We start from the raw sequence: 53,147 nt of genomic DNA on the forward strand, positions 1-53,147 counted from the left end.
TTAATAGGCGTTGAAGGGCGTATTCAAACAGGCAGCTATGAGGACCAAGATGGTAAACGAATTTACACTACAGACGTTGTTGCCGATAGTATTCAATTCTTAGAGCCGAATAAAGGCTCAGGAAGCGCTCAGAACGGTTCGAACGTTAGTTCTGGTGCAAATAGAGGGGCAACGCCTCGAAACGGCTCAGAAGGCTATAAACAGCCTCAGAACACACAACCAAATCACACGAGAGTTGAAGAAGATCCATTTGCAAATAGTAAAGGCCCTATTGAGGTGTCCGAAGATGATCTTCCATTCTAAAGAGGTGTACTAATGAAAAAGTTTTTAGTAAGGTACATCGATAAAAAAGTACCTGGGAATAAAGAATTATTTGTAGATGCTGAGGATCAAGTAAAAGCGCGAATTAAAGCTAGACAATCGATTGGCACTATCAAACACATTATTCACATTGAACCTGTTAAAGAAAAGCGTAATAAGTACAACAATAAAAAGGTTGAGCATGACGGAATTAAGTTTGATAGCAAAATGGAACGAGATTATTATGACCATCTAATAGAGTTACAGGATAAAGGGGTAATATCCGAATTCATTATGCAAAAGAATTACACGATATTCGATGGCTACACAAAAAACGGTGTAAAAGTTAGGCCAATCATTTATAGGGCTGATTTCGAAGTACATTACCCAGATGGCCGAATAGAAGTAATCGATATAAAAGGGCAACCAACAAAAGACTTTTTAATCAAGAAAAAATTGTTCGAATACCGTTATCCGTTTGAGTTAATTCTCTTAACTCATTCAAAGATTGATGGTGGTTGGATTACACATGAAGATTTAGCAAAAGCACGTAAAAAACGAAAAGAAGAAAAGGGGAAATAAAACATGAAAAAATTATTAGTGCAAAAAGAACAATGGATCGCTTACAAAAGAGAAGAAGCAGAAGAAATCGTTAATGCTGCAAAAGAAAATGATGAAATGAACATGCACAAGATCACTGAAAAGTTTAATAAAAACGGAGTTTATTTCTTAGTTGATGTTCAGTATCACTACGGAACACCGAAAGAGGTAATGGAAACTACGCCACCAGAGAAAGACAAAGCTCCAGATGGTCAAATGAGCATGGATGAAGTCAATCAACAGTCAAACGAGACTGAATAAAAATTGAATAGAGTGCCTGTTTTTTTGAGGCGCTCTTTTTTATACCCAAAAACAGCCGAAGATGGTGGTGAAAACGGAAAATATATCATTGAAATCAGGAGAAATGAACTTTTATGATCAGTGTGGGATTAGGAAAAAGTACAGTTATCCTAAAAGAGGAGTGACTTAAAAAACTTTAAATCACTCTTTAGCATCTTAAAGGATATTATTTTCATTTTGTAACTTTTTGAGCAGGAGAAGACCTTCTCTTATTGTCAGGTATAGAATTATAAAGTTTTTCAGTCCTTTTTGGATGAGAAATTAGCCTGTCCACGATTATATTTAATAGTTCTAGTAAGAAATTAGTTATAGATGGATCTTCTTCTAGTTGAATTTCACCTGCATGTGCACCAGAATTACCAAAGTTTCGAACTACTTCTAACGATTGAGCTAGATATGTATCAACATTACCATGAGCTATTAATGACTCGATTTTTTTGTATAATGTTGGGTCAGTATAACCTAAATGAGTTAGAAGTTGTTCTAAAGCTAATCTAGAAAGCGCAGCTGATGCTCTAGGTGAGAGCATACGAATTTCTCCAGCTTCATTATAGGTTTTTTTTACTTGATCAGGCATATCTGAATGGGGTTCAGGAAAATCACTAGTGCTTACTGGAGGGAAAATTTTTAATTCATGTCCATATCTAGATCTCAGCCAAATGCTTTTCGAAGAGCAATTATTACAAATTGAAAGAAATATTTGATGTAAATGTTTATCGAATGTGTCCAAAGTGCTGCTTAATTCGTTAACTATTGGAGTCAAAGTCCCTGATTCATTAACACAGCTTGTTTTATGGGATGTAACCAAATTGCATTTGCTACATTTGAAAACGGGTTGTTCATATTTGGGATTACGAAATTGATTTACCATATAATACCCTCCAAATTATGTTGTTAATTAAATTATAAAAGTAAGTGAGTGAGATATACAAGGGGTATTTAAAAGTAAGTAGCGTACGAACTCATATTTATGTTAATAGAATGTACTAATAATTTTATTAACCTCAATACTAGTTCGCTTTGCAGAGAAGATTATCTCAATAATTACAAATTTTAAAAGAAGGTGCTGCAAATGCCTACGTTATCGCGTAGTGAAATACAGAAATGGCATTTATCAATTGTGGAGGGCATATGAGTAAATTATCAGCAGTACAAAATAAAACTATTGAAGAATACTGGTCGAATTTAGATGAGCTTAAAAAGCAGTTGCGCTATCGTGAATGGGAGTTGTTGAATGCGCATCAAGAAACAGATATAAATATTGGTGGAGGCAAATCAAATCGCATTTCCGACACGACAGGAAATAAAGCTATTATTCTTGCAGAAGATAAAAACTACCAGCATTTAAAAAATATCATCACAACACTTGAGCAACTTTACAAAGAATTAGATCATGACCAAAAAACAATTGTAGATATGCGATATTTTGATAAGCACGAAGCGTATGAATGGTCACATGTTGCAGATAAATTATATATGTCAGTACAACGAGTATTGCGTAAACGAAATATGCTGATTGATGAAACAGCTAAAAGACTCGGGTGGGTTTAGTATTATAAACATAATATATTCTAATCATAATATTAGAGGAGAGGATATATTTGTCATCTGATAACGAGGGATTCAAAAAGAGTTGCGAGGATTGCGATGGCTGTGAAGACTGTAAAAGTTTCTTCTGGTTTAGGGTTTCTAGTTGTCCACAAGGGCCAACTGTTCCTCAAGATGTACCAGAACCACCACCAGTGTTTACACCAGTTTACGGTTCACTGTATCATAATTTAGCAGGAGTACCAGCTGTACCTGGTACTAATGTTGATTTCGACACAGTCGGACCTTCTAGTGGAGTAACGCTAGACATCATTGACGATTCTATTACTGTTAATAGCTCAGGGATTTATACCATCACATTCTCAACTTCAGTAAATGGAAGTGGCGCAGTAGGGCACACCATTGATTTTAATCTTTCTATTAACGGAATTCCTGACTCAACAAAAAGAACTGTATATCAAACGCAAGGAACTGGTGGTGTTACCGAAATCAGTATGCTTTCTCGAACGGATCAATTAATGTTAAACCAAGGTGATGTTATACGAATAATTATAGCTGCAGCATTCAGTGCTGCCTATGAGTCTTCTGCACTGGTAGTAACAAAAGTTGCATAGTTCAAGTATATACATTGTAATTGTGCCATATAGCGAATTACGCTCTAAACCATGTTAAATTGATATTGTGAAGTAATAACAAAGCGCACGGAAATGCGTAAACAAATTGCCTTACAAATATAAGCACGTTCGCTTGTACGTGTGTTTCGAAAACAAGCAAAGTTTAACCTTCTTTAGTTTAGAAGTTCGTCCTCTGTGGATGGGCTTCTTTTTATGATAAGATTTTAAAAAAAGGGAGGGATTTAACTTGTATAATAAAATGATAATTAAAACGAAAAATGGTGAAGTGAAAACTCTTAATGGTTATTTTAATGCAGATGCTGTAGGTGAAATTTTAGCAATATACAACATGCAATCTTCTGAAATTATGATGTGGGCCAGAACTCAAATAAGGCAAGCAAGACCAAGTGAAATCGATTATATTGAATTTATAAAAGAAGATTCTTCAGCTATCATTTATAATAGATATTCATATGTAACTCGAGTAAATAATGATTTAATTGAAATAACATAATAACAATTCAAGGTCACATCTAACAAGGTGTGGCTTTTTATTATGATTATAGTCATTAATATTTCTATATGATAAGATAATCCTAGTAAATCTTGGAGGAATTCAAATGAAAAGAGTCATAGAAGTAATCCTTTGTATTTTTGCAGGAGTATTTTTATTTGGAATTATAGCAATTGCTTTTCAAGTAATCGGAGAAGACAGTCCTAATAAAGCCTCAATTATCGGAGGAATATTAAGTATGATTGGTGGTGCATTAGGAGCTCTAGGTGCTTATATTGTTGCTACATATCAAATGAATAAACAATTTGAGTATGAAAAGAAAAAAGAAGAAACACAAAGAAAAGCAGTTATAGTACAAAATTTAAAAAAACTTGAGTTATTAAACAATGAAGCTATTATGTTTATTGATTTTTTTAAAAGAGAATATTGTTTACAATTTGATGAAATAATAAATATTAGACTGAATTTTAGTGAAAAAGACCTTTTTTGGATAGTTAATACTGTTAATAACTTGAATGACGAAGTGTTAATGGATGGTTATGCTCTGGATTATTTAAAATTTAGTAGAGAATTAAATAACCTGTATATAGATGTTAGTGGTCTAAATTCCATACCTGAACACCGGAAGGAAAACACACTAATAAATTTAATAGGGTCATTGGAACCCAGAAAAAAGATATTTGTATCATTTGATGAATATGTAAAAGATCAAATTAAAATTCTTCAAAAAGAACTTGAAGATATAAATTAAAGCTAAAGTCGCACTCACTACGAGTCGAGACTTTGAATTATGCCTTGAGAGGCTACTGAATTGGTAGTCTCTTTTTATATGTGTCAGAATTGTATTATTGGCACAACATTCCATTTATCCTATGATAGATAGGTAGATAGATGGGAGGTGAATAGTTGAGTAAGGAAAAGGTTATATCAATGTCGGACGATAAGGGTACAAATTCTAACTACTGTGATTGCGGAAATAAATTAAGTTATCAATCAGAGTGGTCTAGGTTATCTGATTCGTACGATAGTAATACTCCATCGTATGATTTAATATACCAACGAATATACAAAGAGGATCACGAGCCGAAATATGTTTGCGATAAGTGCGGAACACGCGTCTTTGTTGTTCCTGATTATGCTTTAAAATAACTCACGAATAAAAGTCACACTCACAATGAGCTGTGGCTTTTTATTATGCCTAAAGGAAGGAGGAAGGGAATAGTGACTAAATTATTGTTGCTTCTTCTATATTTGATTAAGCAGGGTTCTAATAGGTATTAGAACAAGTAATTACAATAACACTCAAAGGAGAAGGATAAATGACTAACACACCAAACAACCGACCATTAACAACAGAGGAAACTTACCGAGTGGTAAACGAAATGATGCGTAAAGTATTTAAAGACCCATATGATTTTGAAGATTATATGTATCAAACTATAGGAAATATTCATTTTGATAAAATGAAACCATGGGATGATTTCACAAGCGTTGAAGATGTTTATGAACGAGTAAACAAGAAGATTGAACAAATAACTTTCTTAGAGATGGATGCTATTCTTGCAATAGTAAATAGTGATTTATGGCAAACTCTATTACAAGAGAAGCAAGTAAAGCAGATTCCTAATTGGGATATCTCCACGCCAATTTAGGAAGTGGTAGGATGATGCTTGTACAATTGGAATCGCGTAACAATTAACATACAAAGTCGGTAACGAAATGTTATCGGCTTTTTAATATGCTTCATATTTCTTATAATGACAATCCATTCCATTTATCTTATGATATAGGTGATAGGAAGTGAGATGTATGTCAAGTGAAAAGAAACCATATAAAGAATGGATAAAAGAAAATGAAAATAAGTGGATTTTTGGTGGAATAATTACTATATGTTTCGCTATATTAGCGCCAATATTAATTTTCTTTTTATCAAAATCTAGTTTTACATTCGATTCATTCGCAAATTTAGGGACTGTAGGAGACTTCTTAGGTGGTTCAACTGTAGGATTATTATCATTAGCCAGTATATTGTTTTTAATCTCTACCATTGTAATGCAGAGAAAGGAATTAGGATTGCAGCGAGAGGAATTGCGAATGACAAGAGAGGAATTAGCTAAAGCAAATGAACAATATAGAATTACAAATGAGACAATGAAACTTCAACAATTCGAAACCACTTTTTTTAATATGATTAGTATGCATAGTAATTTAATTAATGATTTGAAAGCTTTAGAAAGCAGTGGTAGAAACGTAATTGTTCAGTTTTTAAAAGAAGTAAATAAAGGTTTTGAAACGGAAGGTTTCCATTCTTTCCTTCTAGACCATTTTAGAAAATTTGATGATATAAAAGAATGGTATAATTATTATTCAACTTATATAAATTATATAAATAATTTAAATCATTACTCAGGTGTTAAATTACAAGAAATGCAAGGATTATCTCGTATAAGTGATTTGAAAAATAAATTAGATGAAGGTAGATATTTGAATTCTTACAATGTGCCTTACATTGAACAGATTTATTTACTTACATTTGATGAAATTAAAAAGTATAACAAAAAAGATACTGCACATGAATTTTCACGTCTTTTCAGAGATGAACTACTTAATGGAGCAAATTCATATAAAAAGAAATCTTTTGTTAATGTAAATGAAATATTAAATTTCCCACTTTCAAATTACATAAAAAGTGTTCGAACAATAATTAGATTTTTAGATGATACAGATTTTGAAAATACCACTAAAAATAAATATTTAAATATTTTCTTTTCCCAATTTACAATTCATGAGATTACAGTGATAAAGTATTTCATAGAGTTGGGTCAGGAAGATGAACTAAAAAGATACTTCAATAGATATTCAAGCTTAAACACAAAAGAAGTACTTAAAGATTCATTAATCTAGATAATGTAATCAATATATAACTCAAAGAAAACGAATAGTTTAAACAAGTCTTACCTCTAATGGTAGGGCTTTTTATTATGCCTTGAAGACTGTATATCCTATCGACCAACAAATAATCATAGGCGTTAATCGTGGGGTTATGAATAGGGTGTGCGGTCTTGAAGATATAAAGTCGAAAGCTAAACAGACTATAAAAGCTAATGAGCTAATCATTATTAATTGTGGAGGGCTGAACATTGATTACTAATGAGTTCAAGAAGTTAGAAGTGACTGCTAAGAGACTGGGTGCAACAACAAGCAAGAGTGCAGAAGATGTTGCTGATACTTTAATGGAACTGAAAAAGCATGGTAAAAAGAAAAATTTATAGGAAAACATTAGGTTCTTCTAGGACTCTTATTGCATGCGGGGCTTGCGAGCCCCAAAAGTGGTCTATTTTTATTCGAAAAATTTTACTTTCGCTTTCGCTTGAGGGAGCTGAAAGTTACAACTTTGAAAAAAATCCTTCATCTAATATTTTGGAAAATGAAGCGGGGATATAAGCATAAAAGCGAAAGTGAGGTGTGAGATATGACAAAATCTAAAGCGAAAGTAGAGGGCCTTACTACTTTGGAAATTGGAACAAGTGAATTTGCAAAATTGGTAGGAAAAACGCCGCAATGGATTCGTCAGTTAACACGTGATGGTGTACTCACACAATGCGGCCGTGGAAAATACAATATGGCTGAAAATATACTTGCTTATATTGAGCATGCTTCAGGTGGTAAAGAGGAAGAAGGGAAGCCACGTCATGTTGATGTTAAAACTGAGCATGAAATTTTAAAGAAAGAAAAAACAGAATTACAAGTGCGGCAATTAAGAGGGCAATTACACGCTGCAGAGGATGTCCGCCTGGTAATGGGTGATATGATTTTAAGCGCTAAATCGAAATTATTGTCATTACCAACACGGATTAGCCCACAGTTGGATGGTGAATCTTCTAAAACGATTGAACAAATTTTAAAACAAGAAATCGTAGATGCTTTGAACGTTTTAGTAGATTATTCGCCTAAACTTTTTGAAAAAGAAAGTAGCGAATAAATTGGTTAAAGAAAAAACAATCGATTTATTTAAAGATTTAGCGCAACTGTGGTCCCCACGTCCAAATTTAACAGTTTCAGAGTGGGCCGATAATTATCGTATTTTGACTTCTGATACATCTGCTGAGTCGGGTCCTTGGCGTACAAGTCGTGCACCCTATATGCGAGATATCATGGACTGTATTACAGATTCAGACATTGAAGAAGTAGCGATTATGGCATCAGCTCAGGTTGGTAAAACAGAGTTTATGTTGAACATGGTTGGTTATCACATAGATTATGATCCATGTCCAATTATGTTTATGCTGCCAAACAAAAAATTAATTCGATATTTCTCAACAACAAGGCTCTCCACAATGATTCAAGCAAGCAAGGCATTACGTGATAAAGTAGCAAAAAATGCAGGGAACACAATAGATGAAAAAGCCTTTTTGGGTGGTTCCATTGCGATTGTTGGTGCAAATGCAGCTAAATCTTTATCAAGTAGACCAATTCGAATTTTGCTATGTGACGAGGTAGATCGTTATCCGGTGTCTGCTGGTAAAGAGGGAGATCCGATTAATTTAGCAAAAATGCGTACAACAACTTTTCCATCTAATCGTAAGCATGTTTATGTATCGACGCCACTTGATAAAGGTACTTCGCGAATTGAGCAGTTGTATGAAGATAGTACGATGGAGCAGTGGTCATTTGCTTGTCCTTCATGTGTTACATTCCAGCCAATTAAATGGGAGCAAATAAAATTCGAGTATCATAAAACAGAAGATAACGAATTTATTGTGGATGAAGTAAATCATGCTTGTAATGAATGTGGGTGTTTACATAGCGAACGTGAATGGAAGCGTGCTGAAGGTAAATGGATTGCACAAAAGAAACATTCACGCCGTCGTGGCTTCCATTTGAACCAATTTGCCAGTCCATGGGTAACGTGGGGGAAAATCGTGAGAGATTTTTTAGAAGCGAAACGGGACGGACTGGAAAAGTTGAAAACATGGAAGAACACCGTTTTAGGTGAGTCATGGGAAGAACAAGGAACAACGGTCGATGAAGATATTCTATTTGAACGTCGTGAAAAATATGATGCCGAAGTTCCAAGCCCGGTTAAAGTGCTAACTGCTGCTGTCGACGTCCAAGACGATCGATTTGAAATTGAAGTGGTCGGTTGGGGCGCTGGTCGAGAGTCATGGGGGATTGAATATCATGTTTTATATGGAGATTTGAAACAAGATGAAACATGGCAACAGCTGGACTTATGGCTCCAAAAACGTTGGAGCAAAGCAAACGGTAAACAATTTGGCATAACTTGTACTTGCATCGACTCAGGTGGTCACTTTACACAGGAGGTCTACCGTTTTACAAAAGCTAGGGAAGCGCGGCGAATTTATGCTATTAAGGGTGCAAGTGCGGTAAAAGGTGAGTACATTCCACTTTTAGCAGGTACATCAAGACCAAAACCATTGAAAACACTGCTTGTTCGCCTCGGTGTTAATGATGGGAAGGCACGTGTTCTCTCTAGCCTTCAGGTAGATGAATTTGGTCCAAACTATTGTCATTTCCCAAAAGGACAAGGCTATGAACTAAATTATTTTCTTGGTTTAACAGCTGAGAAGCTGGAAACACGTCATGAAAAAGGGAGACCTTATCATATATGGGTCAAGAAACGCGCTCGAAACGAACCGTTTGATTTACGTGTCTATAATACAGCAGCAATTGAAATAGTAAATCCGAACTTTGAAAAAGAATATGCTGGTATTTATGGAGTTAAGAAAAAAAGAAAAAGAGTAAGGGAGGTAAATTATTAATGGCTATTACATTAGAGGAAGCTCAAGAAAATCTAAGGATTTGGTTAGAAGCTGAGCGTGCTATTGCAAATGCACAAAGCTACACAATAAGTAATCGAAGTTTAACAAAAGCCAATTTATCTGAAGTCGCTAAACGCATTACCTATTGGGAAAATAAAGTTTCTGAGCTTGAAATGGCACAAAAAGGCAAACGGATGCGAAGAACAAAACAATTTATTCCTCGTGATTGTTAGAAGGTAGGTGAGAATTATGAATAGATTCCATCAAGGCATAAAAAAGGTAAAAGAATTTATAGGTATAAGAGGGAATGCTACTTTAAAAAATGGACCTATAAACTCTACTGGCTATGGCAATCATGCTGCAAGTGGTACAAAACGTTCTGTTGTAGGTTGGATTAGTTCTTTAAGTGATCCAATTGATGATATAGAGCGTAATGTCGAAACGATGCGTGAACGTTCCAGAGATTTGTATATGGGAGCACCTATCGCTAGTGGATCATTAAAATCAATAGTAACCAACGTCGTCGGTTATGAGCTGAAATTAAATGCTCAAATTGACGGCGATTTTTTAGGCCTTTCACAAGAAGAAGCCGAAGCTATTGAGGATAAAATTGAGCGTGAGTTTGAATGTTGGGCTGATTCTAAAAATTGTGATGCAAATCGTATGTGTGACTTTGGCCAATTACAACAATTGGCTCTTTTATCAACTTTGGCTTCTGGGGACTGTTTTGCAATTATGCCCTATAAAAAACGAGTTGGTTCATTGTATGAACTTACAGTGAAATTAATTGAAGCTGATAGGATTTGTAATCCAGTGATAAATACATTTTATGAAGAACGGTTAATCAATGGTGTAGAGATAGATTCAACAGGTGAAGTTATTGCCTATCACATTGCAGATAAACATCCAAATAGCTCTTTAACTGGTCAAAATGATTGGAAGCGAGTTGAAAAGTATGGAAAGCTCTCTGGACGTTTAAATGTTATTCATTTATTAGATATTGAACGTCCAGAACAACGTCGTGGAATACCGATTTTAGCACCTGTTATCGAAGGCTTAAAACAAATTGATCGATATACAGATGCTGAATTAATGGCAGCTGTTATAAGTGGTATGTATTCAGTGTTTATTACAACAGAAGCTTCAGAACAAGACGATTTTGGTGGAGGTTTTGGAGATGGGGAAGATGATGACAATGAGGGAGATAATTCAAAGATAAATATCGGAAATGGCTCTGTCACATTTCTTCGTGAAGGAGAAAAAATTCAAGAATCTAATCCAGGTAGGCCAAATCCAAATTTTGATGCTTTCACAACAGCTATTTTTCGTCAAATAGGGGTTGCTTTAGAGATTCCTTATGAAGTATTAATGAAACACTTTACTTCATCCTATTCAGCGTCAAGAGGCGCTTTACTTGAAGCCTGGAAAATGTTTAAAAAGCGTCGAATGTGGTTAGCTAAAAATTTTTGCCAGCCTATTTATGAAGAGTTTCTTGCGGAAGCAGTTTTAAAAGGACGTATACATGCACCTGGCTTTTTTGATGATCCTTTAATTCGAAAAGCATATTGTAGTGCAGAATGGAATGGACCAACACAAGGTCAATTAGATCCTAAAAAAGAAGTAGAAGCGGCAATTTTACGTATTGAATCAGATTTGAGCACTCGTACCCGAGAAGCACAAGAATTAACAGGAACTGATTTCTTCCGTAATCATGAATTGAGAAAACGTGAGGAACAGTTGCGAAACGAAGCAGGTTTTAATACACCTGTAAATATAAATATTCAATCTGATAAATCAGATGAAGGAGGTGAGAAAGAATAATGAGAGTGGAAATTAAAGGACCTGTTATTAACGATGGTGATCAATGGATCTACGATTATTTTGGTATTCCAGCTGTGAGCCCCGGGAAGGTAATAAACTCTATCGACCAGGCTATTAAAAACAACCTTAAAGAGTTACAGGTTGTGATAAATAGTGGGGGTGGCTCTGTTTTTAGTGCTTCTGAAATTTACACAGCGCTAAAATCTTTTGCCGGTACAGTTAATGTCGAAATTGTCGGTGTTGCTGCAAGTGCTGCGTCTGTAATTGCAATGGCAGGAACGAATGTTATGATGTCGCCTACTGCACAAATGATGATTCATAATGCAGCAAATGGTGCACATGGTGATTATCAAGTAATGGATGATAATAGTGAGTTCTTGAAAAATGTAAATGCCTCGATTATTAATTCCTATACTGCAAAAACAGGTAAATCTAGTGATGAATTAAAAAATATGATGGATAAAACAACATGGATGACAGCTCAACAAGCCAAAGAGCATGGATTTATAGATGCAATTATGTTTGAAAAAGAAGTTGATGCGGTTGCTGATTTAGGCATTAACAGCGTAATACCTCAAGAAGTCATTGATAAAGTAAGGCAACAAATGGCAAGAGATCCTGCAGCGAAGGTTGTAAATCAAGCTAACAATTTAATAAATGAAAATAAAGATAATGGAGGAAATGATGTTATGGACTTACAGACGTTACAAAATGAACATCCGGAACTATTTGAACAAGTGAAGAATATGGGGTATGCAGAAGGTGTAAAAGCTGAAAACTCTAGAATCAAAGCAATTGAAGATATTGCAGTGCCAGGCAATGAAGCATTAGTTAATAATGCGAAATACCAAAATCCTATTCCAGCTGCACAGTTTGCAATTAATGCTTTAAAGGCTCAAAAAGAACAAGCTCAAAATCAATTAATTAATATGCAAAAAGATGCTGCACCATTAAACGAAATTCCTGGTTCTAATGCGCCGGTTCAATCTGATCCTATTGATGAGGTAGAAAAAGAAGCAAAAGCGTTAGCTAATATTTTTGCAAAAGGAGGAAAACAATAATGAAGTTAAATGGTCAAGTCGGTTCTTATGAGCCAAACAATTTAATCTATGATACTTCATTCCCCATTCAAACAGGATCGGCTAAATTAAAAACTGGCCAAGGTCTTTTATTACAAGGCACAATCATTGGTATAGACAGTGACGGGGAATACTTAGTAGCCAGTACAACAGCTACAACACCAATCCTTGCAGATGCCATTTTGACGGATGACGTTGACACAGGAAGTGAGCCTGGGAAGGCTGTTTTTGCTGAAACCTATATTTCAGGATCATTTAATTCAGATGCTTTACTTACAGATGGTACAGATAAAGTATCTGTTCATTATGATGTTTTACGCACTAAAGGAATTTATTTAAAGGGTTCAATTTAAGGAGGAACAAACATGGAACTATATAAAACTATTACAATCTTAAAAGCTATTACTCAAATGCCAAAAGTGCACACATTCTTGCGTGACACTTTTTTTAATACACCTGAAACATTCCCAACTGAAGATGTTCTAATTGATTACACAAAAGGTAAACGAAAAATGGCACCATTTGTGGCACCACGTACCGGTGGTGTAACAATTAAACGTGATGGGTACCGTACTGAAAAATACACTGCCCCACGTATTGCCCCACAAAAATCATTAACAATTGATGATATTACAAAGCGACTAGCTGGAGAAAGTGTAGTTAGTACAAAAACACCTGCTCAACGATCACGTGAGCTCTTAGCGAATGATTTAATTGAATTAAATGAAATGATTAGCCGTCGTGAAGAGTGGTTAGCTGCTCAAACATTGATTAACGGTAAGGTTATTATGAAGGGATACACAGGTGAAGGTCCTGATAGTTTTGTAGAACAGGAACTTGATTTTAACTTTACTCAAGGCGTCACTTTATCAGGTGCTGACAAATGGGATAACTATACTCAAAATTCTGAGGAAGAATATGTTTCAAATCCGTACCAAGATATTAAAGAGTGGAGAAAATTAGTAACAAAAAATTCAGGTGTAGCACCAGACACATTACTTCTTGGGGAAAATGCAGAAAAAGCATTTATTAATCACCCTATTATCAAAGAAATGTTTGATAAAAAGAATATGAATTTCGGTAATATTGAACCTAGCATTAAAAGTGATGCTGTAACTTTCATTGGTAAGTTACCAGGGTTAGGGGTTGAAATCTATACTTATGACGATTGGTATTTAGATGATAATGGAGAAGAAAAACCATATATCCCTGCTGATACGGCCATTCTAGCTAAGAAAAATTTCGCAGGCTTTGCATACGGTGCTATTACACAGATGGAGAAAAATGACGAGTTTATGACTTACGAGGGTGAGCGTGTTCCTAAAATTTGGGCAGACCATCAGAATGAACAAAAAATGGTCCGCCTTGCATCTCGTCCTATCCCAAAGCCAGGAAATGTAGATGCATGGTTAACTTCAAAAGTAGTCTAGGAGGGTTTGTATGAGAGGATACAAAGTACTATCGCCATTACGTCATAATGGTGAACGATATTATCTAGGTGATTTTCTCGCAGAATCTGCAATAACTGAAAAAGAGAGTGATAGACTTCTAAAATTAGGTGTTGTTACTGCAGTTGTAAAAGAGGATGAGAAAGTAATTCCAACTGTTAAAAAGCAAACTGAAACCAATGTGCTGAAAGATGAACCTATCGAAAAGACGCTGGACCTTAACTTTGATTTAGACGAGTTAAAAGATGGTGCTAAACAACAAGGTCTAGAATGGAAAGGTAATATTAGCAAGTCAAATATTATTACTTTAATTGTGGAAAATGATAAAGTGGCATATTTCTTAGATCAATTAGAGGACTAAGGGAGCGTGGAAATATGAATTTTAAGGAAGCATTAGAAAAAGACCTTTCTAGTGTTTTTTTTAATGCCAATGAATTTGCAGAAGAACATGAATTAGATGGGAAAACGTTAGGATTAGTAGTTGAAGATACAAGCCTTGAAGAACTGAAAGGCTATGGGAAAGACCAACTAAGTGCTGCACAAGAAGTGTTTACACATTTCAAAACTATTTTTGTGAGAAGTAGTGATTTTTACGTCCCGAAAGTTGGCCGTATTTTAGATTTAGACGGGAATGAATATTACGTAGAAGAATCCTCAGAAGATATGGGTATTATTAAAATCATTTTATCGGCCAACGATAGTTAGGAGGATTAATTATGATCCAAATACGAGTTGATAATGCTGAAAGAATCGAAAAGCTATTTGAAAAAACGCCAAAAGAAGCAAAAAAAATATTAGTGAGAGCTATTAACAGGTCTGCAACAGCTGCAAGAACAAGAAGTAGTGTATTAATACGTAAAAATTATATCGTGAAAGCTGGGGATATAAAAAAACTTATAAAAATACGAAATGCAACAGCTAGCAATTTATCTGCTCAGATTCGAGCAAGTGGTCCTGTTACACCATTAATGAAATTTGACGTTACACCTAATTCGCCAGACACTGTAATCGTTCGAGCTCGTGTAAAAAAAGGCAGTAGCCGAAAAGTAATTAAGCATGGATTTGTTAATACCATGAGCAATTCACATGTAAATGTATTTACACGTGTAGGCAAGAATCGACTGCCAATCAAAGGATTATATGGTCCTTCAATTGCACAGATGATGGGTAAAGAAGAAATAGCGGAAGAAATAATTGAACGTGGCCAAACGGTGCTTGATGAACGTCTAGAGCATGAACTAAACCGATTACTTAGAGGGTGACCTAAATGTTAAATATCGATTTAATAGACAAGCTAGTTGTATTTCTAAATGAGGAATTGAAAGAAATGCGATTATCTACCAAAGATGAAAATATCGAAAAAGCTCCTACGGTATATGACGGCTATTTACCTCCAAAAGAAAAATCTTCACGTAGAGGTGAAGATACAGAACAAGAGGATTATCCATTTGTTATTGTGCGTTATCTAGATGAAGATGAAGAACAATATAAAGAGAATGTCGCCACACTTAGATTAGTTATTGGAACATATAGCAAAGATGAGCAACATGGTTGGCGCGACACGTTAAATGTCATTAATAGAATAAAAATTGCATTAGGAAAAAAACAAATATTTGGTGCAGCCGTACTAACAGGAAAAATGAGTACAACGTTATTTGAAGAACAAATGAAGCCTATGTGGCATGGTGTTATGGATGTACAGTTCAATTTACCGCAAGTAGCTTGGGACAGGAGTGTATTAGATGACTATTGAAGTATCTGAAAAGGTATCGTCTGAAAATGTTGGTGATGCAATTAAAAAGGCAAAAGAAAAAGAAACTGCATCAACTGAACAGGTTGACGAGGCAGTTAAAAAGACAAAAGAAAATGAACAGCAATTAATTTACGTTGGACCTCCAGTGAAAGGGGTACAACGTTATTCTGTTTTTAAAGGTGGTTATCCGAAACAAGTAGAGAATCATCTTGAAGCATGTCCAGCTTTTAAACAATTATTTGTACCTATTCAGAAATTAAGCGAGGTTCAAATGCGTTTGAATGATTCTGGAACAGTAGAATCGATGTTTTACAATAAAGTAATAGAATACTTTGAGGGAGTGAAGTAATATGGCACACGGTTCGCGCGTGTTTGAGGAACCAACAAGCCCAGGAACACCTACTGTTGTTCCTGGCATCGTACCTGTTGTTTTTGGTACAGCACCTGTCAATTTAGTTCAGGGCATTGATAATGTAAATAAACCAATTAAATGTGAATCTTTCACAGACTTTAAAAAGCAGTTTGGGTTTTCGAAGGATTGGGACAACTATACGTTATGTGAAGTAGCAGATGCAGCGTTTATTGAGTTTGAAGTAGCTCCGTTTATTTTTGTAAATGTATTAGATCCAGAAGTGCATAAAAAGCGCCTTACAGAACAAACGTTAACAATCGAGAATCATAAAGCTACGATTAAAAATTATGGTGTACTTAAAAAATCACTAAAGTTGATAGCGAATAATGAAACGCTAAAAGAAGATGTAGATTATATTGCGTCATTTAATGATGATGGTCTAGTTACAATCGCTTTTTTAACCATCCAAGAAGCAGTTATAGCAGAGTATGATATGTTGGATCCTTCGCTTGTTACAGCCACTGATGTAATAGGTGGATATGATGTTGATACAGGGAAAGCATCAGGTTTAGAGTGCATTAATAAGGTATTTCCACGTTTACGCATGGTACCTAGTTTAATCCTAGCACCGAAATTTGCACTTGATCCAACTGTAGCTGCAGTTATGCGAGCAAAAGCAACTTCAGTAAATAAGTACTTCAAGTCGTTCGCTTTAACAGATGCAGATACAAGCGAAACTGTAGTGTTTACGGATGTATTTGGTTGGAAAAATGACAACGGCTATACAGGCAAGCTAGAAGCTTTTTGTTGGCCATTAGTCGCTAAAAAAAATAAAGTGTATCACTTATCGACTCATTTAGCTTGTAACATTTTAAAAGTTTGCACAATCAACAAAAACTACCCATATGAATCTGCATCAAATAAAACAATTCCTATTGATAAGATTGTTGTCAAAAAGGGTGACAGCTACGAAGAGGTAGAATTGGAACCGAATCAGGCAGAAATTTTAAATGATCAAGGCATTGTAACAGCATTAAACTTTGTAAATGGATTTGTTACATGGGGGAATTACACAGCTGCTTATCCAGATGTTACGGATATAAAAGATAAATTCCACGCAACGCGTCTAATGCATAATTTTATTGGCAATACAATTGTTCTTAAAACATGGGAAAAAGTAGATGGTCCAATCCGTAGACGTCTTGTTGATGAGATTGTTGACGAGATGAATATGTGGATGAATGGTCTGCAAGGTGAAGGAGCAATTATTGGTGGCCGAGTAGAAGCTCGAGCGGAAGATAATCCGAAGGAACAGTTAACAGAAGGTAAAATAATATTCCGCTATTTTGTAGCTGAACCAACGCCAGCACAAGAAATTGAAAACATATTACAAGTAGACACATCTTATTACGACAAAATTTTTAACTAAGGAAGGGGCACAAAATAATGCCAAGAATCCCTGAAAAATTAAATGATTTTAGAGCATATGTAAATGGTAGCCCTGAATTAAAGGGAGTAGCTGATTTACAGCTACCATCATTAAATCCAAAGGCTGAAACTGTAAGTGGAGGAGGAGTTATGGGGGAATATGATTCACCAAACTTTAGCCACTTAGAGTCAATGAAAACCACAATTAACTGGCGAATGATCGGCGAGGAACTATTGGAGTTTTTAAAGCCGGTTGCGATAAAGTTAGATTTCCGATTAGCAAACCAAGAATATGATAGTTTAAAAGGTAGTCATGAGTTTAGAGTGAACCGTGTTGTTATACGTGGGATTCCAATGAATAATGATTTAGGTAAGGTATCAAAAGGATCTCCTTACGAAGCGTCAACGGAAGTCGAAGTTTTATATTTGAAAATGGAGTATGACGGAAAGACATTGGTTGAGATTGATAAACTTAACTATATTTATCGTGTCGGAGATGTCGATTATATGGAAAAATTACGTGCTGCACTAGGTATATAAAAAACAATTGATTGGGGATAGAAAATTGAAAACTGAAAACTCAACTGAACAAAAAAATGAACAAGTACTTGATCAACCAAAAAACGAGCAACCAAATGGTCAAGAGAATGACAAAAAAACAAAAAATGAGAACCCAGAAATTAAAATGGTTAAAATCAAGCGTCCTATCGATATTGATGGGACGCTTTTAAATGAAGTTAAACTTGATTTTACAACAATGACTGGGGATAAGATTTTAAAAATTGATGCTGAATTACGTGCAATGGGTACTGGTTTTGATGATTTATGGAATCAAGCTGTTATTTTGAAATTGATGTCTAGGGCATCTGGCATTATGGAGGATGATTTAAGAAAATTACACGGTGGTGATTATTTAGAAGTGGCGTTCCAAACAAGAAATTTTTTCTTAAGTTGGTAGGGAACAATGGTGCTAAGGGTCTTAGAAAGATATATATACAGTTAGGCATTGGTGTTCCAGGTAGCATGGAGTTTTGGGTGAAACAAAGTATAGGTGAGTTAAATGCTTGGATGGAAGCAATTGATGATATTGAAGGGGTTGATGGATAGTGTCTAAAACATTTGAAACAACGGTTCAGATAAACGGTGCTATCGGTGGATCATTTAATAGTTCATTTAGAACTGCTTCGTCGGGACTAAAGAATTTAAGCAGCAGAGCAAAAGCTGCACAGCAAGAAATGAATCGCTTGGGAAGTGATTATAGAAAAGGAACTATCCATCAATCTCAATATGCTGAAGGTACAGCAAAGCTATCACGCGAACTGAAACAACTCGAAGGATCACAACGGCGGATTACTGCTTTGAAATCCACCTTTTCAAGTGGTATGAATACAGCTAAAACAGTGGCAAGTGTCGGAGCGGTTGGTGCAACTGCAACAGCTGCAGGTATAGCGATGTCGTCACTTAATACAGCTGGTAATTTCCAACAGCAGATGTCAAAAGTATCAGCTGTGTCTGGAGCAACAGGTGCTGATTTGACTAGACTTAATGACACTGCACAAAACCTTGGTAAATCGACAGTGTTTTCTGCTACCCAAGCAGCAGAGGGTATGGAATACCTCGCATTAGCGGGTTGGAAAACGGATGCAATCATATCTGCCATGCCTGGAATGTTAAACCTTGCAGCTGCAGGATCGCTAGACCTTGGTAGAGCAGCCGATATTACATCTGATACAATGCAAGCGTTTGGTATGGGCGCAGCCAAAGCTGGACATGCTGCAGACGTATTTGCTTACGCTCAAGCTAACGCAAATACAAATGTTGAGATGATCGGTGAAGCTATGAAATATGCAGCTCCTACCGCAAATCAATTTAAATGGTCACTCGAAGAAACATCTGCAGCAATGATGGCGCTGGCTAACCAAGGTTTGAAGGGTTCAATAGCCGGTCAAGCATTTTCAAGCTCAATGGGTAAATTAGCTGAGGATGAAGGAAAAGCAGCGAAAAAGGCGAAAAGTTTAGGCATGGAGTTTTTTGATGCTCATGGAAAAATGAAGTCCCTACCTGGCGTGATAAAAGAGATAGAAAAAGGCACAGCAGGAATGAGTGATAAGCAGCGAGTTAATACGCTACAAACAATATTTGGTGCAGAAGCATTTAAACATTGGGCTATTTTACTTTCGACTGGTTCAGATGAGTTGGACCGAATGACAACTGCAATGGAGAAATCAGACGGAACAGCAGCAAAAATGTCCGCAACGATGGTAGATAACTATGCTGGATCTATTAAACTTTTAAAGAGTAGTATCGAGGGTGCACAAATCAAGTTTATGACACCTGTCTTACCAGTGCTTCAAAAGTTTTTTGGTGGTATAACGGGAACTCTTGATAAAAACATGGGCGGTATTGAAAAAGCAGGGAAAGCTACAGCAAAAGTCTTGAGTGATATTACTGCACCATTTAGTACATCAAAACCGATTAAACCAAAAATAACACCTGATATGGACCCTGCAGATGCAAAAAAGATGATGATTCAATACAGCAAAGACCTGCAAAAATACGAAATGTTTAATGATATGGGCTTTGGTGAAAAAGTTGAATACATGTTAGACACGACTATGCAAAAAGCTGAATCATGGTTAGGCGGTCCAGGCGGAGAAGCGATGGGTAGAATCTTTACGAAGTTAGGTACAATCGCAGGTAAAGCATGGATTGCCGGACTAACTGGAGCTGCTAGCGGGGCTTTATCGAGTGCCATGGAGGGAAATTTTAGCGGAGCGCTAGGTTTAGGTGCTGCAGCTTGGATGCTAGGTGGCGGAACACTCATGAAAGGCGCTATAGGTGCCGGTAGATGGGCAATGGAAAAAAGGGGCGGTAAGGAAACTAAGAAAGACTCTTCAAAAGGTAAAAAATCAGAAGATATAGTTTCTACCTCTACAGAATCAAAAAATAAAAAGAAAAAGAAAGGAAAAGATACGGCAGGGTCAAAAAAGAATAATAAAGAAGCAACAACAACATCTAAAAATTCAGCAGCAAAAGAAATAACATCAAATGGCGGTAAAGGTGGTAAAAAATCCGTCTTATCATCAATTTGGGATACAGGTAAAGGCCTTGCCAAAGGCGGTGGAAAGGCTTTATCGACTGCAGGTAAATGGGCTGGTAAAGGGCTGGTACCATTAAGTCTAATCTCAGGCGGCCTGGATATATTTAAATCATCAGATAAAGTCAAAGCAACTGGAGAAGCTGCAGGTGGAACTGTTGGAGGCTGGGGTGGCGCAAAAGCTGGAGCAGCGATTGGGACAATGTTTGGACCGATTGGTACAGTTGCAGGTGGAGCCATTGGTGGTGCAGCTGGATATTTCGGTGGTAAATGGTTAGGTGGAAAAGCTGTTGATACTGTACGAAGTGGTGGTGAACCAGCTAAACCAGAACCGGCACAAGCATCTGCGCCAACGAAACAAGCAAATACCGAAGCTACTAAACCACTAGATACCACAAAATTAAATGAGTCTGCCAACAAACTTGCAACAACGTTAGAAACTACTAATACAGCCTTTACACCAATAGCTACAAGTGCTCCGATTATTGGGCAAACTATGACTACACTTGCAACAAGTTTAGTAACCACTAATACGGCCTTTACAGCAATATCAACTAGCGCTCCAATGGTAGGTCAAACTATGACTACATTGACCGGATCATTTACGGAGCTTCAAACGAGTGCTAGCACAACAGCCGCTAATATGAATAATTTAACGATGTATACAGGATCAGTAAGTATGGACTTTGTTACATCGTTTTATTCACTTAAAACAGCAACTGATCAATCAACATCTAACATGTCCAGTCTAGCAGCAGCAATAGCATCGGCAACTGGAATGTTCAATATGCAAGGTATTCAAACGGCGACACAAGCTGTAATTGCATCTTTAAACAGTTTTAAAACACGTATTGATAACGCGCAGGTACCAACTGGAGGCGGTACTACATCTAGGAGGACTGCACTTGAGTAGCTATAGAACTATACAAGGTGAAACGTGGGATTTAATTGCATATAAATTGTGGGGAAGCGAGTATTTGCTTCCTCTTTTATTTGAAGCCAATCCTCAATGTAAAGATGTTTTAATTTTTGAGGGTGGGCTTTTATTAAACGTTCCTGAAGTCTTGGTAGAGGACGTTACAGAAAGGCCTGAATGGTTAGGAGAGGAAGATGAACTATGAGTACGAAAGTTGCCAAAAGTACAAAACTCAACATTCTCTATAATCATCAAAGTATCAAAGAAATACTAAATCAGCACTTAATTTCTTGGACATATACAGATAATTTATCAGGTGAAATAGACGATTTAAATATTGAATTAGAAGATAAAGAGGCGTTGTGGATTGGTGACTGGTTCCCAACAAAAGGTTCGATTATACAAGCTACAATTGAAAAATTGAATTGGGAAAACAGTTCCTTTAAACAGCAAATCGGGAAATTTGAAGTTGATACGATCAATGGTAGAGAATCTGTGATTACTATTATGGCATTGGCCACATCCGAAAAGTCTAGTTTACGTGGAGAAGAAAAGAGTAAAGCATGGGAAAAAGTAAAATTAAAAAGTGTATTCACTGAAATTGCGAAAAGAAATGGTATGAAATTAGTTTGGCAATCCTCAGATAATCCAACAAAAGATCGTGTTGAACAGGACAATGAAACAGACTTAGCTTTTATCTATCGCTTATGTAAAGACGAAGGACTCTGTTTAAAAATCGCCAATAACAGCATTGTCGTTTTAAATGAGGAAGATTACGAAAAACAGGAAGCTAAGTATTACATCAGACGTAAAAGCAAGGAAACCGACTTAATAAAGGTAATTGAACGTAGTTTCTCTAGTACATTAACAGACACATACAAAGCTTGCAAAGTTACACATACCGTAAAAAAGAAAACCATTTCTGCTACTTTTACTCCGAAAAAACAACCTAAGACTGGCCGTATTCTCAATGTAAAACAAGAGGTGAAATCTCAAGCGGAAGCATTAAGAATTGCTAAGAAAAAGCTTCGTGAAAAGAATAAAGAGGCTACAACAGTGACATTAAAAGTGTATTCATTAGTACCTCTGTATGCTGGCATGACATTTAAATTGGTTGAGTACGGAAAATTAAATGGTAAGTACATTGCATCTAAAGTGGTGCACAATGATTCATACACCACATTATATTTACGCAGATGTCTGGAGGGATATTGATATGGAAGAATGCCAAGTAGTAAGTGTTGACGAGGCGACAAGGAATATTCGTGTGAAACGTTTAGAAAGTAATGATATGGTATCGCGTGAAATTCAGGTGTTTAAAGGTAATGAGCTGCCAGAAGTAGATGCACACGTTGTATGCTCATTCACAAATGGAAAAGGTTATATGATAGGCGAAATCGAATAGAGGTGAGGTGATGTTATGGGCACAATCGCAACATTTGGTGATTTAGTGTTTACAGTATCAGCTCAACAAGTAAAAACATTTAATGAGTTAAGCCGAACAATGGAAGCTAGATATACCAAGCATGAAATTAAGCATCAAAAACCCATTCTAGAATTCGAAGGATTAGATATAGCTCCGATTTCTTTTGATATACAGCTACGTGCTGCATTAGGTGTCAATCCAATAAAAGAACTTGAGAAATGGCAGGAATATATTCGAAAAGGAAAACGAGCAATATTAGTGATTGGAAATCGCCCTTTTTCAAATAATGCTTTTGTTGTAAATAGAATCACAGAGAAATATCCGGATATCGACAACAAAGGTAGAATGCTTGCCATTGATGCAACAATTGAAATGTTGGAGTATCCGATTACTATTCAATCATCAAAGAAAACTACTCAAAAGACAGCTAAAACTTCAAACAACAGCAATAGCAGTAAAGCATCAATGAAAAAAACAGGTACTATTATAATTACTGTGCAGTCCGTTAATATACGCTCTGGACCGGGTACAAACCATAAAATTCTAGGGTGTGCATACAAGAATAACACTTTAACCGTCTATGAGAAAAAAGGTGATTGGTACAATCTCGGCAGTGGAAAGTATATAACAGCTAGTACTAAATATTCTAAGTTTAAAGGAGTGAGTTAACTTGTATGAAGTAGAAGCCTTGAAAAATATTAATTTCGGAGCGACAGGGGTACAAGAAGTACTGCAAAATGTCGCTTTTATTTTGTCTACTCACACAATGAATTGCCCTTTAGATCGTGGTTTTGGGATTGAGTCTGTAATTGATAAACCTATTACTATCGTTAAAGCATTGCATAGTGCAAATGTTGTTGAAGCAATAAATCAATTTGAGCCACGGGCTACTGTCGAGGAAATTGAAATAACAGGCGAAGCCGAACAAGGGCTACTTAGAACGAAAGTGAAGGTGACAATAAATGACGAATCGCTTTAATTTACCTGATATAACGTTTTTTGATAAGTCGCCTGAATCTATTGTTAGTGAAATGCTGCAGCACATAAATGATAAAACAGGGCTAGAGTTTCAACGTGCTGACCCAAGGCGAAAGATAGTTGAGTCACAGGCCGTCTTTGTATCATTTGAACGAAATCGAGCTGAACACGCGTTGAAACAAATGCTGTTAGCATACGCGACAGACGATATGTTGGATCTAAAAGGTGACGAATTGGACACATCAAGATTAGATGAAAAAGCTGCTACTACAATTATAGGATTCAATTTAGAGGCTACTAGAGGTGTAGCTTTACCGATTCCACAAGGAACACGGATAAAAATTGCAGAGGCATATTTTCAAACAACAAAGGTAGAAGTAGTTCCTATCGATACCAATTACATTGAATTACCAATGACTTGCACAGAAACAGGTGAAATCGGTAACGATTATCTACCAGGTGAGACAGTTACACTAGTGGATCCATTGCCTTACGTAAAATCTGTTGTTAACACTGTTGTTTCAAGTGGTGGAGTGGAAATAGAAGATGATGATCCATATGCAGAGCGTATCCGATTAGCACCAGAAAAATTTTCTGTTGCTGGACCAGAATTAGCGTATAAGTATTATGCATTAACATCTAGTCAAGATATTGCAGATGTTGAAGTAGATAGCCCCTCACCTGGCGTTACGCGAATCGTGGCTCTACTTAAAAATGGTGAAATTCCAACACAACAGCATTTAGATGAAATCTTAGCCATTTGTTCTCCAGGTGATGTAAGACCACTCACAGATAACGTAATAGCGACTATTCCTGATGTACTAAATTTCAGTATAGAAGTGCAATATTGGTTGCCTAACTCAAAAGCAACAGTAGCTGATGGGCTCATGCAAAAAATCGAGGCTGAATATCAAGACTATTTAGTTTGGCAACGTTCTAAATTAGGCCGCGACGTCAATCCAAGTGAAATCGTAAATAGATTAAAAAGTACACAAACAGAGAAGCTAGCAGAGCGTGTGGAGGTAATTGGGGTAAGTTATACCGAAATTGAAAAAACAAAAATAGCTGTTGTGGATGAGCATAAATTAACATTTATGGGGTTCATCGATGACTAGCTTAATAAAAAAATTACTACCTTACTCCTTACAAAGTGATCCATTCACAGTTGCACTGGCCGAAGCGTTTGAAATACAAATTACTCAATTATATGAAGAGTTTAGAGCCATTTCAAACCTGTACTTATTAAAAGATGCACCTAGCATGCTTGTCGATTTTTTAGCACATGAGAAGCATGTTGATTTTTACGAGGGGCTAACCCTTGAAGAAAAGAAAAACGTTGTAAGAAATGCTTTACACATACATCGAAAAAAAGGGACAAAATCTGCGCTATTACGTGTATTTGAATTGTTGAATCTGGAAGGAAAGATAGATGAATGGTTTGAATATGATGGAGATCCTTATTATTTCAAGGCACATATAGATGTATCTGATAGAGGCGTTGACGATGCTACGATCAAACTTCTGGAACGTTTAATAAAAACCTACAAAAATAATCGTTCTTGGCTTGAAGTGCTTGATATTAATTTAACTTCTAGACAAAACAAAATTCATGTAGGAGCAGCAACACTTACAGGGGAAGAAATTGTGGTGTATCCATATATAGCTACTGACTTGTCAACAAAATCAAAAATTAAAATAGCAGCTGCTAATACAGCAAACTCTGAAAATCTAACCATTTATCCGAGAGGAGGAAATTAAATTGAGTGAAAGATTTGACACAATACTTACAAACGCTGGTTTAGCTGCCATTGCAAATGCCTCGATTACTCAAAAACAAGTAAACTTTGCGAAATTAGGTGTAGGTGATAGTAATGGTGCCTACTACACACCAACACAAGAAGCTACAGCACTACGCAATCAAGTGTGGATTGGTAATGCATCATCTGTAACAACCGATCCGAACAATCCTAATTGGATTGTTGTTAAAGCCGTCATACCTGGAACGGTTGGTGGTTTTGAAATTCGAGAAATTGGTATTTTTGATGAGAATAATGTTTTGTTAGCAATCGGGAAATTACCAGTGACATACAAGCCTATTTTTTCGGAAGGTAGTACCAAAGAGCTCACTATTAAAGCTATCTTTGAAGTGACTAATACAAGTGCTGTCACATTGAAAATAGATACTTCAGTTATATATGCAAGTGAAAAATATGTTGATGAAAAGGTTCAGATTGTCAGTGGAAATCTGAATACACTTCAAAAGTCAGTTACTGAACATGTTTCTGACATATCCCAGCATACGTATCATGCTCTTGATACTGGTACTGCTAACGCTAAGGTTGTTACAATCCCTACAGCACTCGCATCATATGTGGCTGGTTTAACGATTCGATTAGAAAACAAAGTGTTGAACACGGGTGCTGTTACGATTAATGTGAACGGTCTTGGTGTGAAGAATGTCGTGAAGTCTGATGGATCAGCTATAAATTCTGGTGATATGAAAGCAGGAGGAGTTTATACAATCAGCTACTCTGGTGCACTTGGAAATTTTACTTTACAGGGTAGTGGAGGCGGTGTCTCTACCCCTGCATACTGGGGTAATGGTGCTGATGGCTTGCTTGATACTGATACGAGCACTAGGACTTGGTTAAAGTCTCCGTCAAATACAATTCAGTCAGTTGAACCTAGTACTCCTATTGGAACGACTCTTTGGACTTGGACTGCTAACAAAGCTGTTGGTGTAGACCAGTTTAAATTCCGTTATTATAAAGAGTATGGCTATCTTAGTATTAGCTTAGCTGTTGAATCCAGTATGGACAACAATAACTGGACTCGCCACATGACATTTGATGCTAGTAGTAATTCTAACAACATGGTTTGTAACATGAACAATATCTACTGTAAATATATTCGTATTGTCCTTGCTAGGAAAGACGGCAGCACTGTTGGTACAAAGGTCACTCTTGATACGGATTCTGTTGTTGAAACTCCAACAATTCGTCGCTTTGCTGATACCTATAGTGGCGCTTGCATCAAGCAATACACTGACTTCACTCTTCCGTCTGGTCACATTCTTGGAACATATGGGGCTGTGAACGGTCTTGTTATCATGTCTCAAGGTGATATAACGCTTAATGGAACTATTGATATGAATCAAAAGGGTGGTGACTCTGCTGTTTCTTATCCACTCTCAAAAGTGTTCCCTTCCCACCCAAGTTCCAACATCCATGAAGTTCTCGGTGTTATCGGAGAGTTAAAGGCTGGTCATGGTGGGAATGGTGGCTATGGCGGGGGTACTACTAATACGTATGGTAACCTTAGAGCTACTGGCGGTAATGGTGATGTTAACCCTACTACTTGTGGTGGATTCGGTGGCGGTGGTGGCGGTGGTGCTATAAACCACGCACCAGGAGGAAATGGTGGTAGTGCTGGTAAGTCCTATGTTGATTCGTATGGACCTGAGTACATGATTGCCAATAAAGGCTCATCATATGGTGTCAATGGCATGTTGTCCCGCGGTGGTAATGGCTCAGCTAGTGATGCGTCATCAGTTGATTACTCTCCTCGTTCATACGCTAAACAAGGTCCTGGCGGTCTTAGTCGTGGAGCAGGTGGCGGTGGTGGCGGTGGTGCTATAACTGATACTACGAATAACAATGGCGCTGATGGTGGGGCTGGTGGGGTTGGTCAAGGGGCTGGTGGGTTTGTTCTTCTTATCGCTAAAGGTAAGATTACAATGGGCTCTGGTTCTCGAATTGAGGTTCAAGGCGGGGCTGGTGGTAATGGTGGTTCAGCTAACAGTTATGGGACATATACCATCGGTGCTTCTGGCGGAGGCGGTGGTGGAGGGGCCGGTGGAGGAACAGTTCTTCTACTATATGGTGATTCGTACTCTAATAATGGCGGTGGCTTCTCATTATCTGGCGGTACCGGTGGCTCTGGTGGTTACCCTGTGAACTCCTCTAGCTCTCCGGGCATTGAATATGGCGGTTCTGGAACATCTGGGACAGCTGGACAATTCTTAGTTAGAAAGGTTGGTACATGATGAAAGCTTTGTATATATATAACGAACATGATAGAACTGAGTTGGAAGCTCTTGAGCGAGCTGTAGAGGAGATGGGGAATTACATTACTCTCGTTGAATACAGCTCAATCAGAGGTTTACTACCTATTAGAGCTACTCCGGCACTGATTATTCTGCGTGAAGATATGCAGGGTGAACATATGCTTGAAGATGGTTCTGATGGAAAGATGCGCATCACAGCAGAGATGCACAAAGCAATGGAAGAAGAGGAATTGAATCTATTCCAAGCTGAAACTCATCGCATTGATAACTTCGTTAATAAAGAAGTTACTTCCAATGTCGATGGGGCAGTTTTAGATATTATGATGCGAGGAGGAACTGTATGAGTCCTTTTATTGAATCTTTAAAACGCTTAACTAAAGCAGAAAAATTAACAATAGCTCAAGTTGAAAATCTAGTGACAAATGGAATTATTACTCGAGAAGAGTATGAGTACATTAATCCACCTGTAAAACAAGTGGGAGATACACATGACAGTTAATCTTAACAAAATCCAAGCAACTAAGTAAACGCAGCATAAGCTAGCGTTATTTTTTATGCCTAAAGTTGCAGGGAATCCTTTCCTTTTGTCGAACTATGTTAAGGGAAGGGTGATTAACTAAGTGAACAATATAAGTGATATGCGAAAACTTGAGATATTAAATAAAGTGACTTTTTATTTACTAATAATTTACCTTATTTTATTTGTATTAATTTCTGTTGAAGGGATAGATAAACTATACATTCCGTTTGGGGTTACCATCAGCCTAATTCTGATGGTAGCTTTAATAGGAGAGTACAAAAAAAGAAAATTTATGAGATTGACTGAAAAACTGGAAATTAATAAAAAGGCGTCATTTTTTGTAATTACAACAGATGGAGTTAATTACGAATTAAATCAAAAAATTAAAAAAGAAAAAAGAAAAAAACGAGTGAATGCTATTTATCTTGTAAGATGTATATTTAAAAGATACGATGATAAGCCTTGCTTACCACCAGAGGTAAATAAATTGATATTGAAAGATTTATTAACAATTTCAAAGTGGTTAAAGCAAAGAGGTGATATAGACTTAATTACTTTTACCCATGGTGATATGCATAAAATTTTGAGCCGAAATTTTATATTAGAGCCAGTTTCTTCAGTAAAAAAAATTTCATGTTTGAGATGGTGTGCTATAACTTTAGAAAGTAGGGGACTTTTATTAGAGAAGCCGAATGACTATCGTTATTACAAACTTACAGTAAAAAATAAAAATTAATATGTGCTTGAAAAGCCTTCTACAGTTTATTGTATAGGGCTTTTATATTGTGAAAAGGGAAGTGTTCTAATGGAAAAATGGGTTGCTGCAGTAAGTGGAGCAATTGGCACGTTGGTTTCATATTCGGTTGACGGTTTAGGAATGGCTGTGACTGTTTTAATCGGCTTTATGGCTATAGATTATGCAACTGGCATTATGAGTGGAGTTGTTAATCAAAACTTGAACAGTCGGGTAGGCTTCAACGGCATCATACGAAAAATTTATTACTTAATGCTAGTCGGATCAGTGTATTTACTGTCGCTAGTAATTCCAGGTATCGAGTACGCAGGTGATGGGGCGGCCATTGCATTCTGTGTACTCGAATTTATTTCTATCACAGAAAACGGTACAAAGATGGGCTTACCAATGCCGGACTTTATTAAAAATATTTTATCGATCGTAAAGGATAAATCAGGAGAGGGTGAAGTGAAATGACAAAAAGATACGTAGGATCCAGTGGTCACGGATTGAAAATCAGAGGTGCAAAACATCTCATTGATGAAGTAGATGAGGCGCGTAAAGTAACAAATGAGGTACATCGTATCTTAACAATACAATACAATGGTTCTGGTTCAGTGTTCCATGATGATACATCGACTACACAAAATCAAAATCTCCAAACCATCGTAAATTATCACAATAAACAAGTACGAGAACTAGACTGGAGCATTCATTTTAATGCTGCAAGTGTTACTGATGCTCCGCGTGGAGTAGAGGTATTGTATTACGATATGAAGGATTTATCAGCTAAAGTAAGTGCTACAATTTCAAAAGCATCGGGACTTAAAGACCGCGGTCCTAAACAACGCACTGAGCTGTATTTCCTTAAAAACACTTATAAACCTGCTATCCTAATTGAAGTATGCTTTGTAGACAGCGAAGCCGACGTTGCTCTGTATCATAAAAATTTCAACGCTATTTGCGCTGCCATCGCAGAGGTTTTAGCTGCTCATTTAGGATATACGATAAAAAAAGAAGAAGTAAAAGAAGCGCAAGCTAAAGTAATGTTAAATGATAGTAAATCCATTCCTGCTATGATTATAGATGGTAGGACGCATGTTCAAGTGCGTGAGATAGCCGCGTTATTAGGACTGAAGCTAGTCTATAACGATGAGAGCAAAATAACAAAATTGTATGAAGTAAAATAAATCAGCCATGTAATTCAAATGCCCAGGTACTCAATTAATTTTGAGCCTGGGCATTTTTTGCTTTATAATATTGGTATATTTAGTAATTCAAAGTATACTTTATGTTAATACATATTAGGAGCGAGGAAGCTATGGTTAAAGCTTTAAATTGTCCAAACTGTGCAGCAACATTTGATCCAGAGGAAAATGTTTGCGAGTACTGTGGTAGTTATATTATTACGTCAAAGTCGAAACAAATCACTTATGATTCTAATGATTTTAAGCTAGCAAATAAAAAAATCTTTTTCAATGAGATTGAAATGAATACAAATGAATTTCCGATACGCACAGGTTTAGGGAATATGTATTACAGTTTAACCAAATCTGATGGAGGTCGTTTGTTGTTAACAAATCAACGGTTGATATTTTGCGCCCATGCTATAAATCTAAATCCTAATTTATATTGGGAAGTTAGTTTGGAGGATGTAGATCGAGTTGAACTTGGATTAAATCTTTTCATTACACAAAGAATTCATGTTATTGATGATGGAGAGAATGAAACAATCTTTGTTGTATATGGTGGGAAAAATTGGATAAGTGAATTAGAACATGTTTTACACAAAATGGGGTAGCATCAGAAAAATACAGATTTACAACGCTAAGTGAAAAATCTTCCAAAATGACACTTTTGTAGCATTTTTAATAACGAGCAAATTAAGTAGAAAATAAACAATTATCAGATTTTCCTTTTAAGTTAATATATGTTATTATTACCGGGATATATTAATTAGATAAGGAGTAAATCTTATGCTTAAAAAATCATTTTTTATACCTTTGCTTATGTTTATGAGTATTTTAATGACTGGTTGTGCTGAGGAATTAACGGAAGAAAAATTACTAGATTTTCGGGAAACTCTAGTAACAATTAACAATGATATGTATACTAATTTTGAAGAACTTTATACATACGATGGGGACTATGACAAAAAATATCGAGAACAAGTAGATTTATATCTCGAAAAACATCAAAATAATATTGAAAAAATCAAAGAATTTAAGAAAATGAAACTACCTAAAGAACTTAAAGATTCTTCAAGTGAATTTAAAGAGACAATAGAAGAAGTCTTAGCAACAACAGAAATCCACGAAAATTATTTAAAAGATATAAAAAAAGTAAAGAATTCGGAAAAAGCAGTAAAAATTAATGAAGAACATAGAGATTTTATGGAACGCCAATATAATTAATATACATTTTTTACACCTAAAAGCGTTCCCAAATGCAAGTTTGGAAATACATCTTTTTATACAGACAGCGTAAACGTTGATGACTTGTTTGATCTGTTCTTCACTTTGCATAAAATCGTGTATATTTCTTAACGTTGTAAATCGCATAAGTTTGACGGGACCAAAAAATAAAATAAAATTTCGAAATAGAATAGACCAGGCGCTCAATTGAAAGTGAGTACCTGGTCATTTTTTGTTTATTCATCATACGGTCTAAACTTTTTACGTAGTGATTCAAGTTCATCTTTTTTCTCAAATAACATGCTTTTTAAAAACATTTTTGGTTGTTCTTTAGCTGCTATTAACTTTCCGTCTTTTACTAATTTACCGAGACGAACTTTAGATATTTCCAATATCTCAGCTGCTTCAGCTGCAGAAACCAATTCCGCATTTAGAAATTCAAGAAGTTCCTCAGTTGATCCAAATGTGTATTCCATTTACCTCACCTCGCTTTAAACATAAACAGAATAAGTCTTGTGATGTGAATTAAGATTGTGATTCCGTACAGTGCAATTAATACATAATCTAAAGTTGATGGATTCTGAAAATCAACGTATACCGTTATTATGATTGTACTGGCAATTAATAAAGCAATGTTTGTGTAACCGAATTTTTGAAGCAATTTTTTCATACATGTAAGTGGATGTGATATAATTTGATTGAGAAGGAGGGGGTTAACCTCCTTCCAGTGTTACTTGCGACGTTTCTTCTTGGTAGGGGAGCGTCGCTTTTTCTTTTTTCCTTGTGTCATGTCGTAGATGTCTTTAAAGCCTGATGTGATAGCTTTGAATGTTGTTGCGACAAGTGCGACTGTTGCAAGGATTTTTTCAAATTCATCCACTCTAGTTCACCTCCTTTCTATACTCTTATTATACTATACCTATTAAATAAAGTAAATAGCTATATGTAAATTATTTTACTATTTTGCTAAAAATTTTCATAAAAAAAGCCACTCGTTTGAGTGACTAAATTATTACTTTAACTTTTCAGTTATGGTTGCTACCGGGAAATAATTCATACCGAGTTCATTTGATTCTTTTTCAGAGATATCCATAGATACTGTTCCAACACCGACATATTCAATCGTTAATGTGTTCCAACCTTCTTCTTCTAGTAGTGCATCGGATACGCTACTGTAACTAGTCACAGCCATGTTTTCTAGTGGTAAATTGAATTTATTAGGCCCTAAGTTTATTACTGCTTTAATCTCACCATTTTCGATAGTTAAACTAACTAATTTATCATTCTCACTAAGCCAATCTTCGAATATTTCTTTCGCTTCATTTACCGTAATTTCTTTCTCTGCTAAGTCTCCAGCCTTTTCCTCAACTTCTTTAGCTTTTCGTTCTTCCTCTTCTTTAGCCTTTAACTCAGCTTCTTTGTTAGCTTGTTCAACCTCTTTTTCTTTTGCTTTATCTAATTCTTCCTGAGCCTTATCTGTTTCTTCAACTTTTTCTTCACCACATGCAGCAAGTAGTAATGCTGACATAGCTCCTATGTAGAATAATTTTTTCATTTCAAAATCCTCCCTTACATTTCCAATTACCATTCTAGAAAATTTGGAGGGAAAAGTACATATAAAAAAACAGACAACTGTAATTAGTTATCTGTTCTTAAAAAATAATAGGAAATAAATTACCTAATTCTAATTAAGTTAAAGTTTTTAGTGTGAAAAGAATGCCAGCTTGATGGATGAGAACATTCATAAATAGGTGATATATTAGAATTATTGATTAAAAAATTAGTAATTTCTGATTTGAGATTTGTTGTACAAGCATTAATAATTAGATCAATATTATTAAAGTTATTAACTTTTTCTGAAAACTTCCGCTGATAATTCTCTGAATGCCAAATAGTCCTCCACACTTGATCTCTTACATCATCATCTTTAGTACCGTTTGTCAAATATGCTAAAGAGGTTTGGAATGGAACGGGATTTACAATTAAAATATTTAAACTTGTTTGCTGTGTGAAAAAATCAGACTGATTTTTTATTAATTTTAATAATTTTAGTAAATAAGTTTCTATGTTTATTCCTGTAGTACCCTGTGCTGGTGCTATAGGAATAAAGTTGGAATCGTACTCATCTGTATGTGGAGATTCCAAAATGATAATTATACTTCTTTCGAAATTGTTTGATATTAAGCTTTCGTTATAAAATCCAATGGTTCCTATATTTCCTATAAGAGTTTGCAAATTATTATCTACACTATATCGTAAAGTATTTGGAACTTCTTTATTGCTAGCAAAAAAAGCAGCTAGTATTTTTTTTTGATTAATATTGTAATACTTTAATAGTTTTAAATTTTTTTTCACACTATCATTCAAAGTTGATAAAAATTCATTCGAACATATTATTTTATTTTCATTTTTGTTATATTGGATTGTTAAAATCTCTTTTTGTTCCATTTAAACATCTCCATTTATTATGGATAAAGTATTTTAGAACTTTGTGGGTTATAATGGTTATATTTTCCTTCCATCTTTTAACACAAAATTCGCCTCGTATTCCACATCTAAAACTTCTGCAATTTGATTCAATTCTTTCTCGCTGAAATTATCACGTTTCAACTTATTTGAAAGGTTAGGCTGTGAAGTACCGATTTTTTCAGCAAGTTCAGAAAGTGTTATGTCTTTTTCAACCATAAGCATTTTAATTTTTTTTGCCATTCCCATAAAATCACCTTCTTTCGTTTGTCTTCTTATAACTATAATACATCATTTGATAATTAAAAATAAATAAATTATCACTAAAAAGTTATAAAAATCTTTACATTATAATTTTAGTGTTATATATTATCATTAATTAGTTATATAAAATAACGGAAGTGTGGTGAGAACGATGGCATTTGAATATTTAGAACAATACATAACATTCAACTCAGTAACAGAAATGGATAAGAGTGTGGAAGATCACATGGATGCTCATTATTACGAATTAACAGAATCAGAAAGAGTTATCGTTTTCAAGTTAGCTTCACACAGCTTGGAGCATCCAGGAGTATGCCACCTTAAAGCAAGTACCATTGCTACAGCATTAGAGATTAGCACAAAGACAGTTTATCGTTCGATGAAAAAATTAGATGAGTTAGGAATCATTGAAAAGGTACCTGGCATTAAATTAAATGGCATCAAAGGGGCTAGTATTTATCGTATTTTACCTTATGTCCCATCGAGCGTGTCCCAACGAGAAACAGTCGATGAAGCTAGTAATGACGCTATTTGCCGTCCACAATCTGAGAATCAAGCATCTAAATCTTTTAATCTTTTAAGTTCTAAACAAGCAAATAATAATTTATGTGAATTAGAAAATGAATTGGCTTTGCAAGCTGAAAGGAAAAAAGAGTACATGAATGAGTATCAGCAAATGCTATTTGATTTCATGCACTCACTACCATTAGCAGATAACTTAAAAGATGAATTGCACAAAGTTGTATTAGCATCACAAGTAAATTCTGTGGAAGACTTCATCTCAGCTAAAAACGTGCTATTCAAAATTGCTATGGATATTAAAGAAGGTGTTCTGACAGTTGCGAGTACATTGAGAGCTGTATTCACAGGGGCAAATAACAAGGCTGTAGAGCGATCAAATAGTAAGTCTGTTAAATTACATTCTATTGAAGAAACACCTAATAAAGAACGTCCAGTGCCTTTCTACAATTGGTTAAAAGAACGTGATTGTAGTTCAGAAATATGTAATAGACCAAACTTAGCAAATTGGTTAGAATATTAATTGGAAAAATTTAAGAAAGAATAATATGGTTTTTTATTTGAAATTAAAAGAACATTATTATTTAATAAAATTTGGCTATATAGGATTATACAGGGATGAAAATCTAAAAAATAAGAAGGAGTATAGTATTTTTATGAGTAATGATATTTTGGATATAGTATTGGCTGAAAAAAAGAAAGAAGAAAAATACAAAAAGAGAAAAAGTATTATTAAGAGAATACTATTAGTAATTTTTCCGATATTAACGCCAATAATTGTAGTATTTTTTCTTTTTGTATTTACTCCTAAACAAGCTTGGTTTTCATATAAAGGAAAAGTAGATTCTATAACTATTTCAGATTTGAACACAGGTAACAGGGTTAAGATTACTTCTGATAAATTTCAAATTAGGGAAGGGAAAATAAATAATGTTGATCCAGTAGTAGTAAAATATAAAGACACTAAAATAACCTTGGAAGAAAATGAACTCATGATACAAATAGAAGATGATAGATTTCCGTATTTAAGTACAAATGTAGTTTATCCAAACATTGAATTTAGCAATATGTTAGAAATTCAATCAAGGGGGACCCATACTTTTGAAACAATATTTTTACAATCTGATAGTTATGGTTTGTTTAATAAGGATATAAGTGTACCCCAAATAAATATACTTTTTAAAAAAGGTTCCAGCTTTCCAATCAATTCTGATGAAATGAATAATCGCGATAGAGCTAATCTTAAAGACTTTATGATTTTTGATATGAAAATTAAAGATGAAACTAATATAAGTCTGGATCCAGATTTCGGATGGCAGGTTTATATTAAAGGAGAACTTGTTAAGGATATTCATGATTTAGAAATATTTAAAATTAACAAAGATAAATCTAATCTTAAATTTTTAGCTGAATTTAATAGTGGACTAGGAACTAGTTTTATCAAGGATTCAAAAAAAGTATACGATTTTTATTTAAGTGGTAGCAATAAAACAACATCATTCAATACTTCGGACGGTGTTATCAATTTAATAAAAACAGGAGAACCTCAAAAATTTGATATAAACAATACAAATATAGTGACTAGTAATACATCTACGCATCAAATTAGAACAGATATTACTTATAACCAAAATGATAATACAATAATAGGTAATATATTCGGCGAAGTTAATTACCTTACAATTGGAGGTTTTTCTCTGTTTCCTAACTTATCTCAATGGGTTCTAAATAATATATCAGCACTAATTACAACAATTCTAACTGCAATTATATCTGGATTTTTTAGTTTATATACAGCACGAAACTTAAGTAAAGAATAGTTTGCAACAAGTTTTTTACAGTTAAATTTGAAATATCTCGGAACCATACTAAACAAAGAGGCCACTCCCTGATGGGCGGTCTTTTTTCTATTATTTAACCCCTAATTTTCTCATGGTTTTATACCTATATATATATGTATATATTGTGTAAGAAAGGGGGTGACCTCCATGGCAAATGTCAATTTCGTAGGTGCTACACTGCGTTTAAAGTATGTCGCTGGACACGATGACCAAAACGAGCCTATGTTCACAACAAAAACGTACCGCAATTTGAACAGCACGCATATGGCAGACGATTTAGTAGCTGTCGCAAAGGCCATTGCAAGTCTATCTTCACACGCACTAGACAGCATTGTAAAACAAGAAACAACAGAATTATCCTAAGGAGGGAACGCTATGACACAAGTTTTAGAGCTGCAATTTGAAACAGCAGCAGGGAAAACGGCAACATTTGCGATTGATGCACCGAAGCCAAAGGTAACAGCGGAAGAAATTCAAAAGGTCATGCAAACGATCATCGCTAAAGATGTTTTTGAAGGACAAGCTGGCGCTCTAGTTACAATGACTGGGGCTCGTATCGTTGATCGTCAAGTAACAGAATTTGATTTAGAAATCGAATAACCAAGAAATGGTCTTTGCAGCATGTACTGCAAGGACCATTTTCAGCAATAGTAGTCTTATTCATCTAGCAGCGAAGGAGGGACTAACATGGAACAATGGTTAAACATGATATCGGATATCGGTTTTCCTATTTTAGTGTCGTTTTATTTACTGCACCGAGTAGAAGTGAAATTAGATGCCATTCATGATGCACTTGTTTCGTTAAAGTGAAATCGATTTCACAAAGATGTACGAAAGCTGTCACTTGAGTGTCCTTGTCAATAGTTACATCGTACGATAGGATGAGGATAGTGTAAGTGGGGAGCGTGTTAAAGATGAGAAATAAAATAATTGGGCTTGTTTTACTTTTTGCATTAGCAACTGTGCTGAGTGCGTGTGGAAATTCAAAGTTTAAAGCAGATTATAGTTTGGAAATACCAGATTTTGAACATGTCAATCAACGCGGAGAAAAAGTTTCCTTAGAGAGTTTAAAAGGAAAACCGTGGATAGGTATGTATATTTTCACGAATTGTACTTCAATTTGTCCACCAATGTCTTTTAATATGACGCAAGTTCAAGAGAAGCTGAAGAAAAAAGGTGTGGAAGATTATAATATTGTTGCGTTTTCAGTTGATCCTGACGTTGATAAACCAGAAGTATTAGCTGATTATTTGAAAAAATATAATGTTCCAGATCAATCAAAATGGAATCTACTTACTGGTTATTCACAAAAGTATATCGAGCAGTTCGCTGTAAAATCAACAAAAATAATCGTCAGAAATGATCCTAACAGCGATCAAGTCGTCCATGGGAATCAATTTTTCTTAGTTGATAAAGATGGCGTAATCGTAAAAATGTATTCAGGGTTTGCAGAGAATCCAGAGGATGTCCCTATTGACACGATTGTATCAGATATAGAAACATATATTGATGAAAATTTATAATGGCTCGAAGGAAACCGTCTCAATTAATGAAGAGACGGTTTTTTTGTTTAAATTTATTCTTTTATACTTGTAGCCTCGTTTATAGTGTAGAAGGAGGGAAAGATTTTGTCTGATACAGAATATTTAGAGCAACTAATGGAACTACATACAGAGCATTTATTTCGTATCGCATACTACTATACGAAAGATCTACAAATAGCTGAGGATATTGTTCAAGATGTGTTTATTAAATTTTATCATCATCAAAAGTAGTATGAAGAAAGAGAAGAGATGAGGGCGTACTTAGCACGCATGACCATTAATAAATGTAAGGATTATTTAAAGAGCTGGGCATATCGGAAAATTTCAGTTCAACACAAGCTTTTTTCTAAGCAAAAATCCGTTCTACAAGATACGCTTATTCAACAGGATGAACAAACGATTTTGATGAAGCCATTTTGAAATTACCGTTAAAGCTACGAGAACCCATTGTGTATTTTTATTTAGAGGGTATGACGATAAAAGAAATCGCTAAGCTACTCGAAATCCCTGAAGGTACAGTTAAATCACGTTTGAAAAAAGGGAAGGAATTATTAAAAATTGATCTTCATGATATTGAATGGGAGGTACTTTTCCATGGATAAGCATACAATGCATGTATTGAAGGATGTCTCAGCACATAAAGAAGCAATCATTCAAAAGGTTCAACAACAAATTCAGCAAGAGCCGTATCCATCAAAGCAACTTTGGCCGTATCGTGCATTAGCCGTCATGATGACATGCTCTATCTTACTATTTATTGCATGGCAAGCTTCGAAACCATTTGACCATTTAACGACAGAAATACTTCATGAAGAAGAAAAACAATCATTCACCGATTTATTTCAAATAGAAGTTGAAGGAACAGAGACAACGTTCAGTCAGTATCTTCAAATAGCAGATGAATTACATCACCGCGAAAATATAAAATTTTATGAACCGCTTCAAGGCTTCAAGGCTTCGAGGCAATGCAAGCAGTAGCGACTACTATGGGGGATGCTGTCCATCTAATAGACCCTAAAAATCTTCCGTTTAAATCAAATATACAGGAGGTCTATGCGGTAACATCAGAGATGCGAGACGGTAGCTTGCAAAAGCTATTTCAATTTACTTATAAAGAAAAGTCTCTTACTGGAGTGGATCGTCAATATATTAATTTTACGGTAACAAATGTGGATCATAATCCTTTAGTAAACTATAAATTTAAGGATAGTCAGGACTTTTCAGGGGAAATCAAGAATGTAGGTTTGAGTTTCATGAATCCTTTATATTTTCGAGCGATGACACCAGATAAAGGTTTCGCGTATTCATACTATTATTATGATGCGGCAGGCAAGCGCATTTATCAAATTAGTACAAGAGCCAATGAGTTTTATACGTATTATAATGGCTATGTATATCAAATAGGTTATCAATTAAATGGTGATCAACAAGAAGCACAAGAAAAAATGGTTGCTATTGCAAGGGAATTTATCCCCCACATAAATTCAGCGAATGCAAAGTAGTTAGGTGGAAGATAAGCTGCCTGTAAAAGCTCGATTGGTGAAGGCTAACAATCAGTGGTGATAAAGAACACCCTGTGAATATAGGTTTATTTTTGACAACAATTAGTTACCAAAATAGCACATCGTATTCTGTTTATATTAAAATAGTGGAAAAGGGACGGGGGGTTCAACAATGACGGTAGCGCAAACGTATATAAATGTTGTTCAAAAAAGATTTAGAAGTGTCAAAGAGCTAGGCGATAAAACACTCGACCAACTAGAAGAGGCCCAATTGCACTGGGCGTATAATGAAGATTCAAACAGTATTGCAGTGATTGTAAAACATATTAGTGGAAATATGATATCGAGATGGACGGACTTTTTAACGACAGATGGTGAGAAAGCAACGAGAAATCGAGATGATGAGTTTACGGATAGCCTTCAGACAAAAGAAGAGGTTATGAACGTATGGGAAAAGGGCTGGCAAGTATTTTTAGATGCGTTACAAGGTTTAACGGAAGCTGATTTACAAGGATTTGTAACGATAAGGGGAGAACGGCATTCTGTTATAGATGCGATCGAAAGACAAATGTCTCATTACTCTCAACATGTCGGTCAAATCGTTTACATCGCTAAGCAAATAAAGGGTTCTGAGTGGCAAACAATAAGTATTCCAAAGGGACAATCTCAGGCTTTTACAGAATCAATGTTAAAAAAACATCAACGATAGAAGTGTAGCCATCTCACTAGTGTGTGATGGCTTTTTTTGTGGAATAAATATTTATAACTATGTTTAAAAATCTCAAAACTTTATTATATTCAGAAAATAAAATTGACGTGTGTCTTTGCAGCGTGTTATGTTTAATACTAAATTTAATATGGTTCATTACAAGTTTGAGTGAAAAAAACTTTTTCACTTAATTTAAAGGAAAATGGGTGTAAATCCCATGCTGTCCCGCAGCTGTAAATGAGGAGTTTTGCTTCAAATACCACTGAGTAAGTACTTGGGAAGGTGAAGTAAAATGAAGATTCATAAGCCAGAATGCCTGCTTGTAGTAAGATTCATTGTAGATCTACGAAAGATAGGGAGATGGATGGAAGGCTTTTAATAATGAGTTTTTCTATCCTTATTCACGTGGAATAAGGATTTTTTTATGCATTTTTCTAATCATAGTCATGACGATTACTTTGAGTTTCAAGTTAGTAGTATGGTGGACAAACATACAGATATCAATTTTCTAACACCTAAGAAAAGACAGGAGCAATCATAATGATATTTTTTAAAAAATTATTACCTTTCATTCTAATACTGATGTTAACCATTTTAGCAGGCTGTTCAAGCTCGAGTGAAGGTAATGGAAGTAAAACCTCTAACGAAGAAAAAATGATAACAGTTGGCTGGCCGCTAGATATAGGGCCTTTAAATCCGCATACCTATTTACCAAACCAAATGACTGCACAAGCAATGGTGTATGAATCATTGGTAGAGTATAACGATGACGGAACAATATCGCCAAAATTAGCGGAGAGCTGGGAAATTTCTGACGATAAAACAGCGTACATATTTCATCTTAGACAAAATGTAAAATACTCTGATGGGACAGCCTTTAATGCTGATAATGTTATTCGCAATTTTAAAGCAGTTTTAGCAGATCGTGATACACACTCCTGGATGGGGATGGTGAATCATATTGTAGATGTAGTGAAAGAAGATGACTATACAATTCGTCTACAATTAGATGCGCCCTATTACCCTGTATTAAATGAACTGGCTTTTGTGCGACCATTCCGCTTCTTAGGGGATAACGGATTCCCTGAAGGAGATACAACTAATAAAGGTATTAATGCTCCGGTTGGAACAGGTCCATGGGTATTAACCGAATATAAAAAAGATCAATATGCACTCTTTAGCCGCAACGAACATTATTGGGGTGAAAAGCCACTAGTAGACAAAGTAAAAGTGAAAATTATACCTGATTCAGAATCTATTTCACTAGCATTTGAAAACGAAGAATTAGACTTAATTTATGGTCGAGGCATTATTAGCTTAGATAACTACACTTTCTTAAAAGATAGCGATCAATACAAAACGGCAGTATCTGAACCTTTATCTACACGTGCATTACTTTTTAATACTCAATCTGGTCCTTTAGCAGAATTAAAAGTACGTCAGGCTATTCAACACGCTGTTAATAAAGAACAAATGGTTGAAAGTATTACCCATGGTACAGAAAAAGTTGCCAATACACTGTTTTGGGACGCTATTCCATATGCCAATATTGATTTAAAACCAATACTATTTAATCCAGAAAAAGCCGAGCAGTTATTAGATGAAGCAGGTTGGACATTAAAAAGTGGTGATAAAAGCCGTTCCAAAAATGGGCAACCTCTTCAATTAGATTTAATCTATATTGCAACAGATGCTATCCAAAAACCAATGGCAGAGTTAATGCAAGGGGAATTAGCAAAAATAGGCGTCCAATTAAACCTTGAAGGTGCTGATGTAATGGTAGGGCTCCAAAAATTAATGGATAATCAAGTAGATATTAATTTCTGGCGCACAAATGGTCCACCAACAGACCCACACAGCTTCGCAAATGAATCAGCAACACCGAATGCAAATGGCGTTTATGAAGCGAAATTAGGCCTAGATAACGCAGCACAAATTGATGGCAAAATACATCAACTATTAATTGGTACAAATGAAGCGGAACGTGTGCAATTGTATAAAGATATTTTAACAATGTTCCATGACCAAGCATTATTTTATCCAATTTCATATGAAACGAATAACGTTATTTACCATAAACATATGAAAGATTTTAATCCTAGTGCATCTGAATACGATATTCCTTATGCTCAAATGGATTTAAAGTAAGAGAATGAGAAGAGAGTGGGTCTACTATGGCTCCTCTCTTTTTGCACTATGAAGACTTGGGAAGTGATGAAAGAAATGTACGAATCAACTTGGCTTTTTTGTCTAAAACGAGTGATTACATTACCATTTGTTTTGCTAGGGGTTTCGATAATGACCTTTTTATTTATTCGTTTTGTTCCAGTAGATCCAGCGGAGGTCATACTTAGACTGTCAGGAGTCGCCCCGACAGCAGAAGCAATACAGGCGCTACGATCGGAATTAGGCACTGATCAACCTTTGTCTATTCAATATTTTATATGGCTAAAAGGTGTGTTGTACTTCGATTTTGGTACATCATTTGTGAGTAAATTACCCGTTGCTCAAGAAATATTAGAGAAACTACCGGCAACTTTTGAATTAGCCCTAGCTGCATTTGTATGTATTATTTGCTTTAGTATTCCTCTAGGTATTATAAGTGCTCTTTATAAAAATTCCGTATTTGATAAGATAGTTGGCTTATTATCTATTATCAGTGTATCCATCCCAACTTTTTGGTTAGGCTTTTTTCTTTTATACTTATTCAGTTTGAAGCTAGGCATTTTCCCGACAAATGGTAAAGGGACTATTTTACATATGATTTTACCAGCCGTGGCTTTGGCATTACCAACTACTGGATTGTTTGTTCAAGCAATTCGTACAAGTGTCATAGAAGAATTACAAAAATATTATGTTCAGTATGCATATTTAAGAGGTTTAAAAAAAACTGTTATTCTCAGTCGACATGTCTTCAAAAATGCAGCTATACCGTTGACGACGATGCTTGGCATGACACTTGGAAATTTATTAGGCGGGGCAGTTATTGTAGAGCAAGTATTTAGCTGGCCAGGGTTAGGTCGCTACTTAATAGAATCAATTATTAATAGGGATTATCCTGTTGTGCAATGTTATGTTCTAATAATTGCTATCATCTATGTTTTTGCTAATTTATGTACTGATATATTGCATCGAGTTCTTGACCCTCGGCTAAATGGAGAGGGGGGAGAGTAGAGTGATTATATTACACAAAAATTTAAATGGTAAACAATTGACTAGTATAACACTTCTCACATTTATTGGGATATTGGGGCTTTTTGCGCCGTTTATCATGCCGCATGATCCTTTTTTGGTAGACGTCTCTAAAAAGTTTTTAGAACCATCATGGGCATATCCTCTCGGCACAGATCATTTAGGGCGATGTATACTTTCACGTATACTGTTAGGCATTCGCTATTCTTTGGGATCAGCTTTATTTATTCAATTAGTAGCAACCTTTTTCGCTATTTGGATAGGGGCAATAGTGGCTTTTAAAAGGGGGATAATTGATTTTTTATTTATTCGAATCTGTGATATTTTATTAGCTTTCCCTACGCTTGTTCTTGCTTTTGGACTTATAGGTATTTTGGGTCCAAGCTTAAGAAATCTATTATTGGCACTTATTTTTACTCAAACTATTTATTATTCAAGAATTTTAAGAGGCTTATTTATAAGCGTTCACGCAAAAGAATTTATAAAAGCTGCTAAAATTAGTGGAACCTCAGGAGTTAAGCTAATCCAACGCCATTTCGTGCCAAATATTATGGCACCGATGCTGACTATTATTTCTTTAGATTTAGGAAAAGTCATTCTAGAAATTGCTGGCTTCTCATTTATTGGATTAGGTGTTCAAGCTCCTACTCCTGAGTGGGGAATGATGATAAGTGAAGGTAAACAGTATATTCGACAACATCCTGAACTTATGCTTTATCCAGGTGTAGCAATAATCATTGTAGTTCTATTATTTAACCTCATATCTCGTCATAACAAGCAAGTTAATCATTGAAAGGAATAGTTATGGAAAGAAAAATCTTATTACAAGTCAAAGATTTAAATGTACAAATAGGAGAACAGGAAATCCTATCTTCTATTAATTTAACTGCAAATAAAGGACGCATATTAGGTATTATCGGTGAAAGTGGTAGTGGTAAGTCGATGTTATGTCAAGCAATTATGCAATCTATTCCAGCTGAAGCAAAATCGACGGGTCAAATTTTATATCAAGATATTGATTTAACATCTGTAACAAAAGAAAGATTGCGAGATTACCGAGGAAGGCACATGTCGATGATTACACAAAATCCTTTGGCAGCTTTTGATAGTATTCAAACAATAGAAATGCATTTTAGGGAAACATTAAAAGCACATTACGTCTTACATAAAAAAGAAATAAGACAGATAGCTATTTCCTCTATGAATAAAGTAAATTTACCTAATCCAGAAAAACTTTTGCAATATTATCCTTTCCAATTAAGTGGAGGGATGTTACAACGTGTAATGATTGCTCTTTCGTTTGCGATGCAACCTAAATTATATATAGCCGATGAGCCTACAACAGCTCTTGATACAGTCAATCAAAAGAAAATATTATCATTGTTCAATCAAATTCGAAATGACACCGATGCAGCGATTATTATCGTCACACATGATCTTGGTGTTATTGCTGAACTTGCTGATGAAGTTGCTATTATGTATAAGGGAGAACTTATCGAGCAGGCGAATGTCTTTGATTTTTTTGACGCGCCACAGCATTGGTATACAAAGAAACTTTTACAATCGAGAATCGATTTTTAGAGGAGGTAGTAAATGGCTCTATTAGAGGTGATGAATGTAGAGAAGTACTATCATCAGAGACAGTCATTTATACAAAAAAAACTAGAAATACCTGTATTACAACAAGTCACATTTTCACTTCAGGAAGGCGAATGCTTAGGAGTAGTCGGCCAAAGTGGCTCAGGAAAAAGTACTTTAGCTCGGATCATTTTGGGCATAGAGAATCCAACGAGTGGGATTGTACGATTTAATAATGTGAATTTATATCAAGCTAGCTCTAAAGAAAAGAAGGGGATTCGAAGAGATTTACAAGCTGTTTTTCAAAATAGCTTTAACTCCTTTAATCCAAAGCAAACTATTGCAGAGATAATAGAAGAACCACTTCTTAATTTCGAGAATTTTTCCAAAAGCGAAAGGCAACGTAAGGTCGAGGAGCTACTGAACTGTGTCGAGTTAGAAAGCAATATGGCAAATAAATATCCTTCACAGCTTAGTGGAGGTCAACAGCAACGCGTAAATATTGCGAGAGCAATTGCTATAAACCCAAAATTAATTGTGTTAGATGAGGCTATCAGTAGCCTTGATATGATATTGCAGAAAAATATATTGCAACTACTTCAATCACTACAAAAGCAACTGAAGTTATCTTATATTTTTATTTCTCATGATTTAAATGTAACACGCTTTATATCAGATAGAATACTAGTGATGCATAAAGGCCGACTTGTTGAGGAAATACACAAGGGCGATCCATTTAAACACCCCGCTTCACTCGAACTATTCAACGCTATTCTGCCTTTGCATCCCCGGGACAGACAAAAAACTTGTTAGCCTAAGGGATGATTTAAATAAATAAAAAATCGTAGCCAATTTTATAGCTACGATTTTTTGCTGTTAACTATGCAAAATAAAGCTGATACATCGAAGTCTCATCGTCAATAGATTTTGCGATTTCAAAGGCTTCTTGCTGTGTGCGCTCATTAGCAATGATTTCATACATAAATCTTATGAGAAACATTAAATTGTACTACCATCTATGTAATCATCCGGGGCCAAATAGGATTGACAACCGCTTTTTAAGAATGCAGTAGCTAGCTGCTTTTCACCTAAAGTACAGCCAGAGGCAATAACTTTCACATCTTTTAATGTACAGTAATTTAAGATCTCTTGTGGACCGAAATATTCACCTCTCGGTTCATTTAACTCATAAAAATCCTCACCTAGCTCTGTCATGCAAAAACGTCCTTCATCCCCATGGAAATTTAACATTAAATAATCTATTCGATCGTCTAAATCTTCCCCTGACAAAACATCAATTAAATCATTGAGTCTTCCAATTAAATGAAGAGTCACTCGTGCACCAAATGACTCAAGTAACAGAGCGTATTGCAAGCGATTCGATATCAGTTTCAGAGCCTACTACTAAACTAACGAATAAATTTGGTTTACTCATTTTCTACTATTCTCCTTTATTTTGGTTGCTGGTAGTTTACCTTAATTTTAGAAATTATTCCAACCAACGACGTGAACCCACAATGTGAAAGCTAGTTCGTAACCAACATCGTGTAATTGCTACCGCCATGTTTGCACTACGCCTTTTAATAGCCATAATAAATTTACAGAAGTCAATACCTTTGGAGATGTGTTTAAATTTTGTAAAAAATTAGTGTTGATTTATGATAAAAGACGCACTTCTTATGGGCTGAAAGATATGATTAGGCTATACTCAAGAGGATTAATGTTACTAGTAGAATAGAGGGAGTCGTATGAAATCAACGGTAGAACGAAAACTGCAATTTGCTTTTGGTATAGTTTTAGTATTTCTATTACTAATTACTAGTATTGCCATATACTTTTTAAATGATAATAAACATACACTTGCGGAAATCGAAAAAAATACGGAACTAATGAATTTGTATAATGATATTTCCTTTCAAACAGTTCGTGCAAATGCTGCCATTCGAGGGTATATGTTATATGGTAAAGAAGATATGCTCAACAATCATCAGGAAATACGAGAAACATTACATAAATCTATTCAGCGTATTGAAGAACTCGAACATAAAAATAAGGACTTTGAACAGTTTTTAAAGCAATTAGAAGCATGGGAAAAGCCTATAGATGAACAAATTGTACCGCTTTTTCAAAGTGGTGAAAAACAGCAAGCCCAGCAGTTGGCATTACCGGTTTTAGGGAAAGGCTCTCTAAAGCTTGTTGAGTTTGGGAAAACGATGGCAACTGCTCAGCAGGACGAAATGCAAGCGCGTATAGAGGCTACTAAGCAAAAAGGCGACAGAAGTGGCAAAGAGATTGCTGTACTAGCAATAGTCTCCTTACTTATAAGCATTATTATTGCGACAGTTTTTGGGCGAAGAGTAGCAAAAAATATTCAGCAAACAGTAGTAGAAATGGACAAATTCTCAACTGGCAATCTACAAACGCACCTGCAATTTAAAACAAAAGATGAGTTTGCCCAACTGGCAGCTTCATTTAATTCGATGTCAGAAAAGCTTCAACATACGATGAAGCAAGTTGGTAATTCGGCTGAACAGGTAGCAGCAACATCCGAGCAGCTCACAGCGAGTAGTATGGAAGTAACACAGGCAACAGAAGTTGTCTCAGAATCGATTCAAGATATTGCACATGGTATTGAAGAACAGGATACATTAACAGGTGATGTACGAAACTTATCCTCGCACATTTTGAAAAAGATGGATGATATATCAACGAATATTGATCATGTTAACAATGCAACTGTAGAAACTAAAAATATGGCTAGCATAGGGCGTTCCTCAGTTCGTAATGTCATTGAACAGATGAATGACATTACGAATAATACAGAAGAGCTAAGTACACGTGTTAAAGACTTAGATGAAAATACAGAAGCGATTGTCTCAGCAGTCAATGTTATTAAAAATATTGCTACCCAAACAAATCTATTGGCGATTAACGCCTCTATAGAAGCGGCGCGCAGTGGTGAGCATGGTAAGGGCTTTGCTGTAGTGGCAGAAGAGGTACGGAAGCTAGCAGATGAATCGAATCTAGCAGCGGTAGATATTGAAAAGGTTGTTTTGCAAATTACTGAAGATACAAGAATTATCGAGGAAGATATGATCAGTAGTAATGATTCAGTATTGGTTGGTCGTGAGAAAGTAAATGTGGCAAGAGATAATTTCATTCAAATTGACGATGCCATTAATGATGTGCAAGCTCAAACCGAATCAGTTACAGAGGCTATTCGAATAATCCATCAAGATATTGAAAAACTTGTAAAAGAAATTGACTACATTAGTGAAGTATCCATGAAATCGAGTAGCAATGTTCAAAGTGTTGCAGCATCCTCTGAGGAACAAAATGCGGCGATGGAAGAAGTAGCGGCTGCCTCTACACATTTGGCAAAAATGGCGATTGACTTGCAAGAATCCATTCAGACATTTAAGTACTAACACAAGAACCCCTATGAATCTCATAAAGGTTGATTCTTAGGGGTTCTATGTTTAGTGGATAGTGGCGGGGAGAGCTCGAATTATGTCGAGAAAATCAAAAAAATGAAATAAGGTCTTTGAAATTAAGTATTTCGTCCGATAAAAATAAAAGAAGGAAATTTATTCGATATGAGAAGGGGAGGTTGTGTGCTGGGGAATTCTTTGAATCTAAAAAGAAACCACGAAATGAGACAAAATACATTTTAAGAACTAGGAAAGACAAAAGGAGAGCTGTTGCATGAAACGATTATTTGGAAGCTTTAAAGGTAAGCTCTACACATTATTTGCTCTTATCTTACTAATACCAGTTATTTCTGTAGGTAGCTTATCGTATCTTTCAGCAAAAAATTCGATAAAAAAAGAAATACTTGTTAGTACGGATGAAAGTGTAGAAATTTTAAATACGTTAATTGATAAAACCATTAGTGAAAAAACAAATGACATCAATGTGTTTAGCGAAATAGATTCTTCTAAGTATGAACAGCAGGGGGCAGCGGTACAAACAAAATTTCAACAATACATAAAGCTACATCCGGATGTTCTGAGCATTTATCTTGGAACAAATGAGGGCGCATTATTTGTAGAACCAAAATCGAATAGCGCTGATTACAATCCTTTAGAAAGAGATTGGTATAAAGAAGCTACAGCTTTGAAGGGAGAAGTTTTAATTACGAATCCTTATAAAGATGTAGCTACTGGAGATATGGTCGTAACAGTTGCTCGTCAGGTACAAGATCAATCTGGGGTAGTGGCAATTGATATAAAATTGACAAACCTTCAAAAAATTTCGGACTCTATTAATATTGGAAAAAATGGATATTCTTCTATTTTTGATGAAAACAAGAGTGTCATTTCACACCCAACTATAGAACCCGGTAGCGAATTAAACGAAAGCTTCCTCGACAAAATGTATGACAGTAAATCTGGCACGTATGATTATGTCTTTGACGGTGATGACCGTATTATGTTCTTTACAACGAATGAACTGACAAACTGGAAAATTACAGGAACAATTTTTGCAAAGGAAATTGACGAATCAGCATCACCCATTTTGGAAAAAACGTTTCTTGTACTAATTGCTGCGATTGTAATCAGTTCGATTGTATTCTTTTATGTTATGAAGGCAATTATCAAACCGATTAGATTACTAAAGGATAGTGCAGTAACCATTAGTAAAGGTGATTTAACAGAGAAAGTGATAATCACTTCTCATGACGAGATTGGACAGCTAGGACAAGCCTTTAACGATATGCAAGACAGTTTAAGAACTCTTATTCAAAAAATCGAACAAAATGCTGAAGAGGTAGCTTCGTCGGCAGAAGAGCTAACTGCCAATGCCACTCAAACGAGCATAGCGACAGAAAAGGTGGCCATTTCAATTCAAGATGTTGCGTCGAGCGCAGACACGCAAACGAAGAGTGCCAATAAAAATGCAGAATCGTTACAGGAACTTTCTAAGGCCATTCTTCATATCGCGGAAATCTCTTCTACTGTGACGGATCTTTCACAGCATGCAACGCTACAGGCAGACGAAGGTGGACAGGCAGTCCGAAATACAAAAGATCAAATGCAATCTATTCATGTATCGGTGACCGATTCCAACACGAAAATTCAATCGTTACATGAACGCTCTCAGCAAATTACGTCCATATTAGATGTAATTACAAGCATTGCAGACCAAACGAACTTACTTGCTCTCAATGCTGCGATTGAGGCAGCAAGAGCAGGGGAGCACGGAAAAGGCTTTGCAGTTGTTGCTGATGAAGTAAGAAAGCTGGCGGAGCAATCACAGAAATCTGCACAACAAATTTTCGAGTTAATCCATGGTATCCAGTTAGAAACAGAACAATCCGTAAACATCATGGCAAAAGTAACTGAGGATGTACAAAATGGGTTACATGTATCAGATGAAGCCATCACGAAGTTCCAAGTGATTATGTCAAGTATGGATGCGATTACTCCTAAAATGGAAGAGGTATCTTCTGCCTCAGAACAAATGTCAGCAAGTGTACAAGAGGTGACTGCTGTAACAGAAGATTTGGCATTCTCAGCAAAAGGAAATGCAGCTGCCTCAGAGGATGTTGCAGCGTCTACAGAGGAACAATTAGCTTCGATGGAAGAAATAAATGCTTCTGCACAAGCGCTTGCTCATATGGCAGACGAGTTAAAACAGCTCATTAGCCAATTTAAATATTAATAGACATACGAAAAAATGCCATTTCTCTTTTGAGGGATGGCATTTTTAAAAAAATATTGTGTCAATGAGTTTAAGGTTTCATTTTAAATAAAGTATGGCTCTTCGGCAAAATGAATGGGCGCTTTCTTGAGTCCTTAGTTAATAGTAAGAGGTTGTTTTTCCGATAAAACAGGATTTTGTTTCGATAAATCTTTAAAGTATTCATATAAAAACGAACTAAAGCGGCTTTCGCGATATTGTCTTGTAGCTATAGAAAATATTCGCAAAGATTCCCTTAAGTATTTTGTTTTTCAACACTAATAACCGAGAATGGGACTTAACTAATTGATAGAGAAGAAAAAGAGAAATCGAATAACATCGATTTCTCTTTTTTATTGATGGACCAAGTCATTCTATAATCTTTACCTTATATAATAATGGAAGTGTATTTCCGGAAATTTAATGGCATCAATACAAAGCCTAATTCGTTTTCAACCTTTTATTAACCACGGACAGAAACACGGACAGAAAATCGAATGAAACGAAAATTAGTCTTTAAGAATCCAAAAACAGGTTCTACATTGATTTTTCGTTGTCGATAGATGGCACCTGTTTTTTCTTCTGAAAGCTTATATTCTTTTTGTTCTTCCCGCTTTTATGTTTTGTGCGACAGCAACACAGTTTTATCTGTGCGAAAGCGAAGCGACAGTAAAAATTATGCCAAGGCTAAATCAAAAAAATGAAAAAAGGGGTTTGAAATTAAGTATTTCGTCCGATAAAAACATTGGGTGATATTTCATCGTTAAAAGAAGGGAAGCGGCATTCTTTCCGAGCCTAAACCATCGAGTAGTAAAAGAAACACAAAAATACATAGCTCAAGAATTTTGAAGACTAAAGGAGAACTGTTGCATGAAAAAATTATTTAGAAGCTTTAAGGGTAAGCTCTACACATTATTTGCTCTTATCTTACTAATACCAGTTATTTCTGTAGGAAGCTTATCGTATCTTTCAGCAAAAAATTCGATAAAAGAAGAAATACTTTTTAGTGCGGATGAAAGTGTTAAAATTTTGAATACGTTAATTGATAGTGCTATTAGCACAAAAATAAATGAAGTCGCTACCTTTAGCGAGGAAATAAATTCTTCTAAGTACGAACAGAAGGAAACTAAAATACTACCAAATTTTCAAGAATATATGAAGCTAAGTCCAGATGTTTTAAGCATTTATGTTGGAACAAATGACGGAGAAGTATTTGTAGAACCAAAATCGAATAGCGCTGATTATAATCCTTTGGAAAGGGATTGGTATAAAGAGGCTACGGCATTAAAAGGCGAAACTTTAATTACGAATCCTTACATAGATGCAGGGACTGGAGAAATGGTCGTAACAGTTGCTCAACAGCTAAAAGATCAATCTGGGGTAGTGGCAATTGATTTAAAATTGACAGACATTCAAAAACTTGCGAACTCTATAAAAATAGGGAAAAAGGGATATCCCTCTATTTTTGGTGAAAATAACTTGGTCATTTCACATCCTACATTAGAAGCAGGTAAGGAATTAAATGAGAGCTTCCTTAATCAAATGTATGACAGTAAATCTGGCACGTATGATTATGTCTTTGACGGTGATGACCGTATTATGTTCTTTACAACGAATGAACTGACAGATTGGAAAATCACAGGGACAATTTTTGCAAAGGAAATTGATGAATCAGCATCACCCATTTTGGAAAAAACGTTTCTTGTACTAATTGCTGCGATTGTAATCAGTTCGATTGTATTCTTTTTTGTTATGAAGGCAATTATAAAACCAATTGGATTACTAAAGGATAGTGCAGTAACTATTAGTAAAGGTGATTTAACAGAGAAAGTGACAATCACTTCTCATGACGAGATTGGACAGCTAGGACAAGCCTTTAACGATATGCAAGACAGTTTAAGAACTCTTATCCAAAAAATTGAACAAAATGCTGAAGAGGTAGCTTCGTCGGCAGAAGAGCTAACAGCCAATGCCACTCAAACAAGCACTGCGACTGAAAAGGTGGCCATTTCGATTCAAGATGTTGCGTCGAGCGCAGACACGCAAACGACGAGTGCCAATAAGAATGCAGAATCGTTACAGGAACTTTCTAAGGCCATTCTTCATATCGCGGAAATCTCTTCTACTGTGACGGATCTTTCACAGCATGCAACGCTACAG

69 protein-coding genes, 2 pseudogenes and 1 riboswitch are annotated in these 53,147 nt (G+C 35.6%); of the genes and pseudogenes, 63 read left to right on the forward strand and 8 right to left on the reverse strand.

Translation table 11 applies throughout. The annotated features are described in order from the left end of the window. The 3 genes from ACQKN4_RS18070 to ACQKN4_RS18080 form a co-directional block, all read left to right on the forward strand. Positions 1–303 (forward strand): single-stranded DNA-binding protein (locus tag ACQKN4_RS18070; RefSeq protein ID WP_427484405.1); only part of this gene is annotated, 303 nt, incomplete at its 5' end. A 12-nt stretch (positions 304–315) separates the two neighbouring features. Next, complete coding sequence (locus ACQKN4_RS18075) at positions 316–882, forward strand: DUF1064 domain-containing protein (RefSeq protein ID WP_427484406.1); 567 nt, start codon at positions 316–318, stop codon at positions 880–882. Positions 883–885: 3 nt separating this feature from the next. Further along, positions 886–1,161, forward strand: a complete 276-nt coding sequence (locus tag ACQKN4_RS18080) for a hypothetical protein (RefSeq protein ID WP_427484407.1) — start codon at positions 886–888, stop codon at positions 1,159–1,161. A gap of 211 nt (positions 1,162–1,372) precedes the next feature. Here ACQKN4_RS18080 and ACQKN4_RS18085 read toward each other — a convergent pair whose 3' ends face one another. Beyond that, positions 1,373–2,071 (reverse strand): DUF4145 domain-containing protein, encoded by a 699-nt coding sequence (locus ACQKN4_RS18085; protein ID WP_427484408.1) that lies wholly within the window; start codon positions 2,069–2,071, stop codon positions 1,373–1,375. Positions 2,072–2,331: 260 nt separating this feature from the next. On the opposite strand from ACQKN4_RS18085, the gene ACQKN4_RS18090 reads away from it, so the two are divergent. The 40 genes from ACQKN4_RS18090 (at position 2,332) to ACQKN4_RS18285 (ending at position 31,690) form a co-directional block, all read left to right on the forward strand. Continuing rightward, positions 2,332–2,751 (forward strand): hypothetical protein, encoded by a 420-nt coding sequence (locus ACQKN4_RS18090; RefSeq protein WP_427484409.1) that lies wholly within the window; start codon positions 2,332–2,334, stop codon positions 2,749–2,751. 50 nt (positions 2,752–2,801) lie between these two features. Continuing rightward, positions 2,802–3,362 carry a hypothetical protein gene (locus ACQKN4_RS18095; protein ID WP_427484410.1) on the forward strand — a complete coding sequence of 187 codons (561 nt, stop codon included), beginning with the start codon at positions 2,802–2,804 and terminating at the stop codon, positions 3,360–3,362. Between the two features lie 247 nt (positions 3,363–3,609). Next, on the forward strand, positions 3,610–3,876 hold the full coding sequence (locus tag ACQKN4_RS18100; protein WP_427484411.1) for a hypothetical protein: 267 nt from the start codon (positions 3,610–3,612) through the stop codon (positions 3,874–3,876). Between the two features lie 106 nt (positions 3,877–3,982). Then, a complete protein-coding gene (locus ACQKN4_RS18105) occupies positions 3,983–4,627 on the forward strand; it encodes a hypothetical protein (protein ID WP_427484412.1) in 645 nt (214 codons plus the stop codon). A gap of 568 nt (positions 4,628–5,195) precedes the next feature. Continuing rightward, entirely contained in the window at positions 5,196–5,528 is a 333-nt protein-coding gene (locus ACQKN4_RS18110; RefSeq protein WP_427484413.1) for a hypothetical protein, read from the forward strand. 157 nt (positions 5,529–5,685) lie between these two features. Further along, positions 5,686–6,780: a putative phage abortive infection protein gene (locus ACQKN4_RS18115; RefSeq protein WP_427484414.1), complete on the forward strand. Its 1,095-nt coding sequence runs from the start codon at positions 5,686–5,688 to the stop codon at positions 6,778–6,780. Between the two features lie 236 nt (positions 6,781–7,016). Further along, positions 7,017–7,148 (forward strand): hypothetical protein, encoded by a 132-nt coding sequence (locus ACQKN4_RS18120; protein WP_427484415.1) that lies wholly within the window; start codon positions 7,017–7,019, stop codon positions 7,146–7,148. Beyond that, positions 7,126–7,320, forward strand: a complete 195-nt coding sequence (locus ACQKN4_RS18125; RefSeq protein WP_427484416.1) for a hypothetical protein — start codon at positions 7,126–7,128, stop codon at positions 7,318–7,320. Before ACQKN4_RS18120 ends, ACQKN4_RS18125 begins: the two co-directional genes overlap by 23 nt. A gap of 28 nt (positions 7,321–7,348) precedes the next feature. Continuing rightward, the gene (locus ACQKN4_RS18130; protein WP_427484417.1) at positions 7,349–7,858 is read left to right on the forward strand and encodes a hypothetical protein; all 510 of its coding nucleotides are present in this window, start codon (positions 7,349–7,351) and stop codon (positions 7,856–7,858) included. Position 7,859: 1 nt separating this feature from the next. Continuing rightward, positions 7,860–9,659 carry a phage terminase large subunit family protein gene (locus tag ACQKN4_RS18135; RefSeq protein WP_427484418.1) on the forward strand — a complete coding sequence of 600 codons (1,800 nt, stop codon included), beginning with the start codon at positions 7,860–7,862 and terminating at the stop codon, positions 9,657–9,659. Further along, positions 9,659–9,892, forward strand: a complete 234-nt coding sequence (locus tag ACQKN4_RS18140; protein WP_427484419.1) for a DUF6148 family protein — start codon at positions 9,659–9,661, stop codon at positions 9,890–9,892. The genes ACQKN4_RS18135 and ACQKN4_RS18140 overlap by 1 nt, the downstream gene beginning before the upstream one ends. Positions 9,893–9,908: 16 nt before the next feature. After that, on the forward strand, positions 9,909–11,480 hold the full coding sequence (locus ACQKN4_RS18145) for a phage portal protein (RefSeq protein ID WP_427484420.1): 1,572 nt from the start codon (positions 9,909–9,911) through the stop codon (positions 11,478–11,480). Next, on the forward strand, positions 11,480–12,541 hold the full coding sequence (locus ACQKN4_RS18150) for a head maturation protease, ClpP-related (RefSeq protein WP_427484421.1): 1,062 nt from the start codon (positions 11,480–11,482) through the stop codon (positions 12,539–12,541). Before ACQKN4_RS18145 ends, ACQKN4_RS18150 begins: the two co-directional genes overlap by 1 nt. Continuing rightward, the gene (locus ACQKN4_RS18155) at positions 12,541–12,912 is read left to right on the forward strand and encodes a head decoration protein (RefSeq protein WP_427484422.1); all 372 of its coding nucleotides are present in this window, start codon (positions 12,541–12,543) and stop codon (positions 12,910–12,912) included. The genes ACQKN4_RS18150 and ACQKN4_RS18155 overlap by 1 nt, the downstream gene beginning before the upstream one ends. Positions 12,913–12,924: 12 nt before the next feature. Then, on the forward strand, positions 12,925–13,989 hold the full coding sequence (locus ACQKN4_RS18160; protein WP_427484423.1) for a major capsid protein: 1,065 nt from the start codon (positions 12,925–12,927) through the stop codon (positions 13,987–13,989). Positions 13,990–13,999: 10 nt separating this feature from the next. Beyond that, complete coding sequence (locus tag ACQKN4_RS18165) at positions 14,000–14,368, forward strand: hypothetical protein (protein ID WP_427484424.1); 369 nt, start codon at positions 14,000–14,002, stop codon at positions 14,366–14,368. A 14-nt stretch (positions 14,369–14,382) separates the two neighbouring features. After that, entirely contained in the window at positions 14,383–14,712 is a 330-nt protein-coding gene (locus tag ACQKN4_RS18170; protein WP_427484425.1) for a hypothetical protein, read from the forward strand. 11 nt (positions 14,713–14,723) lie between these two features. Continuing rightward, positions 14,724–15,269, forward strand: coding sequence for a phage tail protein (locus ACQKN4_RS18175; RefSeq protein ID WP_427484426.1), 546 nt, complete (start codon positions 14,724–14,726; stop codon positions 15,267–15,269). A gap of 5 nt (positions 15,270–15,274) precedes the next feature. Then, entirely contained in the window at positions 15,275–15,760 is a 486-nt protein-coding gene (locus tag ACQKN4_RS18180; RefSeq protein WP_427484427.1) for a hypothetical protein, read from the forward strand. Further along, positions 15,750–16,109, forward strand: a complete 360-nt coding sequence (locus ACQKN4_RS18185) for a hypothetical protein (protein WP_427484428.1) — start codon at positions 15,750–15,752, stop codon at positions 16,107–16,109. Before ACQKN4_RS18180 ends, ACQKN4_RS18185 begins: the two co-directional genes overlap by 11 nt. 1 nt (position 16,110) lies before the next feature. After that, complete coding sequence (locus ACQKN4_RS18190) at positions 16,111–17,541, forward strand: phage tail sheath family protein (protein WP_427484429.1); 1,431 nt, start codon at positions 16,111–16,113, stop codon at positions 17,539–17,541. A 17-nt stretch (positions 17,542–17,558) separates the two neighbouring features. After that, positions 17,559–18,080 carry a phage major tail tube protein gene (locus ACQKN4_RS18195; RefSeq protein WP_427484430.1) on the forward strand — a complete coding sequence of 174 codons (522 nt, stop codon included), beginning with the start codon at positions 17,559–17,561 and terminating at the stop codon, positions 18,078–18,080. A gap of 25 nt (positions 18,081–18,105) precedes the next feature. Then, on the forward strand, positions 18,106–18,498 hold the full coding sequence (locus tag ACQKN4_RS18200; RefSeq protein WP_427484431.1) for a hypothetical protein: 393 nt from the start codon (positions 18,106–18,108) through the stop codon (positions 18,496–18,498). Beyond that, positions 18,492–18,647, forward strand: coding sequence for a hypothetical protein (locus ACQKN4_RS18205; RefSeq protein ID WP_427484432.1), 156 nt, complete (start codon positions 18,492–18,494; stop codon positions 18,645–18,647). Before ACQKN4_RS18200 ends, ACQKN4_RS18205 begins: the two co-directional genes overlap by 7 nt. After that, a complete protein-coding gene (locus ACQKN4_RS18210) occupies positions 18,647–21,550 on the forward strand; it encodes a phage tail tape measure protein (protein ID WP_427484433.1) in 2,904 nt (967 codons plus the stop codon). Before ACQKN4_RS18205 ends, ACQKN4_RS18210 begins: the two co-directional genes overlap by 1 nt. Next, entirely contained in the window at positions 21,543–21,758 is a 216-nt protein-coding gene (locus tag ACQKN4_RS18215; protein WP_427484434.1) for a tail protein X, read from the forward strand. The genes ACQKN4_RS18210 and ACQKN4_RS18215 overlap by 8 nt, the downstream gene beginning before the upstream one ends. After that, positions 21,755–22,768, forward strand: a complete 1,014-nt coding sequence (locus ACQKN4_RS18220) for a phage late control D family protein (protein WP_427484435.1) — start codon at positions 21,755–21,757, stop codon at positions 22,766–22,768. Before ACQKN4_RS18215 ends, ACQKN4_RS18220 begins: the two co-directional genes overlap by 4 nt. Position 22,769: 1 nt before the next feature. Further along, on the forward strand, positions 22,770–22,958 hold the full coding sequence (locus ACQKN4_RS18225) for a hypothetical protein (protein ID WP_427484436.1): 189 nt from the start codon (positions 22,770–22,772) through the stop codon (positions 22,956–22,958). A 15-nt stretch (positions 22,959–22,973) separates the two neighbouring features. Continuing rightward, entirely contained in the window at positions 22,974–23,648 is a 675-nt protein-coding gene (locus ACQKN4_RS18230) for a phage tail protein (protein ID WP_427484437.1), read from the forward strand. A 1-nt stretch (position 23,649) separates the two neighbouring features. Further along, a complete protein-coding gene (locus tag ACQKN4_RS18235; protein ID WP_427484438.1) occupies positions 23,650–23,958 on the forward strand; it encodes a GPW/gp25 family protein in 309 nt (102 codons plus the stop codon). After that, entirely contained in the window at positions 23,942–25,072 is a 1,131-nt protein-coding gene (locus ACQKN4_RS18240) for a baseplate J/gp47 family protein (RefSeq protein WP_427484439.1), read from the forward strand. Before ACQKN4_RS18235 ends, ACQKN4_RS18240 begins: the two co-directional genes overlap by 17 nt. After that, positions 25,065–25,715, forward strand: a complete 651-nt coding sequence (locus tag ACQKN4_RS18245) for a phage tail protein I (RefSeq protein ID WP_427484440.1) — start codon at positions 25,065–25,067, stop codon at positions 25,713–25,715. Before ACQKN4_RS18240 ends, ACQKN4_RS18245 begins: the two co-directional genes overlap by 8 nt. Before the next feature lies 1 nt (position 25,716). After that, entirely contained in the window at positions 25,717–28,002 is a 2,286-nt protein-coding gene (locus ACQKN4_RS18250; RefSeq protein ID WP_427484441.1) for a phage tail protein, read from the forward strand. Positions 28,003–28,010: 8 nt separating this feature from the next. Beyond that, positions 28,011–28,367 (forward strand): hypothetical protein, encoded by a 357-nt coding sequence (locus ACQKN4_RS18255; protein ID WP_427484442.1) that lies wholly within the window; start codon positions 28,011–28,013, stop codon positions 28,365–28,367. Beyond that, positions 28,364–28,522 (forward strand): hypothetical protein, encoded by a 159-nt coding sequence (locus ACQKN4_RS18260; protein WP_427484443.1) that lies wholly within the window; start codon positions 28,364–28,366, stop codon positions 28,520–28,522. Before ACQKN4_RS18255 ends, ACQKN4_RS18260 begins: the two co-directional genes overlap by 4 nt. 121 nt (positions 28,523–28,643) lie before the next feature. Beyond that, entirely contained in the window at positions 28,644–29,279 is a 636-nt protein-coding gene (locus ACQKN4_RS18265) for a hypothetical protein (protein ID WP_427484444.1), read from the forward strand. Positions 29,280–29,348: 69 nt separating this feature from the next. Further along, positions 29,349–29,753 carry a phage holin family protein gene (locus tag ACQKN4_RS18270; protein ID WP_427484445.1) on the forward strand — a complete coding sequence of 135 codons (405 nt, stop codon included), beginning with the start codon at positions 29,349–29,351 and terminating at the stop codon, positions 29,751–29,753. Next, a complete protein-coding gene (locus ACQKN4_RS18275; protein WP_427484446.1) occupies positions 29,750–30,466 on the forward strand; it encodes an N-acetylmuramoyl-L-alanine amidase in 717 nt (238 codons plus the stop codon). Before ACQKN4_RS18270 ends, ACQKN4_RS18275 begins: the two co-directional genes overlap by 4 nt. 131 nt (positions 30,467–30,597) lie before the next feature. Continuing rightward, complete coding sequence (locus ACQKN4_RS18280) at positions 30,598–31,077, forward strand: PH domain-containing protein (protein ID WP_427484447.1); 480 nt, start codon at positions 30,598–30,600, stop codon at positions 31,075–31,077. A gap of 175 nt (positions 31,078–31,252) precedes the next feature. Then, the gene (locus ACQKN4_RS18285; RefSeq protein ID WP_427484448.1) at positions 31,253–31,690 is read left to right on the forward strand and encodes a hypothetical protein; all 438 of its coding nucleotides are present in this window, start codon (positions 31,253–31,255) and stop codon (positions 31,688–31,690) included. Positions 31,691–31,926: 236 nt separating this feature from the next. Here ACQKN4_RS18285 and ACQKN4_RS18290 read toward each other — a convergent pair whose 3' ends face one another. From ACQKN4_RS18290 to ACQKN4_RS18310, 5 genes are all read right to left on the reverse strand, one after another. Then, positions 31,927–32,166, reverse strand: coding sequence for a DNA-binding protein (locus ACQKN4_RS18290; RefSeq protein ID WP_427484449.1), 240 nt, complete (start codon positions 32,164–32,166; stop codon positions 31,927–31,929). Between the two features lie 254 nt (positions 32,167–32,420). Continuing rightward, complete coding sequence (locus ACQKN4_RS18295; protein ID WP_427484450.1) at positions 32,421–32,570, reverse strand: hypothetical protein; 150 nt, start codon at positions 32,568–32,570, stop codon at positions 32,421–32,423. Between the two features lie 132 nt (positions 32,571–32,702). Next, the gene (locus tag ACQKN4_RS18300) at positions 32,703–33,245 is read right to left on the reverse strand and encodes a hypothetical protein (RefSeq protein WP_427484451.1); all 543 of its coding nucleotides are present in this window, start codon (positions 33,243–33,245) and stop codon (positions 32,703–32,705) included. Positions 33,246–33,364: 119 nt separating this feature from the next. Then, complete coding sequence (locus ACQKN4_RS18305; protein ID WP_427484452.1) at positions 33,365–34,138, reverse strand: hypothetical protein; 774 nt, start codon at positions 34,136–34,138, stop codon at positions 33,365–33,367. A gap of 57 nt (positions 34,139–34,195) precedes the next feature. Beyond that, positions 34,196–34,405, reverse strand: coding sequence for a helix-turn-helix domain-containing protein (locus tag ACQKN4_RS18310; protein ID WP_427484453.1), 210 nt, complete (start codon positions 34,403–34,405; stop codon positions 34,196–34,198). A 166-nt stretch (positions 34,406–34,571) separates the two neighbouring features. Between ACQKN4_RS18310 and ACQKN4_RS18315 the strand changes: the two genes are divergently transcribed. The 17 genes from ACQKN4_RS18315 (at position 34,572) to ACQKN4_RS18395 (ending at position 46,118) form a co-directional block, all read left to right on the forward strand. Then, positions 34,572–35,462, forward strand: a complete 891-nt coding sequence (locus ACQKN4_RS18315; protein WP_427484454.1) for a helix-turn-helix domain-containing protein — start codon at positions 34,572–34,574, stop codon at positions 35,460–35,462. A gap of 133 nt (positions 35,463–35,595) precedes the next feature. Then, the gene (locus ACQKN4_RS18320; RefSeq protein WP_427484455.1) at positions 35,596–36,759 is read left to right on the forward strand and encodes a hypothetical protein; all 1,164 of its coding nucleotides are present in this window, start codon (positions 35,596–35,598) and stop codon (positions 36,757–36,759) included. Positions 36,760–36,927: 168 nt separating this feature from the next. Beyond that, positions 36,928–37,143 carry a DUF1659 domain-containing protein gene (locus ACQKN4_RS18325; RefSeq protein WP_427484456.1) on the forward strand — a complete coding sequence of 72 codons (216 nt, stop codon included), beginning with the start codon at positions 36,928–36,930 and terminating at the stop codon, positions 37,141–37,143. A 12-nt stretch (positions 37,144–37,155) separates the two neighbouring features. Beyond that, a complete protein-coding gene (locus ACQKN4_RS18330) occupies positions 37,156–37,380 on the forward strand; it encodes a DUF2922 domain-containing protein (RefSeq protein WP_079560132.1) in 225 nt (74 codons plus the stop codon). Between the two features lie 87 nt (positions 37,381–37,467). Beyond that, positions 37,468–37,590 carry a YvrJ family protein gene (locus tag ACQKN4_RS18335; protein ID WP_082337366.1) on the forward strand — a complete coding sequence of 41 codons (123 nt, stop codon included), beginning with the start codon at positions 37,468–37,470 and terminating at the stop codon, positions 37,588–37,590. Between the two features lie 104 nt (positions 37,591–37,694). After that, positions 37,695–38,303 carry an SCO family protein gene (locus ACQKN4_RS18340; RefSeq protein WP_427484457.1) on the forward strand — a complete coding sequence of 203 codons (609 nt, stop codon included), beginning with the start codon at positions 37,695–37,697 and terminating at the stop codon, positions 38,301–38,303. Positions 38,304–38,408: 105 nt separating this feature from the next. Then, entirely contained in the window at positions 38,409–38,555 is a 147-nt protein-coding gene (locus tag ACQKN4_RS18345) for an RNA polymerase sigma factor (RefSeq protein WP_240518192.1), read from the forward strand. Positions 38,556–38,594: 39 nt separating this feature from the next. Next, positions 38,595–38,744, forward strand: a complete 150-nt coding sequence (locus tag ACQKN4_RS18350) for a hypothetical protein (RefSeq protein ID WP_427484458.1) — start codon at positions 38,595–38,597, stop codon at positions 38,742–38,744. 29 nt (positions 38,745–38,773) lie between these two features. Further along, a complete protein-coding gene (locus ACQKN4_RS18355) occupies positions 38,774–38,926 on the forward strand; it encodes an RNA polymerase sigma factor (RefSeq protein ID WP_427484459.1) in 153 nt (50 codons plus the stop codon). Then, positions 38,919–39,302: a hypothetical protein gene (locus ACQKN4_RS18360; RefSeq protein ID WP_427484460.1), complete on the forward strand. Its 384-nt coding sequence runs from the start codon at positions 38,919–38,921 to the stop codon at positions 39,300–39,302. The genes ACQKN4_RS18355 and ACQKN4_RS18360 overlap by 8 nt, the downstream gene beginning before the upstream one ends. Beyond that, complete coding sequence (locus ACQKN4_RS18365; protein ID WP_427484461.1) at positions 39,290–39,826, forward strand: hypothetical protein; 537 nt, start codon at positions 39,290–39,292, stop codon at positions 39,824–39,826. Before ACQKN4_RS18360 ends, ACQKN4_RS18365 begins: the two co-directional genes overlap by 13 nt. 172 nt (positions 39,827–39,998) lie before the next feature. Next, positions 39,999–40,535, forward strand: a complete 537-nt coding sequence (locus ACQKN4_RS18370) for a DUF1572 family protein (RefSeq protein WP_427484462.1) — start codon at positions 39,999–40,001, stop codon at positions 40,533–40,535. Between the two features lie 143 nt (positions 40,536–40,678). Continuing rightward, a riboswitch (cobalamin riboswitch) is annotated at positions 40,679–40,873 on the forward strand. A gap of 202 nt (positions 40,874–41,075) precedes the next feature. Further along, on the forward strand, positions 41,076–42,683 hold the full coding sequence (gene nikA, locus ACQKN4_RS18375) for a nickel ABC transporter substrate-binding protein (protein ID WP_427484463.1): 1,608 nt from the start codon (positions 41,076–41,078) through the stop codon (positions 42,681–42,683). Between the two features lie 48 nt (positions 42,684–42,731). Continuing rightward, entirely contained in the window at positions 42,732–43,709 is a 978-nt protein-coding gene (gene nikB, locus ACQKN4_RS18380; protein ID WP_427484464.1) for a nickel ABC transporter permease, read from the forward strand. A gap of 1 nt (position 43,710) precedes the next feature. After that, positions 43,711–44,520, forward strand: coding sequence for an ABC transporter permease subunit (locus ACQKN4_RS18385; protein ID WP_240518195.1), 810 nt, complete (start codon positions 43,711–43,713; stop codon positions 44,518–44,520). Between the two features lie 11 nt (positions 44,521–44,531). Further along, positions 44,532–45,308, forward strand: a complete 777-nt coding sequence (locus ACQKN4_RS18390) for an ABC transporter ATP-binding protein (protein WP_427484465.1) — start codon at positions 44,532–44,534, stop codon at positions 45,306–45,308. 12 nt (positions 45,309–45,320) lie between these two features. Continuing rightward, positions 45,321–46,118 (forward strand): ABC transporter ATP-binding protein, encoded by a 798-nt coding sequence (locus tag ACQKN4_RS18395; protein WP_427484466.1) that lies wholly within the window; start codon positions 45,321–45,323, stop codon positions 46,116–46,118. Between the two features lie 67 nt (positions 46,119–46,185). Here ACQKN4_RS18395 and ACQKN4_RS18400 read toward each other — a convergent pair. Further along, positions 46,186–46,740 (reverse strand): annotated as a pseudogene (locus ACQKN4_RS18400) (delta-aminolevulinic acid dehydratase). A 313-nt stretch (positions 46,741–47,053) separates the two neighbouring features. Here ACQKN4_RS18400 and ACQKN4_RS18405 point away from each other — a divergent pair. After that, the gene (locus tag ACQKN4_RS18405) at positions 47,054–48,733 is read left to right on the forward strand and encodes a methyl-accepting chemotaxis protein (RefSeq protein ID WP_427484467.1); all 1,680 of its coding nucleotides are present in this window, start codon (positions 47,054–47,056) and stop codon (positions 48,731–48,733) included. Positions 48,734–49,010: 277 nt separating this feature from the next. Continuing rightward, the gene (locus ACQKN4_RS18410) at positions 49,011–50,969 is read left to right on the forward strand and encodes a methyl-accepting chemotaxis protein (protein ID WP_427484468.1); all 1,959 of its coding nucleotides are present in this window, start codon (positions 49,011–49,013) and stop codon (positions 50,967–50,969) included. A 418-nt stretch (positions 50,970–51,387) separates the two neighbouring features. Here the strand turns inward: ACQKN4_RS18410 and ACQKN4_RS18415 are convergent. Beyond that, a pseudogene (locus ACQKN4_RS18415) lies at positions 51,388–51,591 on the reverse strand (transposase); the annotation flags it as partial. Positions 51,592–51,857: 266 nt separating this feature from the next. Here ACQKN4_RS18415 and ACQKN4_RS18420 point away from each other — a divergent pair. Continuing rightward, the coding region (locus ACQKN4_RS18420) for a methyl-accepting chemotaxis protein (RefSeq protein WP_427484469.1) at positions 51,858–53,147 on the forward strand (1,290 nt) is incomplete at its 3' end.

It is taken from the genome of Lysinibacillus sp. NPDC093692 (assembly GCF_050280125.1).
Classification (GTDB): Bacteria; Bacillota; Bacilli; order Bacillales_A; family Planococcaceae; genus Lysinibacillus.

Excerpts from the sequence above, each read along its gene's own strand:
- ACQKN4_RS18290 (WP_427484449.1), bottom strand. The coding sequence starts at position 32,166 with ATGGAATACACATTTGGATCAACTGAGGAACTTCTTGAATTTCTAAAT.
- ACQKN4_RS18260 (WP_427484443.1), top strand. The coding sequence starts at position 28,364 with ATGAGTCCTTTTATTGAATCTTTAAAACGCTTAACTAAAGCAGAAAAA.
- ACQKN4_RS18240 (WP_427484439.1), top strand. The coding sequence starts at position 23,942 with ATGACGAATCGCTTTAATTTACCTGATATAACGTTTTTTGATAAGTCG.
- ACQKN4_RS18195 (WP_427484430.1), top strand. The coding sequence starts at position 17,559 with ATGCCAAGAATCCCTGAAAAATTAAATGATTTTAGAGCATATGTAAAT.
- ACQKN4_RS18085 (WP_427484408.1), bottom strand. The coding sequence starts at position 2,071 with ATGGTAAATCAATTTCGTAATCCCAAATATGAACAACCCGTTTTCAAA.
- ACQKN4_RS18320 (WP_427484455.1), top strand. The coding sequence starts at position 35,596 with ATGAGTAATGATATTTTGGATATAGTATTGGCTGAAAAAAAGAAAGAA.
- ACQKN4_RS18140 (WP_427484419.1), top strand. The coding sequence starts at position 9,659 with ATGGCTATTACATTAGAGGAAGCTCAAGAAAATCTAAGGATTTGGTTA.
- ACQKN4_RS18220 (WP_427484435.1), top strand. The coding sequence starts at position 21,755 with ATGAGTACGAAAGTTGCCAAAAGTACAAAACTCAACATTCTCTATAAT.
- ACQKN4_RS18285 (WP_427484448.1), top strand. The coding sequence starts at position 31,253 with ATGCTTAAAAAATCATTTTTTATACCTTTGCTTATGTTTATGAGTATT.
- ACQKN4_RS18080 (WP_427484407.1), top strand. The coding sequence starts at position 886 with ATGAAAAAATTATTAGTGCAAAAAGAACAATGGATCGCTTACAAAAGA.
- ACQKN4_RS18335 (WP_082337366.1), top strand. The coding sequence starts at position 37,468 with ATGGAACAATGGTTAAACATGATATCGGATATCGGTTTTCCTATTTTA.
- ACQKN4_RS18360 (WP_427484460.1), top strand. The coding sequence starts at position 38,919 with ATGGATAAGCATACAATGCATGTATTGAAGGATGTCTCAGCACATAAA.
- ACQKN4_RS18230 (WP_427484437.1), top strand. The coding sequence starts at position 22,974 with ATGGGCACAATCGCAACATTTGGTGATTTAGTGTTTACAGTATCAGCT.
- nikB (WP_427484464.1), top strand. The coding sequence starts at position 42,732 with ATGAAGACTTGGGAAGTGATGAAAGAAATGTACGAATCAACTTGGCTT.
- ACQKN4_RS18390 (WP_427484465.1), top strand. The coding sequence starts at position 44,532 with ATGGAAAGAAAAATCTTATTACAAGTCAAAGATTTAAATGTACAAATA.
- ACQKN4_RS18225 (WP_427484436.1), top strand. The coding sequence starts at position 22,770 with ATGGAAGAATGCCAAGTAGTAAGTGTTGACGAGGCGACAAGGAATATT.
- ACQKN4_RS18305 (WP_427484452.1), bottom strand. The coding sequence starts at position 34,138 with ATGGAACAAAAAGAGATTTTAACAATCCAATATAACAAAAATGAAAAT.
- ACQKN4_RS18175 (WP_427484426.1), top strand. The coding sequence starts at position 14,724 with ATGATCCAAATACGAGTTGATAATGCTGAAAGAATCGAAAAGCTATTT.
- ACQKN4_RS18395 (WP_427484466.1), top strand. The coding sequence starts at position 45,321 with ATGGCTCTATTAGAGGTGATGAATGTAGAGAAGTACTATCATCAGAGA.
- ACQKN4_RS18170 (WP_427484425.1), top strand. The coding sequence starts at position 14,383 with ATGAATTTTAAGGAAGCATTAGAAAAAGACCTTTCTAGTGTTTTTTTT.
- ACQKN4_RS18125 (WP_427484416.1), top strand. The coding sequence starts at position 7,126 with ATGGTAAAAAGAAAAATTTATAGGAAAACATTAGGTTCTTCTAGGACT.
- ACQKN4_RS18155 (WP_427484422.1), top strand. The coding sequence starts at position 12,541 with ATGAAGTTAAATGGTCAAGTCGGTTCTTATGAGCCAAACAATTTAATC.
- ACQKN4_RS18365 (WP_427484461.1), top strand. The coding sequence starts at position 39,290 with ATGCAAGCAGTAGCGACTACTATGGGGGATGCTGTCCATCTAATAGAC.
- ACQKN4_RS18185 (WP_427484428.1), top strand. The coding sequence starts at position 15,750 with ATGACTATTGAAGTATCTGAAAAGGTATCGTCTGAAAATGTTGGTGAT.
- ACQKN4_RS18340 (WP_427484457.1), top strand. The coding sequence starts at position 37,695 with ATGAGAAATAAAATAATTGGGCTTGTTTTACTTTTTGCATTAGCAACT.
- ACQKN4_RS18370 (WP_427484462.1), top strand. The coding sequence starts at position 39,999 with ATGACGGTAGCGCAAACGTATATAAATGTTGTTCAAAAAAGATTTAGA.
- ACQKN4_RS18145 (WP_427484420.1), top strand. The coding sequence starts at position 9,909 with ATGAATAGATTCCATCAAGGCATAAAAAAGGTAAAAGAATTTATAGGT.
- ACQKN4_RS18180 (WP_427484427.1), top strand. The coding sequence starts at position 15,275 with ATGTTAAATATCGATTTAATAGACAAGCTAGTTGTATTTCTAAATGAG.
- ACQKN4_RS18275 (WP_427484446.1), top strand. The coding sequence starts at position 29,750 with ATGACAAAAAGATACGTAGGATCCAGTGGTCACGGATTGAAAATCAGA.
- ACQKN4_RS18190 (WP_427484429.1), top strand. The coding sequence starts at position 16,111 with ATGGCACACGGTTCGCGCGTGTTTGAGGAACCAACAAGCCCAGGAACA.
- ACQKN4_RS18300 (WP_427484451.1), bottom strand. The coding sequence starts at position 33,245 with ATGAAAAAATTATTCTACATAGGAGCTATGTCAGCATTACTACTTGCT.
- ACQKN4_RS18315 (WP_427484454.1), top strand. The coding sequence starts at position 34,572 with ATGGCATTTGAATATTTAGAACAATACATAACATTCAACTCAGTAACA.
- ACQKN4_RS18245 (WP_427484440.1), top strand. The coding sequence starts at position 25,065 with ATGACTAGCTTAATAAAAAAATTACTACCTTACTCCTTACAAAGTGAT.
- ACQKN4_RS18410 (WP_427484468.1), top strand. The coding sequence starts at position 49,011 with ATGAAACGATTATTTGGAAGCTTTAAAGGTAAGCTCTACACATTATTT.
- ACQKN4_RS18115 (WP_427484414.1), top strand. The coding sequence starts at position 5,686 with ATGTCAAGTGAAAAGAAACCATATAAAGAATGGATAAAAGAAAATGAA.
- ACQKN4_RS18325 (WP_427484456.1), top strand. The coding sequence starts at position 36,928 with ATGGCAAATGTCAATTTCGTAGGTGCTACACTGCGTTTAAAGTATGTC.
- ACQKN4_RS18090 (WP_427484409.1), top strand. The coding sequence starts at position 2,332 with ATGAGTAAATTATCAGCAGTACAAAATAAAACTATTGAAGAATACTGG.
- ACQKN4_RS18110 (WP_427484413.1), top strand. The coding sequence starts at position 5,196 with ATGACTAACACACCAAACAACCGACCATTAACAACAGAGGAAACTTAC.
- ACQKN4_RS18405 (WP_427484467.1), top strand. The coding sequence starts at position 47,054 with ATGAAATCAACGGTAGAACGAAAACTGCAATTTGCTTTTGGTATAGTT.
- nikA (WP_427484463.1), top strand. The coding sequence starts at position 41,076 with ATGATATTTTTTAAAAAATTATTACCTTTCATTCTAATACTGATGTTA.
- ACQKN4_RS18350 (WP_427484458.1), top strand. The coding sequence starts at position 38,595 with ATGACCATTAATAAATGTAAGGATTATTTAAAGAGCTGGGCATATCGG.
- ACQKN4_RS18165 (WP_427484424.1), top strand. The coding sequence starts at position 14,000 with ATGAGAGGATACAAAGTACTATCGCCATTACGTCATAATGGTGAACGA.
- ACQKN4_RS18330 (WP_079560132.1), top strand. The coding sequence starts at position 37,156 with ATGACACAAGTTTTAGAGCTGCAATTTGAAACAGCAGCAGGGAAAACG.
- ACQKN4_RS18270 (WP_427484445.1), top strand. The coding sequence starts at position 29,349 with ATGGAAAAATGGGTTGCTGCAGTAAGTGGAGCAATTGGCACGTTGGTT.
- ACQKN4_RS18130 (WP_427484417.1), top strand. The coding sequence starts at position 7,349 with ATGACAAAATCTAAAGCGAAAGTAGAGGGCCTTACTACTTTGGAAATT.
- ACQKN4_RS18160 (WP_427484423.1), top strand. The coding sequence starts at position 12,925 with ATGGAACTATATAAAACTATTACAATCTTAAAAGCTATTACTCAAATG.
- ACQKN4_RS18075 (WP_427484406.1), top strand. The coding sequence starts at position 316 with ATGAAAAAGTTTTTAGTAAGGTACATCGATAAAAAAGTACCTGGGAAT.
- ACQKN4_RS18310 (WP_427484453.1), bottom strand. The coding sequence starts at position 34,405 with ATGGGAATGGCAAAAAAAATTAAAATGCTTATGGTTGAAAAAGACATA.
- ACQKN4_RS18105 (WP_427484412.1), top strand. The coding sequence starts at position 3,983 with ATGAAAAGAGTCATAGAAGTAATCCTTTGTATTTTTGCAGGAGTATTT.
- ACQKN4_RS18150 (WP_427484421.1), top strand. The coding sequence starts at position 11,480 with ATGAGAGTGGAAATTAAAGGACCTGTTATTAACGATGGTGATCAATGG.
- ACQKN4_RS18280 (WP_427484447.1), top strand. The coding sequence starts at position 30,598 with ATGGTTAAAGCTTTAAATTGTCCAAACTGTGCAGCAACATTTGATCCA.